We start from the raw sequence: 57083 nt of genomic DNA, 5'->3' as shown, positions 1-57083 counted from the left end.
ACGACTGGGGTCGACGTCCGATCTACGGGGCGGCGCGCCTGTTCCAGACCCACCCGGACTGGCGGGACCTGATCGCGTTCCCCGAGTACTTCCACGGCGACAACGGGGCCGGGCTGGGCGCCTGGCACCAGACGGGCTGGACGGCGCTGGTGGCCGACCTGATCCTCACCCTGCGCCGCTGACCCCGCCGCCGCCCGCGCGTCCGGCGGCGGCGTCGGCGTTGTCGGCGGCGGCGCCGGCATGATTGTGCTCGATCAATGTTGTAGTGGTGTCCCCGGCGTTCGGAGGCCACTCGATCCTGGTTCGAGCACCGATCATGCGGGCTGGCCGCGCCACTCAACATGCAACGAAAGGTTGCGCGTCGCGTCCTGGATGTTGTAGCCTTACGCAACCAAAGGTTGCGAAAGGTTGGGTGGCATGGAACACGGATCCATCGAGCGGGACATTCACGTCGACGCATCGCCCGAGGTGGTCTTCGAGGTGATCAGTCGGCCCGAGCACATGCGGGAGTGGTGGCCCGACGACGCGCGGTTCGAGCCGGTCGCGGGCGCGCCCGGTGAGCTCGTGTGGCGCGACGCGGCGACGGGCGAGACGAACACCGTCGCCCTCGCCGTCGTCGAGGTCGACCCTCCGAAGCGGTTCTCTTTCCGGTGGTGCTACTCCGACCCGGCCCGGAGCGGGCCCTCGCTGCTGGTCACCTTCGAGCTGGCCCCGACCGGTACGGGGACCCAGATCCGCATGACCGAGACCGGGTTCCGCGGGATGGGATGGGAGGTCGCTGTCATCGAGGAGCAGTACCGCGACCACGTGAGCGGGTGGGACCACTACATTCCCGCGCTGGGCACGTACGTTGCGCGGCTGGTCGCCACCTCATGAGCACCGCGGTCGACGACGACCTGTGGTCGGCCATCGGCGACCCCATCCGGCGCACGATGATCGACCTTCTTCTCGCCGGGGGGTCGGGCACCGCCACGTCACTGAGCGAGCGGCTGCCCGTCACCCGCCAGGCCGTCTCGAAGCATCTGGCCGTCCTGGACCGGGTCGGTCTGGTGCACGCCGCGCCGGCCGGTCGCGAGCGGCACTACCAGGTCGACGAGGCGCAGCTCGCCCGCGCCGCCGCCCAGATGTCAGCGGTCGGTGCCACCTGGGACGCCCGCCTCCGCCGGATCAGGCGGATCGCCGAGGCCATCGAGCACAACCGCAACGACAACCAGGGAGAGTGACATGGTGGACATCCTGCACCGGGTCGGAGTCGTCGCTTCACTCGACGACGTCTACCGAGCGGTGGCAACTCCAGAGGGCATCGCCGGCTGGTGGACGACCGACACGGTCGGCAAGAGCGAGGTCGGCGGCCGCCTGGCCTTCCGGTTCGGCGACGTCGGTGGCTTCGACATGGAGGTCGTGCAGCTCGACCCCTCCGGCCACGTGCGGTGGCGGGTCATTGACGGCCCCGAGGAGTGGATCGGCACCGAGATCGGTTGGCGCCTCGACCAGCGCGGTGAGTACACCATCGTCCAGTTCACCCACGGGGGCTGGCGCGAGCCGGTCGAGTTCATGCACCACTGCAGCACCAAGTGGGCGATGTTCCTCATGAGTCTCAAGGAGCTTGTGGAGACCGGGCGTGGCAGGCCGGCCCCGGACGACGTCCGGATCAGCGACTGGCACTGAGCCCCGCCAGGCTAGACCGGTGGTGCAGGTTGTTCCGCTGGTCGGCGGTGTGAGCGTCGCGCGTCCGCGTAGGTGACGCCCAGGAGCACCACGGCAGTGGCCGCGCCGGTCGCGATCGGCGGCAGGTGGAGCGTTGCCGGCGTCAGCAGCACGAGGGCCAGCAGGCCACCTGTCCGGGATCGGGACACCCGACCGAAGACCTGGTATTCGAGGGCCGATCGTCCGGCGAGGAAGACCGCCGGGCCGCCGAGGACGGCGATGAGCCAGGGCGCCGGAAGGTCACCGAGTGGCTCGGTGATGAACAGCTCGAAGCCCACGCCGGTCAGCACGACCCCGGCGATCATGACCAGGTGGGCGAGTGCCATGTCGGTGGCCAGGCGGGGGGCGTCCCGGGAACGGCTGATGGCCGCACCCAGCACGCCTCCCGCCAGGTGGAAGTAGATCCGCCAGAGCAGGACGGTGGTCGCCAACGCCAGCGTGAAGCCGGCCGTCTGCGCGGTGTGGAACTGGCTGCCGCTGAAGGCCAACCCGATGACGAAGATCGCCTCGCCGAGCGCGATGAGGAGGAACTGTTGGTACCGCTCGGCCAGGTGTTCGGCCGCTATCGTCTGTCCGCCGATCCGTTGCGCGCCGACCCGGGGTGTCGGCCACCCGAGGAACAACCCGACATAGTCGACCAGCGCGGCGATGGTCCAGAGCGACCCACGAACCGTGCCATCGTCGATCAGCCCACCGACGACCCAGAGCGGTGCGCTCAAGCCGAGCCAGACCAGCACCCGGATCGTTTGCCGCGAATCCGGCCGGCCGTGTCCGGCGATGTGGAAGTACAGCACCCGGCCGATCTGGAGAGTCACGTAGGTGACGGCGAAGAGGGAGGCCCGCGCGCCGAAGCCGTCGGGCACCGCGACGGCCATCACCATGGCGCCGGCCATCGTCATGACGATGACGGTCTGGACTACCGGCGCCTCCGGATTCAGCCAACTGGTCGACCAGACCGTCAACGACCAGACGGCCCACAGGGCCAGGAGCAGCAGCAGGGCCTGACCGAGACCCGCGAGCGCGCCGCGTTCGGTACCGGTGAAATCCGTGATCAACCGGGCCGAGATCCTGGTGAGCGCGAAGACGAAGACCAAGTCGAGGAAGAGTTCCAGAAAGGTGGCTCGCTGGAGACTGCTCTCGGTGCGGAGCAGCCGCGCGTCGCCCCTCTCACTCATCCGCCCGCCGGGTGCCGTCCCATGACCACGTGCCCTCCCGTCCCGGTGATCCCATCACCTAACGACCAAGCGCCGGGTGCGGCACTGACCGTCCGGCACGGACAGTCACCAATCTGTCACCGCGCGGCTGCCGTCGGTGTCTTCGACTTACGCTCGTGGTCGTGTCCGGATCTGCCGAGGGAGCCACCGAAGAGGACCGACGCGACCTCATCGTCACGGTCGCGCGGGAGTTGACCGAGGTCGAGGGCTGGACGGGGGTGAGCCCTCGGCGGCTGGCCGAGCGGGCCGAGGTCGACGTCGGCGACCTCTACCGGCACTTCGCCGATCAGGAGGCGCTGCTCGCCGCCGTGGCGGTGTGCGCCTTCGCCGACCTGGCCGCCGACCTGGCCGAGGCGCACGCGGAGGCGACCGGCGATCCGGAACGGGTCTGGCCAGCGGTGGCGAGCGCGTACCTCGACTTCGCGTACGCGAATCCGGAGGTCTACGACGCGATGCTCGCGCTGACCCCCGACCTGGCCCTCGGCGTGGACGGCGTGCCGGCCGCTCCCCGCGGCGTGTTCGCCGAGCTGCGGGCGGCCCTGACCCCGCTGGCCGAGGGGCGTGATCCGGGCACCCTGGCCGAGGTGGGCTGGAGTCTGTTGCACGGCATGGTCATGCTCACCCGGGGTGGCCGGTTGCGTCCGGAGGCGCAGGAGGAGCGGGAGACGATGATCGCGGAACGGTTGTTGCGGTGGCCCTGCCTGGCGGCCGAGTCGGATGGAAAATCCTTGGGTGCGCCTCGCGCCATGCCCTAAGGTCCCGAACCGTCAGGAGCGTTGATCACAAGGGGGGCGGCATGACGGTGGACCAGGCGGCGCGCCGGCAGGCGCAGGTGCTGATCTTCGACGCGGACGACACGTTGTGGGAGAACAACGTCGTGTTCGAGCGGGTGATCGACGATTTCCTGGCCTGGCTCGACCACCCGACACTGGACCGGGTGGAGCTGCGGGCCGTCCTCGACGACATCGAGCGGGCCAACACGGTGGCGCACGGCTACGGCAGCAAGGTCTTCCTGCGCAGCCTGGCGGAGTGCCTGGAGCGGCTGCGTGAGCGACCGGCCACCGACGCCGAGCGTCGGGAGATCGACCGGTTGGCGGTGGCCCTGGTCGAGCACCGGGTGGAGCTGATGCCCGGGGTGGCGGACGCGCTCGACGAGCTGGCCGGTCGGCACGAGCTGCTGCTGCTGACCAAGGGGGACCAGGTGGAGCAGCAGCGCAAGCTGGACGCGTGCGGGCTGCTGCACCACTTCGGAGCCACGCACATCGTCGCGGAGAAGAACGTCGACACCTACCGGTGGTTGGTGCGGGAGCACGGGTTCGAGCCGGCCGGCGCCTGGATGATCGGCAACTCTCCGAAGTCGGACATCCTGCCGGCCCGCGCGGCCGGGCTGAACGCGGTGTTCATTCCGAATGAGAACACCTGGGTGCTGGAGGACGACGAACTGGACCCGACCGACGCCCGCGTGCTGCGCTTGGCCGCGTTCCGCGACCTGCTGCAGCACTTCTGACCGCTCTGAGACCGAACAGCGTCGGCGATCATGGTCGCGTTACGCCGACATGACGGTTTTTCCCCGTGAGATAAGTCCTGCCACCGGCGGTCCTGCCTGGCTTGTCCGACCCGCCGTGGCCTGCCTAGCCTGTGCCGGCGTCCACGGCCTTTCGGGGTGTGCCGGGGGCGAACGGGCGTCCGGCGAGTGGGCACCGTGGAGCTGAGTGCAGGGCGGCCGGCCTCCCTGTCGAGCCGCGTGGGCGTTGAGCCACGCCCGCGCGCGGCAGGGGTGCTGGAGCTGTCCGCTCCCATGCCGGATGACCGGGGGTCAGGGCCGGGCAGTTGCGGACCCGGTCCTGACCCGGCCAACCAATCGACCACCCCTCCCGGCGGGCGGGACAGCCGCGTGCCGGGCCGACTGTCAGGATGGTGGAATGAAGCGCAGATCGCTCCTGCTCGGCGCCGCGGCGGGGTTTGCCGCGCCGACCCTGCTCAGCCCGGCGGCACCCGCGCTCGGCGCGAGCAGGCCCGCGCCGGCCCGGGGCGTCGCGACCGTCTCCGCATCCACCGGCTCGGTCTGGCCGCGCCGCAACCTGGCCGCGCGGCTGACAACCCTGCCGGCGCAGACGAAGCAGGTGCTCATCGTCGGCACCACCAGCTCCACGACCACCTACGCCACCCTTGAGGCGTACGTGCGGATCAGCGGTCGCTGGATGCCCGCCTCGGGGTTGGTCCCCGCCCGGATCGGCTCCAAGGGGTTCAGCGACAACCACGTGGAGGGTGTGCCGACCACCCCCACCGGGGTCTACTCGATCGGCCCGACCATGTACGGCATCGACGCGAACCCGGGCGTGCGGTACCCGTACCACCAGCTGGTCAGCGGTGACTGGTGGAACGAGAACCCGTCGTCGTCGCTGTACAACACCTTCCAGCACAGCTCGACCAACCCCGGCGGGGCCAGCGAGGCGCTGTGGACGGAGGTGCCCGCGTACACACACTTCGCGGTGATCACCTACAACATGCCGCCGAACGTGTCGAAGCCGGTGCCGAACGCGGGCAGCGGCATCTTCCTGCACCAGTTCAGCACCAGCGCCGGCAACGCCACCGCCGGCTGTGTCTCCCTCGCACACGATGACCTGGTCGACGTGCTGACCTGGCTGGACCCGGCGCTGTCGCCGCGCATCGTGCTCAGCCCGTACGCCCAGATGCGCCGCTACTGAGCTGAGCCCGGGGCGGGCCGGTGGATCAGGAGACCTCGCCGCCGCGGACGATCGCCACCGCCACCCGGCAGAACTCGTCCATGTCGGGGTTGAAGCCGGCCGCGATGTCAGGATGCAGCCCGGAGCGTGTCTCGTCCAACAGGCGCTGGCAGACCTGCTCGACCGGCTCGCCGGCGTAACCGGCGCGGACCCGGTCGGTGGCCGCCTGGAGCGCCGAGGTCAGCTGATCCTCCAACGGGCCGCGCAGCTTCTGCTGCACCGGGTCGAGCCCGCGCGGGTCGAGCGTGACATGTGGCTCCGACATGGTGCTCCCTTCGTCGGCGTCGGCGGTACCCCACCGCGTCCGTCGGTCAAACCTCAGCCGGTACGGCGGCGACCCGCACCTGGTACGAGAAGTCCTCCGCCGGCTCCTCGTGGTACGACAACCGGCGGATCTGCCGGTCGTCGTCGAAGAGAGCGACGTCCACCAGGACGCCGAGGTGGGCCAGGCCGATGCTGGTCACCCGCTTCTTGTCCTGCAACACCGCGCAGACGCCGCCGAGCAGGGTGCTGGCGTCGGCCGTACGGTGCCCGGGCGGGCAGCGCAGGACCAGGTCGACCTCGATCGGCCCGGGCAACGGCGTCCAGCCGGTGCGTTGGGCCGCCGCCAGGGCGGCCTGGAGCAGGGTGCGGACCCTCGTCGCCTGCCGGTGCCCGGCGGCGAAGATGGACAACGCTTCGGTCTTGACCGGTGGCAGGCCGCTCACCTCGAACGTCAGGGCGAGAGCGCGGGTGTCCTGCACGACGGCACCTCCTCGTTGGGACGATCCTGCCGAACCGGGGGAATGGCGGTGGGACTTCCCGCGATTACCAACCGAACGGGCAGGCTGGGGTCGGCCGGAGGCGTGTCGACGTCGGCGGCGAACGCGCTGGCTGTGGCGCTAGGAAGACGCTAGTCGACAGTGCCCGCGCTGGGTAGTCGGTCGCTCACCCGATGGGACGCGGCGCGAAGGCGCAGAACTCGTTGCCCTCCGGGTCGGCCAGGACCCACCAACGGCTCTCGTCCTGCGGCTCGCGTAGCAGCGTCGCGCCCGCCGCGATCAGCGCCGCGGGCTCCGGGTCGACCAGATCGACGTCCCAGTGCATCCGGTTCTTGACCGTCTTGGGCTCGGGCACCGCGTCGAACCCCAGCGCTCCCAGGGGAACCCGGCCGCGCCGACCAGCGACGCGGTACCGGAGCCGAACTCGGCGGTGCCACCGACCACACCGGCCCACCAGGCCGCCTGGGCCGCCGGGTCGGCAGAGTCCACGACCAGCTCGAACGGGCCCGGTTGGGTGCCCTTGCGGGCCGCGAACCCGCAGAACGGGTTGCCCTCCGGGTCGGCGAGCACCCACCAGGTCACGTCCTCGGACGGTGCGCGGAGCAGCCGGGCGCCGGCCGCGATCAGCGCCGACGGCTCCGCGCCGGCCAGCCGCAGATCCAGGTGTACGCGGGTCTTGCCGGTACGCGGCTCCGGCACCTGGTTCACCCAGATCGACTCGGCGCCCGAGCGGGCGGCACGAGGGTCGACGCGGGTGTCCTCGCCGCCGGCGTCGGCCACGTCGGCGTCGAGGATCCGGGCCCAGAAGGCACCTAGCAGGCGCGGGTTGGCGGCGTCCAGGCAGAGGTCCTTGAAGCGTGCGATCACCGGCACAGCATGCCGGGCCCCCGGCCCTCGAGTACGCGGCCCCCTCCGACCCGCCCGAAGTGACGTCGCGCACACCGGGCCGGTCGGCCAGGTCCCCACTGGCGTCAGGTTTCGCGACTTTCCAGGTCGGGCAGTGTGAAGGCCACGAAACGTCCGGGGTCGCGCGCCGCTGGTCCAGCGCCCCGATCGTCTCGCCGTGCGCCGGGGCGCGGTGCGTTTCCCCGGCGGCTGGCCGACAAGAGGGGAGGGGTGATGAGCGACCCTGACGAGGCCCGACGTCGACGGCGACCACGGGTACGCGCGGTGGCGGCAGCCGCCGCGCTGACGCTGGTGGCGCCCATGGCCGCCTGCGGTTCCGGTGACGCTGGTGGCCCACCGACGATCAACCTGTACTACCCGCCGGAGCAGAACCTGCAGAAGGTCGTCGACGACTGCAACGCGCAGGCCCAGGGGCGGTACGAGATCGCCTACCAGGTGCTGCCCCGGCAGGCCGACGAACAGCGGGTGCAGATGGTGCGTCGGCTGGCCGCCGAGGACACCGGGATGGACGTGCTCGGCCTGGACGTCACCTGGACCCAGGAGTTCGCCAGCGCCGACTGGATCCGCGAGTGGACCGGCCAGGACAAGACCGAGGTCGAGCAGGGCACCCTCTCCGGGCCGCTGGACACCGCCCGCTACGAGGGCAAGCTCTACGCCGCGCCGAAGAACACCAACGTCCAGTTGCTCTGGTACCGCAAGGACCTGGTGCCGCAGCCGCCGAAGACCTGGGACCAGATGATCACCGCTGCCCAGCAGCTCAAGGAGCAGGGCAAGCCGTACCAGGTGCTCACCATGGGCGCCCAGTACGAGGGCCTCGTCGTCCTCTACAACACCCTGGCCGAGAGCGCCGGCGGGAAGATCCTCAACGACGACGGCACGCAGGCCGTGATGGACGCCGGCACGGTCCGGGCGCTGGAGCAGTTGCAGCGTTTCGCCACGTCGGGCGTGACCTCGCCGTCGTTCACCAACGCCATCGAGGATCCGGTCCGGCTGGAGTTCCAGTCCGGTGCCGGAGCCTTCCAGGTGAACTGGCCGTTCGTCTATCCCGCCCTGCAGGAGGCGAACCCCGAACTGGCGAAGCAGGTCGGCTGGGCCCGGATCCCGGGCGTCGACGAGAACACCCCCAGCAAGGTCACCATCGGCGGGGTGAACCTGGCGGTCAGCTCCTACTCCAAGCACCCGGAGCTGTCCTTCGAGGCGGCCCGGTGCATCCGCGACGCCGAGCACCAGAAGTTCTCCGCCATCAACGACGGCGTCCCGCCCACCATCGAGGCCGTCTACGACGAGCCGGAGATGACCGAGGCGTACCCGATGAAGGACACCATCCTGGAGGAGCTGAAGGAGCCGGCGACCCGCCCGCTGACCCCGGCCTACCAGAGCATCTCCACCGTGATGTCGGCGATCCTGTCGCCGCCGTCGGCGATCCGTCCGCAGCAGACCGCGGACGAGCTGCGCTCCGCCATCGCCGATGCCCTCCAGTCCAAGGGGGTCCTCCCATGAGCCTGCCCGCGACCCCGACCGGGGCGGACGTGACCGCCGAGGAGACCACCCGCTCCACCGGCCGGCACGCCACCGTCCCCACCCAGCGCGCCGGCCGTCGCAAGCCGCCGCTGAGCGAGAACAAGAAGGCCGAACGCAAACTCGGCTGGTTGCTGTGCGCGCCGGCCGCGCTCGTCATGGTCGCGGTGACCGCGTACCCGATCCTCTACTCGGTCTGGTTGTCGCTCCAACGCTTCGACCTGCGCTTCCCCGACGAGCGCAAGTTCATCGGGCTGGAGAACTACGTCACCGTGCTCACCAACGAGTTCTGGTGGACCGCGTTCGGGGTGACCATGCTGATCACGGTGGTCACCGTGGCCGTCGAGCTGGTGCTCGGCATGGGGCTGGCGCTGATCATGCACCGCACGCTGGTCGGGCGGGGCATCGTGCGGACCGCGGCGCTGATCCCATACGGCATCGTCACCGTCGTCGCCGCCTTCTCCTGGCGGTACGCCTGGACGCCCGGCACCGGCTACCTGGCCAACCTGTTCAGCGACGGCGCGCCGCTCACCGAGCGCGCCAGCTCGCTGGCGATCATCATGCTCGCCGAGATCTGGAAGACCACCCCGTTCATGGCGCTGCTGCTGATGGCCGGGCTGGCGCTGGTCCCGGAGGACCTGCTCAAGGCCGCCTCCACCGACGGCGCGACGTCGTGGCAGCGGTTCACCAAGGTCATGCTGCCGGTGATGAAGCCGGCGATCCTGGTCGCGCTGCTGTTCCGCACCCTGGACGCGTTCCGGGTCTTCGACAACATCTTCGTGCTGACCGCCGGCGGCAACGAGACGTCGTCGGTGTCGATGCTGGCCTACAACAACCTGATCCGGGGCCTGAACCTCGGCATCGGGTCGACGATGTCGGTGCTGATCTTCATCACCGTGGCGATCATCGCCTTCGTCTTCGTGAAGCTGTTCGGCACCGCTGCCCCGGGCAGCGACGACTCCGAGAGGCGTTGACATGGCCACCGGTACCGAAACCACCACCCGGGCCCGGGTGCGCTGGGGTCTCCTGGACATCCTCGTGGTCGTCTTCGCGCTGGTCCCGGTGCTGTGGATCGCGTCGCTGTCGTTCAAGACGCCGGCCACCCTCACCGACGGGAACTTCATCCCCCGGGAGTGGACGCTGGACAACTACCGGACGATCTTCGACACCGACCAGTTCGTCCGGGCACTGATCAACTCGATCGGCATCGCGTTGGTCGCCACGCTGGTCGCGGTGGTGCTCGGCGCGATGGCCGCGTACGCGATCAGCCGGCTGGACTTCCCCGGCAAGGGGCTGCTGGTCGGCGTCTCCCTGCTGATCGCGATGTTCCCGCAGGTGTCGCTGGTGTCGCCGCTGTTCGAGATCGAGCGTCAGCTCGGCCTCTTCGACACCTGGCCCGGGTTGATCCTGCCGTACATCACCTTCGCTCTGCCGCTGGCGATCTACACGCTGTCGGCGTTCTTCAAGCAGATCCCGTGGGACCTGGAGAAGGCGGCGAAGATGGACGGCGCCACCCAGGGGCAGGCGTTCCGACGGGTCATCGCCCCACTGGCCGCGCCCGGGCTGTTCACCACGGCGATCCTGGTCTTCATCTTCTGCTGGAACGACTTCCTGTTCGCCATCACGCTGACCTCCACCGAGCGGGCTCGTACGGTGCCGGTCGCCCTGTCGTTCTTCACCGGCGAGTCGCAGTTCGAGGACCCCACCGGGGCGATCTGCGCGGCCGCCGTCGTGATCACCGTTCCGATCATCCTGTTCGTCCTCTTCTTCCAGCGCCGCATCGTGTCCGGCCTGACCTCCGGCGCAGTCAAGGGATAGGTGAGTAGTCGTGGCTGACATCGTGCTCGACAAGGTGAGCAAGAAGTTCCCGGACGGGACCGTCGCCGTGCAGGACGTCGACCTGGAGATCGCCGACGGCGAGTTCGTCATCCTGGTCGGACCCTCCGGCTGCGGCAAGTCCACCACCCTCAACATGATCGCGGGGCTGGAGGACATCAGTTCCGGCGAGCTGCGCATCGGCGGCCAGCGGGTCAACGACAAGGCCCCCCGGGACCGGGACATCGCCATGGTGTTCCAGTCGTACGCGCTGTACCCGAACATGACCGTGCGGGAGAACATGGCGTTCCCGCTGCGGCTGGCGAAGCTGGACAGGGAGACCATCAACCAGAAGGTCGACGAGGCGGCGAAGGTGCTGGAGCTGACCTCGCTGCTGGACCGTAGGCCGGCGAACCTCTCCGGCGGGCAGCGCCAGCGGGTGGCGATGGGTCGGGCGATCGTCCGTCAGCCGAAGGCGTTCCTCATGGACGAGCCCCTGTCCAATCTGGACGCGAAGCTGCGGGTGCAGATGCGTACCGTGGTGTCGCGGTTGCAGAAGCAGCTCGGCACCACCACCGTCTACGTCACCCACGACCAGACCGAGGCGATGACCCTCGGCGACCGGGTGGTCATCATGCGCGGCGGTGCGGTGCAGCAGGTCGGGCCCCCGCAGGAGCTGTACGACCACCCGCGCAACCTGTTCGTGGCCGGCTTCATCGGCTCGCCGTCGATGAACTTCCTGCACGCCGCCGTGCAGGACGGCGGGCTGCGTACCGCGTTGGGTGACGTGCCGCTCGGCGACCGGGTCCGCCGCGAGTTGGAGGCGGCCGACGCGCCGCGCGAGCTGATCCTCGGCATCCGCCCCGAGCACTTCGAGGACGCCGAGCTCGTCGACGAGGACACCCGCCGCCGGGGCCTGGAGTTCGAGGCGCCGGTGGAGATCGTCGAGTCGATGGGCTCGGACAAGTACGTCTACTTCACGGTCGAGGGGGAGCGGGCCAGCGCCGCCGAGCTGGAGGAGCTGGCCGCCGACGCGGGTGCCGCCGACTTCGCCAGTGGTGGCGGGAACCTGGTCACCCGGCTGTCGGCCGAGTCACCGGTGGCCGAGGGGCAGTCGCGTCGGGTCTGGTTCAACCTGGAGAAGATCCACCTGTTCGACCCGACCAACGGCCGCAACCTCACGCTGCACGAGGGCCGGGCGGCTGGCGCGCTCGCCAACTGAGTGGCGTCCATCATGGTGGGGCCGGCGGGGATCACCCGCCGGCCCCGTCGAGCTGCCCACCGCGGCCCGCCCGCGATCGACCCGCCCGGCCGAGGACTGACGCCGGGTGAGCCCCGGTCAGGCCGGCCAGTCGAACCGGGGTGGCAGGCCGAGGAAGTCCGCGTACCGACCCAGTGCCTGCTCCACCCGGGCACGTTCACCGGCGTCCAGCGGCGTCAGCGGCTGGATCGCCACGGTGACCGCGGCCCGGGCGATGCGCCGCTTCCACAGGCCCACCACGCGGCCGGCCCGCACCACGGTGGCCTGGAAGATGCCGTTGTTACCCGGCACGACGGCCGCCTGGTGCGCGGGATCGAGCATCAGCGCGCGATCCCGGTAGCCGAGCAGGTACTCGTCGAAGCCGGGCAGCACCAGCACGTCGTCGACCGGCGTGCGCGGCGCGTCGGCCAACGCCGCGTCGACGTACATCTCCTCGCCGTCAACCCGCACCACGGTCAGCGTGTCGCCGGCGGCGGCCAGCCCGCGCCGCGCGTCGGTCAGGGTGAGGCCGGTCCAGCCGGCGAACTCGCGGGCGCTGACCGGCCCGTGCCCGCGCACGTAGCGGTGGGCCAGCAGGGCGAGCGCCTCCTCCCGGTCCAGCCGGCGTGGCCCGGGCGCCCACTCGTCGAGCAGCGCGAAGGTCTGCTCGGTGCCGATGTTCGGCGCCAGGCAGGTCACCCCGCGCACGCTGGCGTACCACAGCAGGTGGTAGCCCCGCTGACCGTCGGTGCCCAGGCCGGCCGCGCGGAGGGTGGCCAGACACTGCGCCCGGGTGAGCCGGCCACCGCCGGCCAGCGCCGCACCGAGCACGTCCACCGCCCGGTCCGCGTCGACGTCGGTGAGCCCGAGCTGCCCCCGTCGGGTCGTCGCGCCGGCCAGCGACCGGATGCCGGTCACCTCCAGCATCCAGCGCGCGTCGGTGGGCGGGACGAGGTGCACGGTGCCTCGCATCGGCCACGTGCGCAGCGCCTCGCGCCGTTCCAGAGCCGCCTGCACGTCGGCCACGGTCCACCCGGGCAGCCGGGCGCCCAGCGACCACAGCCCGCTGGCCAGGTCCTGCGCCTGCATCGCACCGAACCACTCGACCACCTCGCCGACGGTTCCGGGTCGCGTGCCCGGGTGCGGGCGCAGCAGCAGGCTGGTCATCCGCAGCGCCAACGCGTCGGCCGCGCTGAGGTCGACGGGCATCGGGTGCTCCTTCCGGTTGTCGGGGCCGCCAGCCTAGGGCCACCCACCGACGTCCGGGTCGACACGACACCCCGCGCACCCGCCGCCGGATCGCAGTCGGGGGCATAACGGCCAGCGCAGTGGGGAAGCGGCCGACCGGAAGTGCGCGCGCCGCGCGTGCGGAAGGGAGTGTCATGACTGCCGCAAGCGAACCGGCCCGCGGATCCGGCGTGACTGCCGGGTCCCAGGGCCATCGGGCGGGCACCGGCGCCAAGACCAGCGCGGCCGCGACCTTCGCCCTGGTCTTCGGGGTGTCCGGTCTGATCAGCGTGTTGACCGCGATCCTGGCCTGGCTCGGTCTGGTGCTCGGGATCATCGGGATCATCCTGGGCATCGTCGGGCTGAAGATGGCCGCGCGACCAGGGGTGACCGGGCGGGGTGTGGCGATCGGCGGCCTCGTGTTGAGCATCCTGGCGGTGCTGATCGGCCTCGGCCTCGCCGCGGGCATCACCACCTTCATCAACAACGAGGGCGCGGTGGACCGCCTCCAGCAGCAGGTCGATGACCTGCGCGACAAGCTCGACTGACACCGGTGGCACGCTGGGCACGTCCGCCTCGGCGGGCGGGCAGGGCCCTGACGGGCACGGCGCGGCGGACGGACGCCCTCGCGGGCGCGACGTCCCTCGCGGGCGCGACGTCCCTCGCGGTGGGCGAGGAAGCACCTCGGCCCGTCACATCGGGTGACCCGCGGCGCGCTCCCGACCACTGTCCCATTCCCCTTTGCACTGCTTACGCGGGCGCAACAGTTACTCAGGGTTCGGCCCTGCCGAGCATCTTCGCGCGAAGCTGCGTTGTAATCCCTGCTCAGCGCGGTGTTGCGTCCGAGTAAGCAGAGCAAAGGACGCGATTCATGAGTGGCGGCCCGACCAGACTTCACGCGCGGTTACACGTCGTCTCCGGTCACAGGAACGGTCCGGTGACGCGGTCCGCGGCACACTTCCGGCGGGCGCGGCCGGAGATCACAGTAGGGTGGGCGACGTGCTCCGCCAGGTCACCGCGATCCGCTACGTCACCCCGCTGCGCGAGGGTGGCTCGCTGCCCGGCGTGGTGGAGGCCGACGACCTCGGCACGTACGTGGCGAAGTTCCGTGGTGCCGGGCAGGGGCCCAAGGCGCTGATCGCCGAGGTGATCTGCGGTGAGCTGGCCCGGCGGCTGGAGTTGCGGGTGCCGCCGCTGGTGGTGCTCGACATCGACCCGGTGATCGGGCGTGCCGAGCCCGACCAGGAGGTGCAGGAACTGCTGCGCAACAGCGGCGGCGCGAACCTGGGCATGGACTTCCTGCCGGGTGCGCTGGGCTTCGACCCGGTCGCGCACCCCGTCGACGCGATGCTGGCCTCCCGGGTGCTCTGGTTCGACGCCTACGTGGAGAACGTCGACCGGAGCTGGCGCAACCCGAACCTGCTGGTCTGGCACCGGGAGCTGTGGCTGATCGACCACGGCGCCTGCCTGTACTTCCACCACAACTGGCCGCGGGCCGCCGCCGCCGTGCACCGGGCGTACCGGGCCGAGGACCACGTGCTGGCGCCGTACGCCTCCCGACTGGCCGAGGCCGACGCGGAGCTGGCGCCACGGGTCAGCCCGGAGCTGCTCACCGAGGTGCTGGCGCTGGTGCCCGACGAGTGGCTCACCGCCGCCGCCGATTTCGATTCGGCCGACGCGGCGCGGGAGGCGTACCTGGCGCACCTGTCCGCCCGGGTCGCCCGCACCGCCGACTGGCTCCCGCAGGGGAGCGCGGCATGAGACAACCATTCGAGTACGCCGTCATCCGGCTGGTGCCCCGCATCGAGCGCGGCGAGCAGATCAACGTCGGGGTGCTGCTCTACTGCCAGCAGCGCGACTTCCTGGCCGCGCGGACGCACCTGGACGCCGACCGGGTCCGCGCGCTCGCACCCGACGTCGACCTGCCGGCGGTGGCCGCGGTGCTGGAATCCTGGGACCGGACCTGTGCCGGTGACGGTCCGGCGACCCGGATGCGGCTCGGCGAGCGGTTCCACTGGCTGGCCGCGCCGCGCAGCACGATGATCCAGACCGGGCCGGTGCACACCGGGCTCACCGCCGACCCGGCGGCGGAGTTGGAGCGACTGATGGCGGCCTTGGTCCGCTGAGCGGGGCGGGACCGGCCGGCAGACCCTTGACCGCGCTAGGCGGAGAAATTGAGGCCTCGGCCGGGCCGCTCGGTGCGGACAGCGGGGCCGGATCTCGTTTGACGGTGCGGGTGGGGGGTAGTCGCCGGAGCTGACTCAGACGAGAAGGGGAACATCTGATGGCTGCCCAGACCAAGGTAGCGGTGATCTACTACAGCGCCACCGGCATCACGTACCAGATGGCGCAGGCCGTCTGCGAGGCCGCCGGGGACGCCGGTGCCGACGTGCGCCTGCGCAAGGTACGCGAGCTGGCGCCGGACGAGGCGATCCGCTCCAACTCCGGGTGGCAGGCGCACCACCTGGAGACCCAGGACGTGCCCGAGGCGATGGTCGACGATCTGGCCTGGTCCGACGTGGCGATCCTCGGTGCGCCGACCCGGTACGGCTTGGTGGCGGCCCAGCTGAAGCAGTTCATCGACACCACCGGCCCGCTCTGGGCCCAGGGCGCGCTGGCCAACAAGGTCTACTCCGCCTTCACCTCGACGGCGACGGCGCACGGCGGGCAGGAGACGACCCTGACCTCGCTCTTCAACGTCTTCTACCACTGGGGCGGGATCGTGGTCACCCCCGGCTACACCGACACCAGCCAGTTCATCGCGGGAAACCCCTACGGCGCCTCGCACACCAGCAACAACGGGGAGATCGCCCCGGACAGCGTGGCGCTGGGCGCCGCCGCGCTCACCGCCCGGCGGGCGGTGCAGATCGGCACCGCGCTGAAGAAGGGCCTGGCCGGCTGACCGCAGCGGGGACGCGGTCCACAGCAGGGGACCGGCGGCGCGGGCGGGGCTCTCGGCCCGTCCGCGCCGCCGGTCGATTCCGCCGTACCCCCGGGCGGGGGTGACTATGCCCGCCCGCCGGCGGCGGACAGCTCGTCCGGGTGCGGCGCCGGCAGCAGGTCGCCCAGCAGCTCGGTCAGCACGGCGAGCCCGTCCGGGCTGAGCACCGACTCCGGATGGAACTGCACGCCGGCGAAGCCGCGCCCACGCAGGGCGTGCACCGCGCCGTCGCGCACGTCCCGGGCCAGCTCCACCGGCCCGTACGCGGTGTCCAGCCGGTCCGCGTCGGCGCGAGCGGTGAACGTGGAGTAGAAGCCCACCCGGCGGACGTACCCGAACAGCGGCACCTCGCGTTGCAACCCCTGGTAGGGCGCCTCCCGACGGTGCAGCGGCAGCCCCAGCAGCCCGGCCAGCACCTGGTGGCCGAGGCACACCGCGAGGGTCGGCCGGCCGCTCGCGAGCAGCCCGGTCAGCAGCGCCCGCAGCGCCACCATCTTCGGCTCGTCCGGGCTGCCCGGGTCGCCCGGTCCCGGCCCGGCCACCACGAGGTCGTAGGCGTCGAGGGGGCCACCGGCGTGCCACGGCCGCAGCGTGACCGCCAGACCCAACGCGCCCAACTGGTGGGCCAGCATCCCGGTGAAGGTGTCCTCGGCGTCCACGATCAGCGCCCGGCGGCCGACCAGCCCGGGCAGGCCCGGCGCGTCCGGCGCCCGCTGGTCGAGCCAGAACCGCGCCAGCGGGGCGTTACGTGCGGCCAGCGCGTCGCGTACCGCCGGGTCGTCGGCCAGCCGCGCGAGCGGCCCGCGTCCGCCGACGGGCGCCGCCGGGCCGAGACCGAGCGCGGCCAGCACCCCGGCCGCCTTGGTGTGCGTCTCGGCCACCTCGCCGGCTGCCGTCGAGTGCCGGACCAGGGTGGCGCCCACCGGCACCCGCAGCCGGCCGGTGGGGGAGATCTCGGCGGTACGGATCAGGATCGGCGCGTCCAGCGTCTGCCGGCCCGCGTCGTCGTGGCCGAGCAGGGCCAGCACGCCCGCGTAGTAACCCCGGCCGACCCGCTCGTGTCGGGCGATCACCCGGCAGGCGTTCTCCATCGGGCTGCCGGTCACGGTGGGGGCGAACATCGTCTCCCGCAGCACCTCCCGCACGTCGCGGGTGCCCCGCCCGGCGAGCAGGTACTCGGTGTGCGCCAGGTGTGACATCTCCTTGAGGTACGGGCCGATCACCTGGCCGCCGTGCTCGGCAACGGTCGCCATCATCTTCAGCTCCTCGTCGAGCACCATGTACAGCTCCTCGACCTCCTTGGGGTCGGCGAGGAAGCGCAGCAGCGCCGCCCGGTCCGGCGTGCCGTCGGCGGGCCGGAAGGTGCCGCTGATCGGGTTCATCATCACCAGCCCGTCGTCGACGCTGACGTGCCGCTCCGGGCTGGCGCCGACCAGGGTCCGTTCGCCGGTGTGCACCACGAACGTCCAGTAGGCGCCGCGCTCGGCGACCAGCAGTCGGCGCAGCGCGGCCAGCGCGGCCACCAGCGGCGGGCCCTGCACGGTGGCGTGCAGGGTGCGGTGGATGACGAAGTTGGCGCCCTCGCCACGGCCGATCTCCTCGGCCAGCACCCGCCGCACCGTCCCCGCGTACTCCTCGTCGGTGACGTCGAACGCGGCGTCGACGGCGCGCACCGGCTCGTCGGGCAGCGCGGCCAGCACGTCGGCCAGGGCGATCCGGTGGTGCTCGCGGATCTGGAGGCACTCCAGCGGGGCGCCGTCGTCGACGCAGGCGAAGCCCCGCTCGGTGATCTGCCGGTAGGGCACGACGGCCAGCGTCCGCGCCCCGGGCCCCGGCGGCAGCGGGATGTCCGCCAGCCGGTCCGCGGTGTCGACCGGGCCGGTGAACAGCTCCAATTCATCGGCGCCGTCGCGACGCAGCAGCGCGAAAGGGCCGGGGTCGACGCCGCGGGTGACGGCGGCGAGCAGGTCGGTCAGGTGGGTCATCGGATTCTCCGTCGGGCCGGGCGCCGCCGGTGGGGCGGCCATCGGGGCCGGGAGATCCGGCGGCCGCCTCGATGGCGGCCGCGTGGATGGAGCTACGCGCGGTAGGTGGCCGCCGGGTCGGCGGGCCACCAGCAGGTCAGGTGCGCGAGCATGCGATCCACCCTACGCGCCCACGGGGCGGCCGGGTAGCCGTTCGCGTGTACCGGTGCGCCCGGCCCGACCAGCGTTCCGACACGCCCGGCACCGGGTAACTTGACCGGCGATGAACATTCTCGCGCTCGACCTGGGCACCTCCTCGGTACGTGGGCTGGTGCTGGACGGGGACACCCAACCGCTGCCCGGCGCCCTGGCCCGGCGGAAGGTCAGCCTCGCCCTCGGCGACGACGGCACCGGCACCCTTTCCGGTCCCGGCTACCTCGCCTGCCTGATCGAGTGCCTGGACGAGCTGGCCGAGGGCGGCCACCTGCGCGACGTCGAGCTGGTGGCCGTCTCGGCGCAGTGGCACTCGGTGCTCCCGCTGGACCGCGACGGCACCCCGCTGGGCCCGGTGATCACCTGGCTGGACACCCGTCCGGCGCCGCTCGACGGGGCGCCCGGCCCGGCCGACCCGGACGACTTCCACCAGCGCACCGGCTGCTGGTGGCACCGCTCCTACTGGTCGGTGCGGCTGCCCTGGCTGCGCGAGAAGTCCGGCACACCGATCACCCGGTTCGTCGGCCTGCCCGAGTACGTGCTGGGCGAGCTGCTCGAAGCGGCGCCCATGTCGGTCTCCCAGGCCTCCGGCACCGGCCTGCTGGACCTGGGCAACCTGCGCTGGGACGAGGAGGCGCTGGCGCTGGCCGGCACGCGACCGCGGGAGGTGCCGGCCCTGGGCGAGCTGGCGTGGCACGGCCGGCTGCGGCCCGACCGCGCCCGCCGGTGGCCGCAGCTGGCCGAGGCTCGGTGGTCGCCCCCGGTGGGCGACGGCGCCGCCTCGAACGTTGGCTCGGGCTGCGTCGACCCGAGCCGCGCCGCGGTCACCGTCGGCACCTCCGCCGCCGTACGACTGATGCAGCGCGTCCCGGCCGGCGGGCCGCTGCCCCGGCTGCCCGAACGGCTGTGGCGCTACCGGGTCGACCACGACCACGTGGTGACCGGCGCGGCGTACTCCAGCGGCGGCAGCCTGTTCGCCTGGGCCGACCGGGAGCTGCGGCTGCCCCGGGGCGCCGAGCTGGACGCGGCGCTGGCGCTGGTACCGGCGGGCGGTGGGCGGCCGGCGGACCCGCGCTTCGGCGGCGACCGGGCGCCGGGGTTGGCGCCGGCGGGCACCGGCGAGGTGCGCGGGCTCAGCTTCGGCACCACGGCGGTGGACATCCTGGCCGGGCTGATGCAGGGGTTGTGCGAGCTGGTCGCCGAGGATCTGACCGTGCTGGAGTCCACGATCGACAAACCGGTCGAGGTGGTGCTGGGCGGGGGCGCGGTGGCCGCCTCGGTGTGGTGGCGGCAGGCGTTCGCCTCCGCGCTCGCGCCGCGACCGGTGTCGCACCAACGCAACCCGGAGATCGGCGCCACCGGCGCCGCGTTGGTGGCGCTGGGCCGTTTCGGTGACGCGGTCGAGCTCGCCGACATCGGCCGGACGGACGAGCTGGTCTTGCCGACCACGACAGGACGCTCCCACCCGCAGTATCGTTCCTGAACTTCCTCCCCGTCCGGGCCGTTGACAGCGCTCCCGAGCCTGGTTGGATGGACTGCGCTCCCCGGACCGCGGTGGACGCGGCAGGACGGAGGAGGCAGTGTGGCGGTAGGTCCCGACCCGGTGAACGGTGCGGTGTCGAACCATCGCCGGCGTCGCTTCGACGTCCGGGTTGTTCCGCACCGGCGCCGTTCGCCGTTCCGGCTGCGGGACTGGCGGATGAGCACCAAGCTGGCCACCGTGCTGGTGGTGCCGTCGGTGGCGTTCCTGGTGCTCGCCGGTGTGCAGACCAGCGCGCTGGTGGGGCGGACGACGGCGTTGAACGACTTCGCCCGGCAGGTCGGCATCGGCCGGCAGATCACCGCCGTCGTGCACCAGCTCCAGCAGGAGCGGGACCGCTCGGCGGGGGAGTTGGGCGAGCTGCGCAGGGGTGGTGACCGGGAGGCCGCGTCCACCGCCCTGAAGCCGTTGCAGGCGGCGACCGATCGGGCCATCGTGGACCTGCGCCGGGCGGCTGAGCCACTGGCCGACGCGGACGCGTCCTGGCGGGTCGCGTTCTCGGAGGTGCTGGAGGCGTACGACCAGGTGGTCGACATCCGGCCGGCGATCCCGCCCGCGGTGCTCAGCACCGACACCATCCTGAGCAACTACCACCGCGCCGTCGACACGCTGCTCGACCTGCTCGCCGAGCCGACGCCAGGGCAGGAGCGGCCGGCGTTGAGCGACGCGGTGCTGCGCTACGTCCAGATCGCCCGGGTCAAGGAGCTCTCCTCGCGGGTCCGGGCCCAGCTCTACGCCGCCGCCCGCGCCGGTCGGTACGGCACCGAGGACCGGGTGCTCCTGACCGACCTGCGCGCCCAGCAGCTGACCGCGCTCGGCGCGTTCCGGGTGGCCGCCACCACCGACCAGATCCGCCGGTACGACGAGACCTCGGTGGACCCGTTGTTCCTGGTCGCCACCCAACTGGAGGAGCGCAGCCTGCCGGCCGGTGACGCGACGCCCGAGGTGCTGCCCTCGGAGCAGTGGTGGGGGGCCAGTCAGCAGCGCCAGGAGCTGCTGCGCCAGGTCGAGGCGGGGGTGCTCGACGACGCTGTCCGGCAGGCCGACGGCGCCAGCAGCGGCCAGCTGAGGACCACCCTGCTGGTGGCCGGTGGGATCGTCGCCGTGCTGCTGGCCGCCCTGCTGATCTCGCTGCTCGTCGGGCGCTCGGTAGCCCGGTCGATGCGGTTGCTGCGCAGCCAGGCGCTGCGGATCGCGCAGGTCGAGCTGCCGGACGCCCTGGACCGGCTGCGGACCGTCACCGGCGGGGTGCCGGGCATCGAGGTCGCGCCGGCTGTGGTCCGCTCGCTCGACGAGATCGGCGAGCTGGCGGAGGCGTTCGTGGCGGTGCACCGCAGCGCGGTCACCGTCGCTGTCGAGCAGGCGACGATGCGGCGCAACGTCAACGCGATGTTCGTCAACCTGGCCCGGCGCAGCCAGGTGCTCGTGGAGCGCCAGCTGGAGCTGCTGGACGACCTGGAGCGCGAGGAGAGCGACCCGGATCAGTTGGAGAACCTGTTCAAGCTCGATCACCTGGCCGCCCGGATGCGCCGTAACGACGAGAGCCTGCTGGTGCTCGCCGGCACCGAGTCCACCCGCCGGTGGAACCGGCCGGTCGGCCTCGGCCCGGTGCTGCTGGCGGCCGCGGCTGAGATCGAGCAGTACCAGCGGGTCCGCCTGGAGTCGGTGGGCGACGTGTACCTGGTCGGGCATGCCGTCGGTGAGCTGGTGCACATGCTGGCCGAGTTGCTGGAGAACGCGACCGCGTTCTCCCGCCCGGACACCGTCGTGGCGGTGACCGCCCGGGTCGAGGCCGCGGGCGCGCTGATCGAGATCACGGACCAAGGCCTGGGCATGAGCCCGGCCGCCCTGGCCGAGGCGAACGAGGTGCTGGCTAGCCCGCCGGCCGCGGACGTCGCGACGGTCGAGCGGATGGGCCTGTTCGTGGTCAGCCACCTGGCCGCTCGGCTCAGTGTGCGGGTGCGGTTGAACGGCGGCCACAACGGCCTGGTCGCCCGGCTCGCGCTGCCCGCCGCGTTGCTGGCCCCGGCGGGCGCGGTGGAGCTGGATCCGCCCGCCCCGGCCCGGATGCTGGCGGCCGGCGCCGCTCGGGGCGTTGGCGCGCAGCGGATGTCCGGGAGTGCCCGGGCCGCGTCCGGGCCGGCGGTCGCGCCCCTGGATCTGCCGATCGCGGGCCGCCGGCCCGGGGCCGCCGTGCCGCGTCAGACCCGCCCGGTGCCGGTCCGCGCCGAGGACGTGCTCACCCCGGCCTCGGCGGGTAACGGCGGCGGCTGGTGGTCCCGGGAGGGCCCGTCCGGGCCGGCGGTGCCGGGGCCGGTCGTGCCGCCGGCAACCCCGGTGACCGCCGGCACGAACGAACAGGGCCTGCCGATGCGGGTGCCGATGGCGCAGCTCTCCTCGGTCACGCGCCCGGCCCGCCCGGAGGCGGCGCCGACGCGTGACGACCTGGACCCGAAAGCGGTCGGTGGCATGCTTTCCCGGCTCTACAGCGGGGTACGGCGTGCCGAGGCCGAGGACACCACCGAGATACCCGTGCCGCCGTCCGGGGGGCACGATGAAGGGGGACGACGACAGTGACGACGTTGAGCCAGGAGGCACGGGACCTGAGCTGGCTGGTGAGCGCGTTCGCGGAGCGGGTGCCGGGCGTGGCGCACGCGGTGGTGGTCTCCTCCGACGGGCTGCTGGTGGCGATCTCCGACAACCTGCCCCGCGACCACGCGGACAAGCTCGCCGCGGTGACCTCCGGGCTGATGAGCATCACCGCGGGCGCGGCCCAGATGTTCGACGGTGACGTCGTCAAGCAGACGGTGGTCGAGATGGGCCGGGGCTACTTCCTGGTGATGCAGGTCCGGGACGGGTCGATCCTGGCGACCCTCGCCGCCGGGGACGCGGACATCGGCGTGGTGGGCTACGAGATGGCCCGGCTGGCGAAGCAGGCGGGGGAGATGCTCACCCCGGCGTTGCGGGCGGAGTTGCAGCAGGCGCTGCCCCGCTGACCGGCCCCGGCCGTGCCCCGGACGGTCACCGGCTCATCGGAGCCGGCCGCCGGGGCCCGGGCGGAGGCCCGCTCAGAAGCCGCCGTCGGCGATGACCGAGCGGTACCAGTGGGCGCTGCTCTTGAGCACCCGCCGCTGGGTCGGGTAGTCCACGTAGACCAGTCCCCACCGCTGGTCGTATCCCTCATCCCATTCGAAGTTGTCCAACAGCGACCAGACGTGGAAGCTCTCCAGCGGCACCCCGGCGGCGATGGCCCGGTGCGCGGCGGCCAGGTGGTCGCGCAGGAAGCTGATCCGGCCGGCGTCGTCGACGGCGTCGTCCGTGGCCAGGGCGTCCGGGGTGGGCAGCCCGTTCTCGGTGACGGTGAGCGGGATCGGGCCGTAGTCGCGGGTGACCCGGGTCAGGATGTCGTACATCCCGTCGGGGTAGATCTGCTGCCAGGCGGCCTCGGAGGTCGGCCAGCGCTGCTCGGTGCCGCCGTTTGCGGTGACGTAGATCGGCGTGTAGTACTGCACGGCGAGCAGGTCGACCGGCGAGGAGATCACGGCCAGGTCGCTGTCGCGGATGCCGCGGACCATCCGGCTCTGTGGGCCCAGGTCGGCCAGCACGTCCTGCGGATAGCTGCCCTTGAGCACGGAGTCGAGGTAGAGGCGGTTCTCGTAGCCGTCGTAGAGCCGGGCCGCCGCGGCGGCCTCCGGCGAGTCGTCGGCGGGGTAGCAGGGGTGCAGGTTGAGCGCGGGGCCGATCCGGCCGGTGCCACCGGCGGCGCGCAGCGCGCGGACCGCGAGCCCGTGGGCGAGTTGCAGGTGGTGGGCGACGAGGTAGGCCGCGTCCGGGTCCTGCCGGCCGGGGGCGTGGTGGCCGCCGAGGTAGCCGTTCTGCACCACGGTCTTGGGTTCGTTGACGGTCAGCCAGACCGGGACGCGGTCGCCGAGGGCACGGAAGACCGCGTCGGCGTAGTCGGCGAAGCGGTTGGCGGTGTCGCGGGATTCCCAGCCGTCGGCGTCCTGCAGGGCCTGCGGCAGGTCCCAGTGGAACAGGGTGGCCATCGGAGCGATATCGCGCTCGTGCAGGCCGTCCAGGAGGCGGCGGTAGAAGTCGAGCCCGCGCTGGTTGGGCGCGCCGCTGCCGTCGGGTTGGATCCGGGGCCAGGAGATGGAGAAGCGGTAGCTGCGCAGCCCGAGGTCGCGCATCAGGTCGAGGTCCTCGACGTACCGGTGGTAATGGTCGGCGGCCACGTCGCCGGTGTCGCCGTTGCGGGTGCGCCCGGGGGTGCGGGCGAAGGTGTCCCAGACCGATTCGCCGCGGCCGTCCTCCTTGGCGGCGCCCTCGATCTGGTACGCGGAGGTGGCCGCGCCCCAACCGAAGTCGCGGGGAAAGCGCAGCGGGCCGGCGGGCCCGGTAGGTATCGACATGGATTCTCCTCGTGGATACAGGGCAACCGCCGAAATTCGGGAGCGCTCCCATGATAGGCCAGGGGTGGCCGGCCCGATCAGTCGGTCGTCCTGTGGGCCCATCCCCGACGCACCCATCAAGGAGCCGGACGGGTTCCTCGGCGTCGACCTCGGCATCGCCAACCTCGCCACCGACTCCGACGGCCGCCACCACAGCGGCAAAGCCACAAACCGGGTCCGGCACCGCAACCAGCGCCTGCGCGCGAAACTCCAGGCCATCGGCACCAAGTCCGCCAAGCGGCTGCTGAAGAAACGCCGCCGCAAGGAATCCCGGTTCGCCGCCGACACCAACCACCGCATCGCCAAGAGCATCGTGACCGAGGCCGAACGCACCGGCCGCGGAATCGCCCTGGAAGACCTGGGCGGCATCCGCGACCGGGTACGGCTCAGACGGCCCCAGCGGGTCACGCTGCACTCGTGGGCGTTCCACCAACTCGGCCAGTACATCGCCTACAAGGCGAAGCGGTCCGCAGTGGCGGTCGTGCACGTCGACCCGGCATACACCTCGCAGGGATGCTCCGCCTGCGGACACGTCGCCAAGGCCAACCGGCCCAACCAATCCACCTTCCACTGCCGGTCGTGCGGCTTCGCTGAGCACGCCGACCGGAACGCAGCCCCGCAACATCGCCGCACGCGGCGTGGCGGGCTGGGCAGCCGTCAGCCTGCCGAACGCGGCGTGACCTCGTGCTCATCACCACGAGCCGTCACGATCCGCAAGCTCGGCCCTTCAAGGTCGAGAAGCTGACCTACCACCGGTTCTGCGCGCAGCGATGTCGCCATGGCGCACGCCGACTACGGCAACCCGTTCCCGAACGGCTGACAGCACCCCTGGTGTGGGCGGCGTGCCCCGCCCACCCCGGGGTCCGGCCGGGTCCGGGGGAACGACGGGACCCGGCCGGCGCACGGCCTGACACCCCCGGTCAGGCCCGGCCATCCGGCCAACGCAGCGGATCGGCCGGCCCGCCCCCACCGCCCGGACTGGAGGCTGTCGCGAAAAAGCCCAGAAATTCGGGCCGTCACGGGATCACACCGAGGACGGTGACGGAGTAACGTACGTCACCGGAGAGGCCGCTCCCCCCGTGGCGGCCTCTCCACTTTTTTGCCCGCCAACGCACTGCCCGCGCGGGTCATCCGGGCGGCGCGGCAGGGTCCCCGGTTACCGGGTGACGCAAGCCCGGGTGCCCGGGCGGCAGCGACCGGCGCAGCAACACCCAGCTCACCGCCAGCGCCGCCGCGACCAGCGGCCAGGTCAGCGCGACCCGGGCCACGACCAGTGCGAGCACCTGCCCGCTCAGGTACAGCGGCACGAACACCGCAACCCGGAGCACATAGGTCGCCGTCCACACCCAGCTCGCCCGGGCGTACCCGCGCAGCAGCGCCGGGTCGCGCCGCCACCGGGAGCGCTGGCCCAGCGCCGCGCCGACCAGCACCCCGAGCAGCGGCCAGCGCACCACGATGCTGACCGCCCAGGCCAGCGCGCTGGCGGCGTTGGAGAGCAGCTGGATCAGGAAGAAGTTCTCGGCCCGGCCGGTGCGTACCGCGATCAGCGCGGCGACGCAGACGGCGAGCAGTCCGATGAGCACTGAGCGGGGCCGGTCACCGCGACGCAGCCGGACGCCGGCCACCACCGCGCCGACGGCCAGCGCCGCGCCGACCCCGGCCCAGATCGACTCTCCGCCGAGCAGCCAGCCGGCGGCGAACGCCAGCGGTGGCAGGGTGGCGTCGATGGCGCCGCCCCGCCCGCCGAGCAGGTCCGTCAGCGATTCGGCCCGGGCCGGCCGATCGGGGCCCGTGTCGATCCCGCCGTGCCGGTCGGGGTCGGGCGCGGCCTGGCCGGCGTCGCGCTCCGGTGTGCCGCCCACCGTCAACTCCTCGCCTCCGCTCCAACCTAACCGCCGGCCCCCGGTGGGCCACCGGCCGCCCGGCGGACGCCGGCCGCTACGGTGTGCGGATGCGCGCGACGGCAAGGGGTTGGACCGCGGTCTGGTTGGTCGTCATGGCCGTCGTCCAGGCGGCTGCCTTCCTCGTCGTCTGGCGGGTGGCTGTGCACTCCGAGATCGGTCAGTGGATCGACACGGTCGCGTTGACCGGCAACCGGATCGGTCAGGATCGCATCGACGGACCGGTCGACAAGCTCCTCAACGCGATGTCGGTGGTCTCCCTGCTGGCCGCTACCGCGACGATCGGGTTCATCGCGCTGATGCGGGGGCGGATCGCCCTCGCGATCACCGCGACCCTGCTGATCGCCGGCGCGAATGTCTCCACCCAGCTGCTGAAGTACGGGCTGAACCGGCCGGACTACGGCCTCGACCCGGAACGCGCGGGGGTGGGCAACAGCCTCCCCAGTGGGCACACCGCGGTGGCCGCGTCGGTGGCGGTCGCGCTGATGCTCGTGCTGCCGCCCAAGGTGCGGGCGGTCGGCGCCTTCCTCGGCGCCGGCTACGCGGCCGTCGCCGGGGTGGCCACCCTCTCCGCCGGCTGGCACCGGCCCAGCGACGCCGTCGCCGCGTACCTGGTGGTGGGCGTCTGGGCGGCGCTGGCCGGGCTGGTTCTGCTGGTCACCCAGCGGGAGCGGGCGAAGGTCGCCCCCGGCGACGCGCACCGGCTCGCCGCCCTGCTGCTCGGCGCCGTCGGCGTGCTCGCCCTGATCGGCTGCGTGCTGGCCCTGTCCTGGCTGGTCGAGCTGCGCGACACCGGGCCGGACGAGCTGACCCGGCGGCCGCTCTTCGTCGGGTACGCGGGCAGCGCCGCCGGCATCGCCGGCACGATGGCGGTGGTGATGGCGCTGGTGCTCATCGTCGTGCACCGGCTGGTGCCACGGGTCAAGGGCTAGAGCTGCCGGTGGATCCCGTCCGCGTGGCGTTCCGCGCCGAGTGCGCCCGACTCACCGAGATCCTGGCCGAGCTGGACGATGCGGACCTCGACCGGCCGACCGACTGCCCCCCGTGGAACGTCCGGGAGTTGATCGCGCACGTACGCACCGGAGTTGGGCGGCTGACCGACATGCTCGCCGCGCCGGCCCCGCCGCGCGCCGAGGTGGACGCCGCCGAGTACTTCGGCGCGGCGAAGTTCACCCCGGAGGTGGACGCCGACCGGATCGCCGGCGGCCGGCGGGACGCGCTACAGGTGGACCGGGCGGCGCTGGCGACCGAGTTGGACCGGGCTTGGCGGGCCACCGACGCCGCGGTCGCCGCGGCCCCGCCCGAGCGGCTGGTCCGGACCCGGCACGGCGACGCGATGCGCCTCACCGAGTTCCTGCGGACCCGGGTCCTCGAGGTGGGCGTGCACGGGCTGGACCTGGCCGCCGCGCTGGACCGACCCCCATGGCTCACCGCCCAGGCGGCAGCGGTGATCGTCGACCTGCTCACCGACGGACGGCCGGCGCCGGCCGAGTTGCGCTGGGACCGGCTGACGCTGATCCGCAAGACCACCGGGCGGGTGGCACTGACCGGCCCGGAGCGGGCCACGGTCGCCGCCGCCGGGTTCCGCTGGCTCGCCTTCGGGAGCTGACCAGGGTCAGCTCGCGGAGCGGGGCGCGGGCACGTGCGGGGCGACGCCGCGCAGGTGCGTCAGCACCACCGGGTCGATCCGCCCCGGCACCAGCCGCTCTTCGAGGTTCTCCAGCCCGGCCCAGGAGATCAACGCGCCCTCCGGCCCGTCGTCGGCCACCGGGTGACCCAGAGCCCTGAGCAACGCCGCCACCTCGTCGGCCACCGCGCCGCTGAGCTCCAGCAGCGTGGCCGGGTCGGGCCGGCTGAACAGCAGGGTGTGCACGGCGAGCAGCCGACCCAGCTCGGCCACCGGATCGGGGTGGTCGTCGACCCGCAGGTCGATCAGCACGTCGCTCCTGCCGCCGTACCCGCCGTCGCGCTCGACCACCAGCAGACCGGCGCTCTGCCGGCCCCGCCGGTCGCCGCCGGCGTCGTCGCCGGCGCGCAAAGCGGCCACCAGCCGCTCGGCGAACGGCAGCGCCGAACCGGCCAGCCAGGCCTCGCCCAGCGCGTCGACAACCTCCGGGCCGGTGAGCACGTTGCCCTGTGCGGCCCAGCCGTCGCCGGTGCGCCCACCGGCCCACGGGTGGCAGGCCGGCCCTGTCCAGCTGGCACCCGGACCGCTGACCCCGACCACGCCGAGCTGGCGGTGCTCCCGCTCGGCGTCGGCGGCGATCAGGCCGGCCACCACATCGGCGGCCGGCACCCCGGTGCGCAGCAGGGTCAGCCCCTGCGGGCGGTAGGCGAGGTTGACGTGCGCCTGGGTGGCCAGCGCGCCGACCTGGGCCTCCGCGGCCGGCACGAGCGCCCCGGCGGCGAGGAACTTGCTGGCCACGACGACGCCGTGCAACCGGCTGTCGGCAGAGCGGGCCACGAGGGAGAAGGTCACCCGCCGAGATTAACCTGCCGCGCCGCCATCATATCGGCGTACCCCGATGGCTCAGAACGGCGTCTTCGGCGCCTCCGGTGGGGCGCCGCGCGCCCGCCGGGCGTCGGCGACCGCGACTGCGGCCAGCACCAGCACCACGACGGCGGTCGTCGTCACACCGGGCAGGAGCAGCAGCGGCGCCGCCACCACCGCGAGCGCCAGGAGGGCGATCCACCGGGACGGGGAGACCCGCCCGAACACCTCGTACTCGAAGCGGGCCCGGCCGGCCAGGAACAGCGCCGGCCCGCCGAGCACCATGGCCAGCCACGGCCCGGGCATCCGGTCCAGCGGTTGCTCGATGATCAGCTCGTAGCCGACCGCGGTGGCGGCCAGCCCGATCACCATCAACCGGTGGGTGTCCGCCGCCGAGCGGCCGATGTTGGCCGGGTGCCGGGCCTGCGCCACGGCCTCGCCCAGGATCTGCCCGGCGCGCTGGAAGTAGATCCGCCACAGCGTGATCGTGGTGGCCAGCGCCAACGCGAACGCCAGCGCGTGCCCGGCCCGGTACGGCCCCTTGCTGTACGCCAGACCGGCCACCAGGATCGTCTCGCCCAGCGCGATCAGGAAGAACTGCTGGTAGCGCTCGGCCAGGTGCTCACCGGCGATGTCCCACTTCGAGGTCGTCGATCGGCCCAGCCCCGGCACCGGCCAGCCAGCCCGGTTGGCCGCGTACTCGATGGCCAGCGCCAGCGTCCAGGCCACCACCTGCTGGTTGGTGGTCAGCATCGCCCCACCGATCCAGAACACGCCGCTGGTGGCGTACACGATCGCCATCCGCACCTTCTGCCGGCGGTACGGATGCGGCCCCAGCGCGATCGACAGGATCAGCGGCCGGGACACCTGCGCGACGACGTACGCCACCGCGAACATCAGCGCCGTCTCGGTGAACGCCCGCGGGATCGCCACCCCCATGACCATGCTGCAGACCAGCGCGGTCATCACGACGGCCTGGAGCGGAAGCCGGTACGGGTCGTAGCGGCTGGTCGTCCACGCGGTGCCCTGCCAGAGCGCCCAGAGCGCCAGCAGCAACAGCAGCGTCTTGCCGCCTCCGGTGACCGCCGCCCAGCTGTGCTCCCGACCCGGATCTTGGGCCAGGTCCTCGAAGACACGGGTGGAGATCCGGGTGAGCGCGAAGACGTAGACCAGGTCGTAGAAGAGCTCCAGGAAGGTGGCCCGGTTCGGAGCGGCCCCCGCCGATACCGGCTCCAGGCGACCCGCTGCCCTGGAACCCACGGTCAGCCGCCCGCGCGGTCGGTCCGGTCCACCTGGCAGTCGTAACACCGCCGGACCGGTCGGGCGGACCGATGCCGGCAAATCCGCCCGGTTCGGGGATCTTGCTCGCGGACCCGGTCAACGGGCACGATCGATCGGTGACGAATCGATGGGGCATGACGGTTCCGCTGGGCGGGATCCCGCTGGCCGACCACGCCGCGGTCTACGCGACGCTCGACCGGGCCGGGTTCACCGACGTCTGGTCGTCCGAGGTCGCCGGGACCGACGCGTTCACCCCGCTGGCGCTCGCCGCCGCCTGGCAGCCCCGGCTACGGCTGGGCACCGCGATCACCCCGGTCTTCACCCGGGGACCCGGGCTGCTGGCGATGAGCGCGGCGGCGCTGGCCGAGGCCGCGCCGGGCCGGTTCGCGCTCGGCATCGGCGCGTCCTCGCCGGTGCTGGTCCGCGACTGGAACGCCGTGCGGTTCGACGAACCGTTCCGGCGCACCCGGGACGTCCTGCGCTTCCTGCGCGCCGCGCTGCGCGGCGAGACCGTGGACGAGGTCTACGACACCTTCACCGTGCGCCGGTTCACCCTGGAACGGCCGCCGGCCGTACCGCCGCCGATCCTGCTCGCCGCGCTGCGCCCCGGCATGCTCCGGCTGGCCGGCGCGGAGGCCGACGGGGTCATTCTCAACTGGCTCGGCGCCGACGACGTGCCACGCGCCCTCGCCGAGCTCGGCGAGCGCCGCGCCGGCTTCGAGGTCGCCGCCCGGATCTTCGTCTGCCCCACCGAGGACGCCGGGTACGCCCGCAAGCTCGGTCGCCGGCTGATCACCAGCTACCTCACCGTCCCGGCGTACGCCGAGTTCCACCGCTGGCTCGGCCGTGGCGAGGCGCTGGCGCCGATGTGGGAGGCGTGGGCCGCCGGTGACCGGCGCGGCGCCAGCGCGGCGGTGCCGGACGAGGTGGTCGACGCGCTCGTGCTGCACGGCTCGCCGGAGCACTGCCGCGCCGAGGTGCGCCGCTACGCCGACGCCGGCGTGGACGTGCCCGTCCTCGCGCTGCTGCCCACCCCCGAGGTGACCGCCGGCGGTGCGGCCGCACTGACCACCCTCATCGCCCAGCTGGGCACCGACCCCGTAGGAGCGTCGACGTGAACCTCACCGACCGGATCGTGGTGGTCACCGGCGGCGCCGGCGGCATCGGGGCGGCACTGTCCCGCAGGTTCGCCGCCGAGGGCGCGGCCGCCGTGGTGATCGCCGACCTGGACGGCGACGCGGCCCGCGCCGTGGCCGAGGGCATCGGCCCGCTCGCGCACGCCACCGCACTCGACGTCACCGACGAGGATCAGGTCCGCGCGCTGGTCGACGACACCGAGCGGCGGTACGGCCGGATCGACCTGTTCTGCGCCAACGCGGGCGTGGCCACCGGCGGGGGAGTGGAGGTCGACGACGCCGGCTGGGACCGCGCGTGGCGGGTCAACGTCCTCGCCCACGTCTACTCCGCCCGCGCGGTGCTGCCCGGGATGCTCGCCCGGGGCGGCGGCCACCTGCTGCACACCTGCTCGGCGGCGGGCGTGCTGACCGCGGTGGGCGACGCCGCGTACACCGCGACGAAGCACGCGTCGGTGGGCTTCGCGGAGTGGCTGGCCATCACCTACCGGGACCGGGGCATCCGGGTCAGCGCGCTCTGCCCGCAGGGCGTCGACACCCCGATGCTCGCCGACGGGATCGTCGAGGGCCACCTGGGCGCCCGGGTGATCGCCGCCTCCGGTGCGGTGCTCACCCCGGACCAGGTCGCCGACGCGACCATCGCCGGGCTGGCCGAGGAGCGCTTCCTGATCCTGCCGCACCCGGAGGTCGCCGACTACGCGCGCCGCCGCGCCGAGGACCCGGACGGCTGGCAGGCCGGCCTCCGCAAGCTGGTCCGCCGCCTGACCGCCTGACCCCTCAACCCCTGAACCAAGCGCAAGGGCCATCCCCCAGCTGCGGGACTGCATTCACTTCTGCTGGGGAGGAGGAGTGCGTCCATCGCCGCAGATCATTGGTTCATGAGTGTCGCTGTGTGGTCGCCAGGTTCCGGTGTGCCGACACGGCGCTGCGCGTAGGGGGCGACATGTCAGACCGTTCCGCTCGTACTCACCGATCCGCAGCGAACGACGCGGCCAGACCGTGGGCGATGGCATGCGTCGTCTTCGTCGTCGGTGAGGTGGCTCTGCGTCTGTACTGGATCGCGGGTGGCCGGTGGGGGTACACCGCCTGCGACCGCACTGATCTGGTCGATCCGGCGGGTGGATGCGGCGCGGACCGCGTGGAGACGCTGCCGTTCTGGGCGGGATGGGGAGCGGTGGGAGTCGGTGTCGCTCTCGCAATGATTGTTGTGTGCGCCATCCGGTTCCCGGGCCGCGCCGCGGCCGCCGGGAGTTGGGCGGCGGGCGCGCTGCTCCTGGTCGTCGCGTTCCCGCTGCATCTGCTCTTCGAGGTCCCGGCGGCGTTGGCGGGGCGTCCCTCGGACTGGCGTGACCTCGGCGCCCGACTCGCGTTGGTAGCGGGTGGTGTCCTGTTCGCCGGGCTTGCGAACGCATCCGGTCCCCAGCGCGGACCGGTGAGTTCCGGCTACCAGCCGGTGCCGCGGTGGACGCGCCTCTGGGCGTACGCGGCTGTCGCGCTGCCGGTGGTCGGCTGGGCCGTGCCGCACGCGCTCTGGGTGCTCGGCGTTCCGTTCGGCATATCCGAGCGGGAACTGAATGACATCCACCTGAATCTCTCGACGCCGACGGGCGTGGCGATCACTCTCGTCCCGCCGCTCGCCGGCCTGCTCGTTCTCGGGCTGGTACAGCCGTGGGGGCAGCAGTTCCCGCACTGGGTGCCGGGGCTGCACGGTCGACGGGTTCCCCGGCTGCTGGCGGTGATCCCGGCCGGGGTGGTGGCGCTCGCGCTGGTCACCTACGGCGTGCTGAGCGTCGCGGTGTTCGTCGGCCAGCTACTCGCGGGTGACCTGCGTTGGTCGGACGTGTGGGAGGGGTGGGCGGTAGCCACCACGCTGCTGGTGTTCCTCGGCTGGGGAGTGTCGCTGGGCGTCACGACCACCGGCTATGCCCTCGCCACCCGGCCTCGTCAGCGGCAGATGGCAGACGCCAGCACCCCGTCGTAGGTCACCGGGTTCGCCCGCGGCCAGAGCCTCAACGACTTCGGCCTTCGAAGATCGGAGTACTCATGAGTCCCCCTGACCCTGGCCGTACCTGGGCCGCCGCCCCGCCACCCTGGGCGGTCTGGGCCGCCTACGCCGTCCCGCTCTGCGTCCTGCCGTCCGCGGTCTGGCGACTGTCCCTCGTGTTCACCGACGATGCCGTCACCCCGTGGTACATGATCTTCTTGTCCGCCCTGTCGATGGGGCTGGCGCTGCTGACACTCGGCCTGGTGCAACGCTGGGGCCAACGACTTCCGCACTGGGTACCGCTGCTCGGGGGCCGTCCGATTCCGGCGCGCCCAGTCGTGCTCGTCGCGCTGATCGGCGGTTCGGTGCTCGCCGCCATCTGCGTGTATCTCTTTTTGAACAGCAGGTTCCATTTTGTGCAGCGCGGCTGGGTGGGGATAGGCCGCGACGAACCGGCACATCAGGCTCCGGGCTGGGAGGTACTGCGGTTCTACGCCCCGATGGTCGCATGGGGGCCCCTCGTCATAGCCGTGGCCGCCGACTATGGTCGGCGCGTCGCCCTGGTTCGATCACCGGCACGATAACGCCCTCCAACGCGCAACCCCGGTTCCCGGGCCTGCCCCGGACTCGCCTCGGGTGATCAAGAGGTTTGCGTCAGGAATGGGTCCGCAGGCGACGCAAAGCCCTTGATCACCGCGGGGACCGGCGGGCGCGGCGGGCGCGGTGCAGGGGGGATGGGTGGACGGACCAGAGCAGGCGGCGCCACCAGGGGCGGGCGGAGCGCAGGGTGCTTGTGTAGACGGTGGCCACCTCGGCGGCGCGAGATGCTTGGTCGGCCGTTGCGGCGCGGGGGGCGAAGCCCACCTGATTGAGCAGGGCCGCCAGCTCGTCGACGGCCGGAAGGTCGCCGGTTGTGCCGTTGCCGGTCGCGCCCGGTCGGGCGTCGGCGAGGGCCTGGCGGGCCTGCCCGGCCACCTCGGTGGCCGCCAGGTCGGCGCCGACCGGGCGCCCGGCCAGCCGTAGCGCGTCGGTGACCTCCCGCCAGGCGCCGGCGATGCGCTGGCCGGGGTCGCCCCGGCTCAGCCGGGCGCGGGTGAGTGAGCGGCGCATCGCCAGCAGAGTGAGCAGCAGGGCGCCCACCACCAGCAGCAGGCCACCACCGCCGCCCGCGACCAGCACCGGGGTGGACACGCCACCCTGGCCGGCCGGCCCGTCGGCGACGGACACCGGCTCCGGGGAGGCGGTGGGCTCCACGGTGGGCTCCGGCGCCTCCGACGGCGGCGGATCCTCCGGCGTCGGGCGGAAGTCCTCCTCCACCGGCCTCGGCTCGTTGTCCGGGCGGGGCAGCGGGTCGAACGACACCCAGCCCAACCCGTCGAAGAGCACCTCCGGCCAGGCGTACGCGTCGCCGGCCCGCACCGGCCCCTGCCCGGTGGACCCGAAGCCCACCACCACCCGGGTGGGCAGCCCGGAGAGCCGGCCGAGCACCGCGAACGCCGCGGCGAACTGCTCCGAGGTGCCCCGCTGCCCGCCGCCGTTGCGCGGGCCGAAGAGGAAGAAGCCCAGGTTCGGGTACGCGTGCCCGCTCGGCGCGTCCGCCACCACCCGGTAGTGCTCGGCCAGGAACTGCTCGATCGCCGCGGCTCGCGCGTACGGGGCGCCGTTCTCCTCGGCGAGCTGCGCGGCCAGCCGGCGCATCGGGTCGGGCACCCCGTCGGCGACCCGCAGCACCCGAGCCACCTCCGCACCGGCGGGCACGTTCGCGGTGGCCAGGAGGTTGCTGTCCGGGCGTTCGCGGGCCGAGGTCACCGTGTACCGCAGCCCCGGGGTCAGCCCCTCCGGCCGGATCAGCGTCCCCGTCGCCGGGTCGTACGCCACCCGCGCGCCGCTGACCTCGCTCGGGGTCGCCACGGCGGGCAGCAGCCGGCCGCTGAGGTCGGCCACGGTGATCTGCTGCCGGACCGTCTCCACCGTGCTGTCCCGGGCCGGCGTCGCGGCCGGCAGGATCCGACCGGCGTTGCGGTAGTTGGCGCCGACCCGCCAGGTCACCCCGTCGTAGTCGCTGAGCACCGCGAGGCGGATCCGCACACTGTCACCGGCGTCGTCCGCCGGCTCGTCGTCGGTGCCGCCATCCGGCCCACCGCTCGCGGTGCCGCCGTCCGGGGGCGTCACGCCGCCGGGACGGACCGTGCTCACCTCGAGCAGCTTCTGCTCGGGGTGCAGGGCCCACCCGGAGATCCGGATCAGCGGGTTCTCGTCCAGCGTCTGCACCTGCGGCGGCTCCACGTACCGCCGAGGGTCCACCGGCCGGCCGTCGACCTGACCGGCGACGACCGGGCCGAGCAGCGCCACCAGCCCGACCACCAGGGCCACCCCGAGCGCCGCGGTGGCGGCGAGCCGGACCCGCACCGCCGCGCGGACCCGGGGGGCGAGGCCGGCGGCCGGTTCACCGCCGGTCGACGGTGACCCGGCGGGCGCCGCCAGACCCACCGCGGCGATCGCGACGAACGCGAGCGTCGCCCCGATCGCCGGTTCGGCGTTCGGCCCGACGACGTAGAGGGCGGCGGCGTAGAGCCCCGCCGCCGGCAGGTAACCCAACAGCACCCGGCCGGTGCGCAGCGCCACCTCGGCGCCGGCCAGCCCGGCCAGCCACGCGGCGACCACCGGCATCAGCACCGTGTCCGGCGTGGGCTCGACCGGAATCATCGCGGTGAGCAGCCGGGGGATGCCGTTGCGCGCGGCGTCCGCGGTCACCTCCAGCAGGCTGCCCGGCAGCTCGGCGCGGGCGGCGGCCAGCCGCAGCGACCAGAGTGTCCAACCGGCCATCGCGGCCACCGACACCGGCGCCACGAGCCACGAGGGCAGCCGCCGGGCGGCCACGCTGACCAGCACCGAACCGGCTGCGGCGCCGATGACCAACCGGGTCAGCAGGTCGCCGGCGTACACCCGGCCGAGGACCACCCCGGCGAGCGCGGTCAACCCGATCAACGCGAGCGGGACGACGGCGGCCCGCAGTGCCCGCCACACCCGCCCGGGCCAGTCCCGCTGTGCCGAGCCGTCGATCGGCGGCGTGCCCGGACTCGTCCCGGATCCCGCCGCGCCGGCGGTGGTCGCAGGGCCTGGTCGCTGCTGGTCGACGCCCGTCACCACCGGCGCACCCCGTCCCACTCGGCGGCGAACTGCGCGCCGTCCGCCGCGTCGACCACCACCAGGCCCGCCGTACCGGCCGGCGTGGGCTCGGCCGGGCCGAACACCCCGACGACCACCGACGGGTACGCGCCGCGCAGCGCACCCACGTGCCCCAGGTCGGCGCGGCCACCCGGCCCGGTCAGGAAGATCAGCGTGTCGCCGAGCCGGTCTTGCCGCAGTCGGGTGGTGGCGGCGCGCAGCGCGTCGTCGTCGCCGGAGAGTTCGGCGGCGGCGAGCCGGTCCAGCGGCCCGAGCGGGTGGCCTTCGCCGTCCACCGCACCGTCGGCCCGGTCGCCGCGCCCCCGCTCGACCGACGTGGCGGGCTCCGCGGCGACCAGTACCAACAGCACCGGCAGGTCCGCGCGGTGCGCGGCGGTGACGATCGACGCCGCGGCCTCGCAGCCCGACTCGAACGACTCCGCCACCCCTCGCACCCGTGCGGGGTGCGCGGCGGCGCGGTTGTCCAGCAGCACCACCAGGCGGGGGAGGCTGGTGTCCACGTTCTCCCGCACCATCAGCTCGCCGACCCGGGCGCTGGTGCGCCAGTGCACCCGGCGCAGCTCGTCGCCCACCACGTACTCCCGCAGCGAGTCGAAGGTGATCGACCCGTGCGGCACCCCGTCCACCCGGCCGTCGAGGCTGCGCCCCGCGCCGGTGGGCACCGCCGTCAGCGGGTGGATCCGGGGGTGCACCCACACCGGTGTGTTCGCACCGTACGGGCGGGTCAGCGCCACCAGGCCCAGCGGGTCCCGCCGGGTCACCCGCAGCGGCCCGACCGGCACCACCCCACGCCGATGGGTCGGCACGTCGTAGCGGACCTCGGTGTCCCGGCCGGGCCGCAGGCGCAGCAGCGGCACCGGCGCCGTGCGGTCCCCACACCGGTCCTCGGCCAGCAGGTTCGCCGAGCGCAGCCGGCCGGTGTTGCGGACGGTCAACGTCATGCTCGCCGGCTCGCCGCGGGCCACCCGGTCCGGGTCGGCGCGGCGGGCCACCACCAGCCGGGGCCGCCAGGCCGCGGTCAGCGCGGCGTATCCGACGGCCGCGCCGGCCGCCGCCCCCAGCAGCGTCAACTCGGGGTACGCGAACCGGAAGCCCACCCCGAGCAGAACGACGGCGGCGACGAGCAGCCCGACCCCGCGGGCGGTGATCCCCATGCGCTGCTGCCGGTCAGCCCTGCACCGGCGCCGGCTGCCCCGACGGCAGCGGCACCGGCACCGAGGCGATGGCGTGGCGCAGCACCTCCGCCGCGGTCATCCCGCGCACCTGGGCGTCCGGGGTGAGCAGCAGCCGGTGGGCGAACACCGGTTCGGCGAGCGCCTTCAGGTCCTCCGGCATGATCCAACCCCGCCCGTCGATCAGCGCGTACGCGCACGCGGCGCGGGTCAGCGCGATGACACCCCGGGGGCTGACTCCGACGCGTACGTGCTGGTGGGTGCGGGTGGCGGCGGCCAACCGAACCGCGTACGCGTAGAGCGGCTCGGCGATGTGCACCCGGCGGGCCATCCGGACCATCTCGCCCACGGTGGCGGTGTCGGTGACCGGGGTGAGCGCCTCGGGGGAGCGGACGGTGGCGCCACGCAGCACCTCCACCTCGACCGCCTCGTCCGGGTAGCCGACGGAGAGCTTGACCAGGAAGCGGTCCAGTTGCGCCTCGGGGAGCCGGTAGGTGCCGTCCATCTCCACCGGGTTCTGCGTGGCGACCACCAGGAACGGCGCGGGCACGGGATGTCGGACCCCGTCCACGGTGACGGTGCGTTCCTCCATCACCTCCAGCAGCGCCGACTGGGTCTTCGGCGACGCCCGGTTGATCTCGTCGGCGATGACGATGTTGGCGAAGACCGGCCCGGGATGGAACTCGAAGTCCCGGGTCGCCTGGTTGAAGATCGTCACACCGGACACGTCGGAGGGGAGCAGGTCTGGGGTGAACTGGATACGCCGCCACTCACCCTTCACGGTGGCGGCGATGGCGCGGGCCAGGGTCGTCTTGCCGACCCCGGGCACGTCCTCCAGGAGCACGTGACCCTGCGCGAAGAGCGCGGTCAGCGCCAGCCGGACCACCTGCGGTTTGCCGAGCACGACCGCGTTGACGTTCTCGGCCAGCCGGGCGGCCAGTGCGGCGAAGCCCTGCACCTCCGGCTGGGTGAGCGGCTCGTGGGTGTTCACGGTCCGTGGTGCTCCTTGCCTGGGTGCTTCAGCAGGTGGGCAGGACGTTGATGTTGTCGCCGCCCTCCAGGTTGAGCCAGGCCCAGGGGATGTAGTTCTTCCCGCTGTACTCGACCTGCACCCACCAGGTGCTCTGCTTGTTGTTGTTGTAGATCCACGAGTCGACGTTCCCGCCGGACTTCTTGCAGTACGCCTTCAGCCGGGTGCCGGGCTTCGCCCAGCCCACCTGCTGGTCGTTGTCCTGCCGGGCGACGGAAAAGATCTCGTTGCCGTTGCGGCCGTCGACCTCTTTGTTGCAGTAGGTCCGCTGGTCGCCGTCCGGCCCGTTGTTGCACGTCGCGATGCCGTAGAGCACCTCGGTGGTCTGGGCCCGCGTCGCGGTGCCCTTGCCGGCGGCGTTGGTGGCGGTCACCGTGAACGTGTACTTCGTGCCCGGCGTCAGACCCGGCACCGTGATGCTGGAGCACGGCCCGGCCTTCGCCGGCTCGCCCGGCGTGTTCACCGAGCAGGTGGCCTTGCCGCCGCCGGCGTCCACGGTGAACGTGACGGTCGCCGAGGTGGCGGTCGCCGACGAGCCGGTGACCGTGACCCGTGGCTCGGCGACGGTGCGGGCGGTGGTGGTGGCCTCCGGGCCGGGCCCGGCCTCGTTGACCGCCTTCACCTTCACGGTGACGTTCTCGCCGTTGCCCAACCCGGTGACGGTCGTGCGGGTGTCGGTCACCTCGCTGCTGCGCCCGCCGACGTCCACCAGGTACTTCGTCACCGGCCGGCCGTTCGCCTCGGCCGGCGCCCACTGCACGGTGATCGCGCCGGGCTGGTCGGCGACCGTGCCGGCCCGCAGGTCGACCGGTCGGCCGGGCGCCGCGAACGGCACCACCGTGTTGCTGACCGGCGAGGCCGCCGCGCCGGCGCCCTTGTCGTTGACCGCGACCACGGTGAACGCGTACTGGGTGCCGAACTCCAGCTCCCCGGCGGGCACCACCAGCTCCGTCTTCGTCGACTCGCCGGCCGGCGCGTTCGTCCCCGCCGAGCTGGCCGTCACCGCGTACTTCGCGATCTTGTTGCCCTGCCCGTTCGCCGCCGGCCATTTCACCAGCACCGTGCCGTCCGGCCGCTCCTGAGCGGTGACGCTCGCGGGCGGATCGGGCACGGCGGCGGTCGGGGTGACCGGGTTGCTGCTGCGCGACGGGCCGTCGCCCTTGGCGTTCACGGCGTGCACCGCGAACCGGTACGTCTCGCCGTTGGTCAGCCCCTTGACCTCCACCGCACGCTGGTTGGCACCGACCTCCAGGCGCTGGCCGGCGCCCTGCACCACGTACTTCATGATCTCGGCGCCGTTCGCGGCGGCCGGCCGCCAGCTCACCCGGGCCTGGGCGTTGCCGGCGGCGGCGGTGACGCTGCGCGGCGCGCTCGGCTTGCCCACCCGGGGCTTCTTCGGCGGGGGTGGCGGCGGGGGAGTCGGCGGCGGGTCGCCGCCGAGCACGTCGTTGGCGTACTTGTTGACCTCGCGCACCTGGTGCTTGTCGTCCACCACCCGGGCGGTCGCCGAGTCGGGGGAGTTGATGAAGAGGTGGTTTTCCCGCACCTCCAGCTCCAGCGGCCCGTTCGCCCGGCCGCGGATGGTGTCGACCAACTGGCCGCCGGTGTCGAAGGAGTAGATGGCGCCGGTGGCCTCGTCGGCGCAGTAGAACCTGTCCGCCCAGGCCACCGCCGGGCTGAGCCGGTCGCCGTTGCCCGGCACGGTGAACGCCCGCTCCTCGCCGGCGTCACCCACCACCAGCACCCGCCGCTCGGCCGACACGGTCACCGGGACGCGCGGACCGCTGGTGCGGGCCGGCAGCGCCGCCGGGCCGGTCAGCTTCAGGGGCGTCGGGTGCACCTCGCCGCGCTGCACCCGCACCAGCTTCCCGGCGGTGCGGTCGAGCACCGCGACCCCGTCGTCCAGCGTGGAGACCACCAGCTCGTGGCTGGCCTCGGCGACGTCGTACGTCTCGACCCGCTCGGGGCTGAGCCCGCCACCGGCGGGCGCGGCCGAGGCCGGCGCGGACGGCAGCTTCGCGGCGGTGACCGCCGACACTGTGCCCTCGCTGGGCACCGCGACCCAGAGCCGGCCCTCGCCGTCGAAGGTGCCGCCGGTGATGCCCGGCGGGTAGCGGACCGGCTCGCCGACCGGGGTCAGCGACCGCGGGTCGAGCTGGCGCACGATGCCCTGCACGGCGTCGACGACGAACGCCGCGTCCTCGTGCAGGGCGACGCTCACGCCGAGCCCGGGGGTGGTCCGCGTGGTCGCGGTGAGCTGCAGGGTGGCCAGGTCCAGTGAGCTGACCTGCCCGGTCTGCAGGTCGCGCAGGATCAGCAGCCGGTCGGTCTGGGTGACCTGCATCAGGTGGCGGCGGGCGTTGGGAACCTCGGTGCGGGTGTCGACGCGGGCGGTGACCCCGTTGACCCGGGCTAGCTCGCTGCGCGCGGCGCTCCACAGCCAGGAACTCGCGTCGTAGTTGGCCACCGCGTTGTCCGCCGCGCCCAACCCGAGGACGGTCAGCCCCATGGCCGCCAGCAGCGCGGTCACCGTGCCGACGGTCACCAGCCCGCCGCGCAGCCGGGACCGCGAACGGGGGGCTTCGGTGCGTGCGGCGTCCTCGATGCTGGCCACAGCCGGCTGCCTCCCCTGAGTCGTGGCAGGTGGCGCGCCTCGCGGCGACCCCTCCCCTGAGCCGGGTGCCATCATATGGCTCGGCAGGTGGCGGGGGAACCCGCACGGTCACCCCTGTGGATACCGAGCGTGTGCGGTGTGGACGAGCAGCTCAGCTCGGTGGGGTGCTGCGCTCCCGCTCGGTGCAGACCTGCCCCGAGGTGGCGAAGCTGTCCGTCGAGTAGACCGCCAGCACGGTGAAGCAGTAGTCCACTCGGGAGTTCAGGCCGTTGACCGTGTAGCTGGTCCGGCCAGGGTCCATGGTGGCCATCACTCCCAGCGCCTGCCCGGCCCGGCCACCGGCGACCATGAACGGCACCGCACCCTCGGACGGGTCGGTCCAGGTCAGCGTGATCGTGACCGAGTCGTCCCGCAGCTTCAGATCACCCGGCGGGGGGCCGGCCGCCGTCGGCGCCGCCGCGGTCGGCGCGGTCCCGGTCGCCGGTGGCGCGTCGTCGCGGTTCAGCAGCACCGCGCCCAGGCCGCCCACCGCCACCACGGCCACCCCGGCGGCCACCACCGCGCCGATCAGCGTCGCCCGGCCGCGGCCCGTCGACCTCTCATCGGTGTACGCCGGCCGATACCCGTCCTGGCCCGGGTGGTACTGCTGGCCCGGGTACACCTGCTGACCCGGTTGGTACTGCTGGGCCGGGTACCGCTCCTGGACCGGATACTGCTCGGGAGCGCCCGGCGGGTAGGTCGGGGCTGCGGTGGCAGGTGACGCGAAGGGACCCGGAGCAGCCGCTTCCGGCAGGGTCGACTCGGGGTACCCGCTGGAGATTTGCGTGGTCGGAGCCGGGTCAACACCCGGTGACCAGGCGGACGGTGCTGTCTCAAGCGGCGCCGCGACGGGGCTCGACGGTCGGGCAGTCAGGTCCGGCTGGGTGAGGCCCGAGTCAGGCCTTGCCGGAGCTCCGCTTGCCGGCCCGACGGGCGGGAACACCTCCGTCGAAGCGGGCGGCGTCACACCTGTCGAATGCGCTGGCGCGTCCGGCGGCATCGCCGTGGCACCGAGCTCACCCAACTCGACCTCGGCGTGTGCTTCACCCCCGCGCCCGTCCACCTGAGACCCACCCGCCGGGTCGTTGCCCGCCGTCGGTGACGGCGGCGGCGAGGTGCGGCTCCACGGCGGCGCGGTCAACCCCCACGGAGGTACGGGCGGCGCGCTCACCGGCGGCGCGGAGGTGGGTGGGCCGGACACCGGGTAGTCGTGGCCCGGTGGTGCGGAGACGGGCTGGTGGTAACCCGGCGGCCCGGACACCGGGTACGGCTGGCCCGGTGGTGCCGAGACAGGTTGGCCGTAGCCGGGTGGCCCCGACACCGGGTAGGGCTGGCTCGGTGGTCCGGACACGGGGTAGGGCTGGCTCGGTGGGCCGGATACCGGGTACGGGTGGCCGGGCACTCCGGACACCGGCTGGGGGTAGCCGGGCGGTCCGGAGACGGGATAGGGGTGGCCGGGTGACCCCGACACGGGGTAGGGGAGCCCCGGTTCTCCTGACATGGGGCGGTTGTGGCCGGGCGGTCCGGACACGGGGAGGTTGCGGCCGGGGGGTGCGCTCACCGGGTGCGCCTGTTCGGGAGGTGCGGTGGCGGCGGAGGGCCCGCCCGCCGCGCCGCCGGCCACGTTGGGTGAACCGCTCGCCTCGGCCGGCGTGGCCGCAGCCCGGGCCGTCTCCTCGGCCAGGAGCGGCTCGATCTGCTGAACCTGGATCGTCGGGTTGTCCCATTGGGGCGCCGGAGACGGCGGGACCGCCGGGGCTGTCGGCGCGGCGGCTGGCACCGGGGTGGATGGCGTCGGCGGGGGCGGCGCGTCGACCGCTGGGTGCTGCGGTTGGTCGCCCACGCGCTGGCGTGGCGGTACGGGTGATTCGGACAGGGGCCGGGGTGGCTGCTGCGGTCCGACCAGCAGCTGCGGCTGCGCCGGCTGGCTCGCCGGCCGTGGGCGAGGCGACAGGTCGACCGGCGGTCGGGCTGGTCCCGGCTGCTGCTCGGTGCGCTGGCGCGGCGGCACGGGTGGTGAGGCGGGAGGTGCTGGCGGCGGCGCGAGAGTTGCTGACGGCGGCGCGGGAGGTGCTGGTGGCGGCGGTCCGGGCTGCGGTGACCCCGGCGTGACGGAGGTCGGTGTCGATCGAGCTGCCGGCGGGGCCGGCGTCACCCGGGGGGCGGGAGCCGGTCCCGGCGGTGGACCGGTATCGGTGGGCGGGGGTGGTGCGGCGGGTGCGCGTACCGCCGAAGGGGTCGGCTGAGGAGGGGCCGGCGGTGGCGGCGGAGCCCAGGGCGACGCGGCGGCCGGCGGTTCGGCCGCCGACGGTCGCATCGCGGCCAGGGTCGCCAGGGACAGCGTCGGACCGGACAGCGCCGAGCGCGTCCCTGCATCGTCTGCCGGGGCGGGATCGGCGGACCGGTTGTCAGGGGCCTGCCGGGGTGCCGGCGTCGACACGTGCCGCTCGGCCGGCGCGGCCGGGCCGGGAGCGGCATCGCCGAGGTAGTGGCGGGCGGCGCGTACCACCGGGTGGTGCACCCCGAGCACGGCGGGCCCGGCGGTGGCGACGCGGGTGTAGTTGCGGCGGGCCTCGTGCCGGTTGCCCAGTTCCTCGGCGACCTCCGCGAGTTCGAAGGCGAGCGCGAGCATCACCGGGTCCGAGTGCTCCCAGCGCCGCTCGCCCGCGGCGAACGCCTCCTCCAGCACCCGGCGGGCGGCGAGCGGGTTGTCCGCCTCCCGGTGCAGCCGGGCCAGGAGGTGCGCGGTGTGCAGCACCTCGGGGTGGTCTTCCCCGTACGGCGGGCGGGCGGATCCGACGGCCTCCGCGAGCAGTTGCTGGGCGGCGCTGAGGTCGCCCGCGGCGCGCAGGGCGAGGGCCCGGTGCTGGGCGGCAGCCAGAGGAGAGGGATGGGGCACGTGGCAATGCTGCCGTCAGAGGGCCGCCGGACGCTACCCGGACACGTCTTCGGCCGTGCGTCGGTGAGCCCTCGTGAGGCGGTCTGAGCAGCGGTGGAAACGCCTCGACGGGGGGCTCGGATGGCGATGTGCATGATCCACGAGTGGCGTGTACAGTAACTCCCCGTGCGGCCCGCCGGGCCGACCTTCGGGTGTCAAGATCATCCAGGTCGGCGAGGTAGGCTGAACGAGCAGGTCCGGGTGGCGGAATGGCAGACGCGCTAGCTTGAGGTGCTAGTGCCCGTATAGGGCGTGGGGGTTCAAGTCCCCCCTCGGACACAATTTAGTACATGATCCACTTGGGTTTGCCTGAGCGGATACCGTGCGGGCGGTTGGCCGATAGGTCAGGTTCAGCCCCAATTCGCGGTAGATCAGGGCCTTGTCGGCGGGGTCGGCGTCGCGGAGGACGGCCGTGATGTTTCCCAGGGTTTCCACGATGCGGCGGATCTCGTCGGGGCTCATTGTCTGGCGTCCGTTGAGGCGGCGCAGCTTGGCCTCGGCAGTGACCTGTTCTGCTTGGACGTCGGCGATCCATCGGCTGACGACGGCGGGGTCGGCGCCGCTGTCGAGGGCGGCGCGGTAGCGGTCCAGCCGGGTGGTGCAGGTGGCGAGGGTTTCCCGTGCCGCCTTGATCGCCTGTTGGTCGGCGTCGTCGTGTTGCGCTTCGGCCATGGCGTGGACGGTTGCGGTGAGTTGGCTGGGTGAGAAGGCTCGGGCGAGCCATGGGTCGAGTTGTTCGAGGATGTGGTCCTCGCGGACGTAGACGCTGCGGGGGTGGGCGATGCGGTTGGCGTCGGCGTACTCGGCGGCGTAGGTGCAGCGGTAGTTGTTGCGGTCGTTGTTGAAGCTGCCGATCATGCGCCGGTGGCAGATGCCGCAGTGCAGGAGGCCGGACAGCACGTAGTTGCGTTTGCTGGCCCGGGGCTTCGTGACTCCATCGGGACGCCGTCCTGCACTGGCGATCAGCGTCTGGGTATTGGTGTACGTCTCGTCGTCCACGAGTGGTTCGTGTGCCAGGGCGCCGGAGTAGATCCACTCGTTGGCGGGGTTCCAGCGCAGCTTGGTTTCGTGTCCGAGGGCAACGTCGTCGACGTCGATCAGGATTTCGGCCTTGCGTTGTTTGTTCCACACCTGGCGGCCGGTGTACCGGGGGTTGGTCAGGATGACGCGGATGGCGCTCTTGCTCCATGCCGTGGTGGTGCGGTGTGGGTTGCGTCGCCGGTCGTAGGCCGAGGGGGAGAGGATGCTGTCGCGGGTGAGTCCTTCGGCGATGGCGAAGATGCCCTGTCCGGCGAGGTACTCGGTGTAGATGCGTCGTACGACGGGTGCGGTGAGCGGGTCAGCTTCCAGGTGGTGCAGCCGTCGACCGTCGGCGGCCTTGCCCGGATTGGGGTGGGGGCCGGCGTCAACGAGTCGGTAGCCGTAGGGTGGCCGTCCACCGAGGAATCGTCCCTCGGTTGCGGCCTGGGCGGCCATGGCACTGCGGACTCGCACCTTGATGCGGTTGCGCTCGCCTTTGCTCATGCCTCCGTAGAGGGCCATGTCGAGGTCGTGAGCGTCGCTGCCCGGGTCGACAGCCGCACCGACCTCAGGCACCCACAGTTCGACACCGTAGTGCTCGAACAGGGGGAAGGTGAGCCCGAACTGATTGCCGTAGAAGGCGCGCTGGGGTTCACCGATCACGACGGCAGCGAAGCCTCGGTGCGGGTCGCGGAGCGCGGCGAGCAGGCGGGTCGCCTCGCCGCGACGTCTCCACGGCAGGGATCGGGACAGCCCGATGTCGAAGAACTCTTCGACCACCTGTCCGCCTACCGGCTCGATCAGGGCTCGCGATCGAGATAGCTGCCAGGCCCGGGATGCTTCCGGGTCCTGCTGGTCCTCGGTCGACACTCGCCCGTAGAAGGCGAATCGCAGAGGTTGAGCAGCGAAGGCCCCTTGATCCGACCCGTGCCGGTTGAATCCTCGGTCAGTGTTCATTCTTCCTCACTTTCGGCGCGCGGTAGCTGTCCGTGGGCGGCGAGAAGTATCCGTAGAAGCCGGCGAGCGGCGGTCAAATTGAGGTCGGGCGGATCTAATGGAACGATCACCGTGGGTGATGTACGTTGGTGGTCCTGTGTCGACTGATCGACGACACAATTATATGCATTGTCATTGGAATTGGGAAAATCTGGCAATGGTTGTGCCATAGACGCTCCGTGAAGCAGAGGCATCCGAGTATTGGATGCCGAGCGGAATCTTCATCGGTGCCTCCTTTCTGGAGCTGACGACCTTGGTCGGTTGGCAGCAGACGCGGCGAGTGATGTGTAGTACCGCGAAGCGCTGGACCTGCTGTGGCGCGTGAGTCCGACCGCCTCGCTTCGGTGCAAGCGGCAACTCTTCCGGGCGAACGAGGGCGGCCTGAGGTGTCCTGGGATTTGCCCTCTACGCGGCCGTGCCTGCTTCGGGGCCGCTTTCTCCCTGCTCAGCCCCACGAGGGAAAAGGCGCATGTATCGGAGTGGCGCGCCGTTTCCTTTCGAAGCGCATGCAATAAGCAGCAGCACTTCGCTCTATTGTCGAGCGCGGGGTCCTCCACGCGGCACCGGAACAGTTCGCTGACCCTGGCGCGTACCTTCGCGGCTCTGAAGCAACGAGCTAGAAGGGGGATCCGAGCCGGAACGGTTGTACGAGGCTGCGCAAGCGGTAAGAACGCTTTCGTCGGTCTTCAGTCGCTTGGGCGGTCGGTGAGGCGGCGCAGCGTTGTTCCTGGCTGGGGGAAGGCGAGCCGCAGGGTGTGTGTTCGCGCTCCCTACGGCTCACCCGTTGGCCGCCCGAGAGGTGATTCCCTTCCCGGACCTGTGGGACGAACCTTTCGTCGCGGCCCCCGCTGAGACCGGGCGGTGGCGGGACGTCTGGCTGGCGGCTGACGAACGCGATGGCCACCGAGTCCGCATCGGCGCCGTCGCCGTGCAGCCCGACGACTGTCTCAGTGCGATCGCCAACGGCTACGGCATCGCTTTGGCCCCGAATCCGCCGCCCGCTTCTACGCCCGCCCTGGCATCGTCTACCGGCCCGTCAGCGGCGTCAGCCCTAGCCAGATCGGCGTGGCCTGGGCAGCCGGCGACCACGCCAATCCCGTCATCCAAGACTTCGTCCGCTGCTGCTTGAGCAGTCGACCACCGCTGCCGTGCCGGGCTCCGTATCCGCCCAGTCCAGAGGAGTGCGAGGCCCGACGTCGATGAGGAGCAGAACCCTTGTATCGCTCCGGTCATCAGACTGTGGTCGTTGAATTCTCGCCCACCTGATGCATTTCCCGAGGGTTGCCGTAGCGGACGGCTGTCCCCGGTTGTTCGTGTACCGCGACCTACCGGTGGAGCCGTCCGGTCACACGAACCGGAAAAGTGCAGGTCAACAGCGAGATCACGTCATGGAGTGGACCGAATGTGCCAGAACCCGAACCGCCTCCCAGCAGCTCAGGGGCCAGTTGTGGCGGTTGCGCCGGTACGTCGGCGGACACCGTGACGTGGGCCGCCCGACATGATCACGTCGTAGCGCGCTACGCATTCATGCCTTACTAGGACTGACCAGTCCTGTTTGGTAAGCGATGACAACCAGTTGTGCGCGGTCGCGCGCACCCAGTTTCGCCATCGCGTGGCTGACATGGGTGCGCGCGGTGGCTGGGCTGAGAAACAACTCGATGCCGATCTCGTTGTTGCTCATGCCCAATCCCACCAGGGCTAGCACTTCACGCTCGCGCTGGGTTAGCACCGCGAGCCGGTCCTCCGCGGCCTGGGTGGCTGTTCGTTGCGCGGTGAACTGGCTGATGAGGCGTCGGGTGATCCGCGGCGCGAGCAGCGCGTCTCCGGCGGCGACCACCCGGATGGCATGCAGGAGCTCGGCCGGTCCGGCGTCTTTGAGCAGGAAGCCGCTGGCGCCGGCTTGCAGTGCCTCGAAGACGTACTCGTCGGTGTCGTAGGTGGTCAGGATGAGGACTCGGACCTGCTCCAACCCGTGCGTCTCGGCGATCTGGGTGGTGGCTCGAATCCCGTCCAGCTTTGGCATGCGGATGTCCATGAGGACGACGTCGGGGCGGGTGGCGCGGGCCCGCTCGACGGCTTCGGCGCCGTTAGTGGCTTCTCCCACCACCGTGATGTCGTCTTCGAGTTCGAGTAGGACCTTGAACCCGGATCGCACGAGACCCTCATCGTCGGCGAGCAGCACCTTGATCGGAGCGTTGGTTAACGGTGACGCGGCCGCTGCGTTCACAGGCGCGACCCGGTCGGCGCGAGGGGCAGCCGGGCCGTGACTTCGAACCCTCCGCCCGGAGTCGGCTTGGCGTCGAGTTCTCCGCCCAGCAGTTGACAGCGCTCGCGCATTCCGAGGATCCCGTGGCCGGGCGTGGCCGAACTGCCGGTGCTGGTCGGATACTGGGCCGGTAGGTGCGGGTAGGCGGGGTCATCACCTGTGGCGGCACGGCGGCCCTCATCGGTCACGCGGATCTCCAAGACGTCGACCCCCGGGTTCAGCGCCACCGTCACCCGAGTCGGGCCGACGTGGCGGATCACGTTGGTGATCGATTCCTGCAGGATTCGGTAGGCAGCACTCCCCACCGCGCTCGGCAACGGCGTCGCGGGCGAGGTCTCTTCGAGGTTGATGTCGAGTCCGGCATCGCGTGCCTTGGCGGTGAGTTCCTCGATCTGCCCAAGCCCGGGGTACGGCACGCGCCCGTTGTTGTCGTCACGGAGTACCCCGAGGATGGCGCGCATCTCCCGCAGCGCCCGAGAACTGGTCTGCTCGATGACTTGCAGCGCCTCGCGTGCCACTTCCGGCCTCTTGTCGAGCACGTGCGCGCTGACACCGGATTGGACGTTGATGATCGCGATGGCGTGCGCAACCGTGTCGTGGACCTCGCGCGCGATCCGGAGCCGTTCGGCGTCGACCCGCGCCCGCGCCTCCTCCTCGCGAGTCCGTTCAGCCAGCTCGGCACGCTCCTGAGCTTCGGCTGCGATGACCCGTCGAGACCGAACGGACTCGCCGAGCGCCGCGCTCATCACCGACGCACCGATCCGGAAGAACACCCAGCCGATGGCGGCGCGTGGCTCGATGTCGGCCGCGGCGACCAGCCATCCGACGGCGAGCACCGTGGTACCGAAGCCAGCCAACACCAGCGACCGGCGCCCGTCGCCGTACGCGGTGAGGGTGTACAGGGCGACGAAGAGCCCGAGCCAGCCGGGCCCGTCCGGGAAGTCGAGGCTGAAATACACCAAGCTGACGAGTGCGGTGGTGACAAACACCGGAACCGGCCACCGGCGGCGGACGGCCACGACCAGGCCACTCAACGCCAGCAGCGCGTATCCGAGGTTGCCGAGGTCGGCGAGCGGACGCGATGCCCCGTCGACGGCAACGCGGGCGACCGTGCCCTGCACCTGCATCACGGTGACGAAGAGCGCGAGCGCCACGTCCTGCGCCACCACCCGCAGGGAGAACGACACGGCACGCTGTTCCATGCAGCGATCCTACGGTTCTCGTCCACAGGCGAATCTGGGCCCAGACGCGCGACCTGCTACGCCGGCGGGCGTAGTGAGATACGAGGTCGTCTACGGCCAATTGCGTAGACGCTGCCACCCGCTGTCCGAGGCCACGGCAGCCTCCCCGGCGCGATGATCGCCGCCATGAGCGATCACCCCCACCCACTTCGAGGAGCGCACCATGCGTAGATTCTTCGCCGGCCTGGCGGCCCTACAGATGTTGGCCGTCGTCACGCAGTTCTTCCTGGCCGCCAGCGGTGCGTTCGACACGGCACCCAACGATGAGTCCAACCGCACCGCGCGCTGGGCGGCGGAATTGTCCTGCTCGCGGTCCTGGTGGCCATCGTCGCCGCGACAGCCCGGATGCCCGGGCGGCTCATCGGGATGAGCGGCCTGGTCGCGGGGCTCGCGGTTGTCGAGTTCGTGATCAAGGGGATCGCCACAGCGCTCAACGGCACCGGCGGCAGCTCGACCGCCGGCGGGCTCGTCTTCGGTCTGCACGCGGTCAACGGTCTCGCCATCCTGGCGATGGCCGGGATGATCGTCCGCCAGGCCAGGCAGCTGTCCGGGCCGGCCGCACCCACGCGACAGGCGCCATGAGCACGAGGCTGTTGATCGTCCTGGACCACGTCGTCGCGCTGCTGGGCGTCGCGGCGTGGTTCGCGACCGGCGTCATGCTGGCGCTCCGGCGAACCCGGCTGGCGCTCGCCGTTCTCGTCGCGGCGGTGCTCGTGACGCTGGCCCGGGTGGTCAGCGTGGCGATACTGGCCGGCCGGGGCTGGTGGTTCGTACAGGAGAAGGTGCTACTGGGGCTGCCGATGCTGGGGGTCGCCGGGGCCGTCGCCGTGCTGCTCGTAGGCCCACAACTGCTCGCGGCGAGACGGGGGCGAGGCGACGGAGCGTCGGTAGACGGCGTGGTTTCGGTGTTCACTGCGGCTTACGCGGCACTGGCCGGTCTTGTGGTGACCTTCCTGGTCGGGTACCCGCTCACCGTGAGCACGGCCTTGATCACGATCTCACTCGTGTGCGCCGGCGCGTTGCTGACCGCGCGGGTGATCGCGCCGCCCACCGGGAACGCCGCTGGTGCGGGCGTCGCTCAGGCACCGGAGGGTCGACGCGCGATCTCGCGCCGCCGGTTCCTCGGCTGGACCGGTGGCGCGGTCGTGGTGACCGCGGCCGGTGCCGGCACTGGGCTGTCGTTCCTCCCCGCCGAATCGGTGAGCAGGGGAGGCGGCCCGGGACGCTCGTCCCGAGCGGCCGTGTCGGTGGCCGACCTACGGGGCTCCGGCTCACCGGCACCGGGTGGCACCGTGCGGCGGCACGTGCTCACCGCGAAGAAGGCCACCGTACGGCTCCCGTCCGGACGAGAGATCGACGCGTGGACCTACAACGGCGAGGTCCCGGGTCCGGCGATCACCGCGACCCAGGGTGACCTGATCGAAGTGCGGCTGCGCAACGCCGACATCGAGGGCGGCGTGACCCTGCACTGGCACGGCTACGACGTACCGTGCGGCGAGGACGGCGCGCCGGGTGTGACCCAGATGGCCGCGGGACCCGGTGAGGACTTCGTCTACCGGTTCCGCGCCGACCAGGTGGGCACCTACTGGTACCACACCCATTACGCGTCCCACGTCGGCGTACACAAGGGGCTGTACGGAACCCTCGTCGTGAAACCGCGCGACGGACGGCGAGCCGACGAGCACTCTGCGGCGGAGCAGGTGGACCTGACCCTGCCCGTGCACACCTTCGACGGCACCGTCGTGATCGCAGGCAGAGACGGCCAGACCGAACACCCCGCACCACCCGGTACACCCGTGCGGCTGCGATTGATCAACACCGACTCGGATCCGCACCGGATCGTCCTCGCCGGAACCCCGTTCCGGATCGCGGCCGTCGACGGCCGAGACCTCAACCAGCCGGGGGAGGTCAGCGGCGTCGGACTGCACCTGCCCGCAGGCGGGCGATACGACCTGGTGTTCCTCATGCCGGACACGTCCGTGGCACTCGTTGTCGACGACGATCGTGACGGCGGACTGCGCATGCGGCCGCATGGCGATGCCCCCGGTGAAGCGCGCGTCGAGGACACGTCCGACTTGCCGGAGCTGGACCTGCTGCGGTACGGAGCTCCGACCGCCGTGCCCTTCGACACCCGCAATGCCGACCGGCACTTCACCATGGTCCTCGACCGCGGAGTGGCCATGGTCGACGGCCGACCGGCGTACGCGCAGACCGTCAATGGCCGAGGCCACCCCTCCGTCCCCGATCAGCTCGTCGCCAAAGGCGACATCGTCCGGTTCACCGTCGTCAACCGAAGCCTGGAAACGCACCCCTGGCACCTGCACGGCCATCCCGTGCTGATCCTGTCCAGGAACGGAACGCCGTCGACGGGCAGTCCGCTGTGGGTGGACACCTTCGACGTCCGGCCAGGCGAGAAATGGGAGGTCTCGTTCCGCGCTACGAATCCCGGAATCTGGATGAACCATTGCCACAACCTGCCCCACGCGCATCAGGGCATGATGCTGCGACTGCACTACGACGGCGTCACGACGCCATTTGGCGGCCCGCACGGCGGAATCTCGGGCCATGGCCACTGATCCAGCCCGCGCCGCTCCTCAGCCCGGTGGGTGCGCGGACGATCTCAAGTCGAATCTCCTTGTCCTGGTCCACCGGCACACCCGGACAATCATCGACGCCGAACTGCATCGGCTGGCCCGTCGAGCCCCATCCCTCTCCCCTGCCGACTTGGACGTCATCAACACGGTGCTGGAAGAGCTCGCCGAGTCGGTGACTCTCGCCCCGCTGCGAAACGCACCACGGGAAACAGCGGTTCTGCTAACACGCATTTTCGGCGCCGGAATGAACACCGATCGAGTGCAACACTCAACGACTTGAGGAGAGATTGATGACAACCGAGACTTCCCGTACGGATGGGGCTCTGGCGGGACTAGCCCGGTTCTGTTACCGGCGCCGTCGCCTGGTCCTCCTGACCTGGATCGTCGGCGTCATCGCCGTGGCGATCGTCGGCTTCGGCTTCGGCGCCGCCTCCGACAACGACTTCTCCGGTGGAGACTCCGATTCCGCCAGGGCGCAGGTTCTGATCGAGAAGCACTTCCCCGAGCAGCAAGGGGACACGCTGACTCTTGCGATCAAGGCAGAGAAGGGGATCGACGACCCCGCCGCCCGGCAGAAGATCGAGAAGGTCATCGCCGATCTGGACGCCTCACCCATTACAGGACCGGTGACCTCGCCGTATCAGGACGAGGATCTGGTGACGAAGGATCGTCGTATCGCCCGTACGACCATCCCGCTGACCGACAAGGAGGTGAAGAAGACCGCCGTTGAGCCCCTGGTGACCACGGTCAAGGAAGCCTCCGGTGACGGCGTGACGCTGGGGCTGGGCGGGGACCAGGCAGCGAAGGCCGAGACACCTCCGCAGGGTCCGGCCGAGAGCGTGGGCGTCCTGGCGGCAGCGGTGATCTTGTTCATCGCCTTCGGGTCACTGGTGGCGATGGGCCTGCCGATCGTGACCGCACTGCTGGCGATCATCGCCGGCATCGCCCTGATGAAGCTGGTGGGGCACGTGGTCCCCTCGCCGGATTTCACTGTGATCCTCGCCGCGATGATCGGGCTCGGTGTCGGCATCGACTACGCACTGTTCATCCTGACCCGGTACAAGGACAGCCTGCAGGACGGCGATGAGCCCGAGAGCGCCACTGTCAAGGCCATCACCACCGCAGGACGCGCGGTGCTGTTCGCCGGCACGACCGTTGTGATCGCGTTGCTGGGCCTGATCGTCATGGGACAGAGGCTGATGACCGGAGTGGCCGTCGCCACGTCGGTGATCGTGCTGGTGACGATGATCGCCGCAGTGACCCTGCTGCCGGCGTTCCTGGGCTTCACCGGCCACAAGATCAACTCGCTGCGCCTGCCCCGTCGCACGTCCCGCAAGCAGAGGGCCGACGGTGTCCCGTCTCGGGAGCGCCGCACTCCCGCCGAGCGCTGGGCGGGCGTGGTGCAGCGCAAGCCGCTGGTCGCCGCGGTTCTGGCCGGCGCGGTCCTGCTGGTGCTGGCCGCCCCCATGCTGTCGATGCGGCTGAGCCTGCCCGACGCCAGTGTCCAGCCCCACGACAGGAGCAGCTACACCTCACACAAGATCGTCTCCGAGGGCTTCGGTCCCGGCTACGGCGCACCCCTGATCTTCGCCACCGAGGTCGACTCCAAGAACGCCGATCTGCGTCCCGTCGTCGAAGCGGTCAGCAAGACCGAGGGCATCGCCTACGCCACGCAGCCTCGGATCAGCGAGGACGGGCAGGCCGCCACCTTCATAGCCTTCCCTAAGACCGGATACCAGGACGAGGCGACCGCGGACCTGGTGCACCAACTCCGCGACGACGTGCTGCCCAAGGCGCCCGGCGGCGAAGGGGTCTACGTCGGCGGCCCGAACGCCGCCACGATCGACAACGCAGACGAGGTCGGCTCGCGCCTGCCCCTAATGATCGCGGTCGTCATCGCGATGTCCGTGGTGCTGCTGATCGCGCTGGTCCGGTCGGTCACGATCGCGCTGCAGGCCGCCGTGATGAACCTGCTGTCGATCGGCGCCGCCTACGGCGTGCTCGTCGCGGTCGTGCAGTGGGGATGGCTCGGCTCGGCCCTCGGTTTCCCCACCGAAATGCCGATCACGACCTGGGTGCCGATGATGATGTTCCCGGTCCTGTTCGGCCTGTCGATGGACTACGAGGTCTTCCTGATCTCGCGGATCCGTGAGGAGTACGAGCGCACCGGCGACACCCGGATGGCCGTCACTCGCGGGCTGGCACGGACCGCCAAGGTCATCACGGCCGCGGCCGCCATCATGATCGCCGTCTTCACGACCTCCCTGCTCGGCCACGACGTCGCGGTCAAGCAGGGAGGTCTGGGCATGGCCGTCGCCGTACTCATCGACGCCACCATCGTCCGGATGGTCCTCGTCCCCGCGGTGATGGAACTGTGCGGCAAGGCCAACTGGTGGATGCCCGGACGCCGGGCACCGAAGGCGACCTCGGCTTCACAGGCCAGGGTCGCGGAAGAGGTCAGAGGCTGACCCTTCCTGGAGTCGGAGTGCGGGGAACCCTCGGCGGATTCCCCGCGCTCCTCTTGCGAAGATCCGGAGAGCGCAGTCTCGGGGGCGTCCCTCGTGTAGGACGGACCCGCTGTCCGAGGCGGCCGCAGCGATCCGGCACCTCGAGGTGGAGCAGGCCCGGGGCTGTTCCGGGTGGCCGGGCGGTGCTGGCGCCCGCCCGGCCAGCCGGTCGAACAGCAGGCCATCGATGCAGGCAACGAGATGATTGCCGATCTGCTCCGGGTGCCGGGCTACCCCCGACCCCGGCACAGCACGCTGACCATAGGGACCAGACAGGTTAATGGTCGTTCAGCATGAACAAGAGCGTCTGGTGCTCGACATCCAGGAACGCGACCCGCCACCGCGTCGACGGATTCCCCTCGTTGTACAACCTGCTGTGTAACCACCGCGGCTCCGCCGGCAGGAACGGCACGAGAGCGAGCCACGCGTCCGAAGGGGTGCTGGAGTGCGGAAGCTCATCAAGCTTGACAGATACGTACGGCACGAACTCGTATCGCTCCGCCAATCGCCGCGCGTCCTCCGGACGCAGCTTGACCACACCCTGGTACGCCCAGTCCGTCGGACCCGGCACTCTGGTACATGGGTTGCCCAACGCGCGTACTTGCCAGTGAACCTCAGGGTAATCGCCGAGATCCGGCATCTCCTCCGGCGGATCCCAGCGGTCGGTACGGACCTTCACCTCCCCAGCGTGCACCGACTCCTGGCACGCGCTCACCTCGGCCGGATCGTCGCTGCCGGACAGGATTGCGGCCGCGACGAACCCGACGACCACCAGCAGCATCGCGGCAGACGCGCCGAGTACGGCCACCAGTGCAGGAGTGCGGGTTTTCATGGCCATGAGAGTACGAATCCTCGGTGAAAGCGCCATACGGCGGTAGCCAGTTCGGCGGTAGACCACAAAGGGTGGGTGGATGTGGTGTTGTAAACGGCGAGTTCAAAAGCTGATCTCCTCGTCGGCATCTCTGAGGAGGGCCGGGGTTCGGGGCGGAGCCCCGAGGTCTTCTGCGTCCTGGTCGTCCGTCAGGGTGGCCGGCCGGCCCGGCCGATGCCGGCCGGAGGTCGCCAGCAGGCCGGGGCCGGGCCGGCGCCGGCCTGGCACCGCACGAGCTGCGGCACACGGCGGCCAGTCTCGCGGTGGCCGAGGGCGCCAACGTGAAGGCGGTCCAGCGGATGCTCGAGCACGCCTCGGCGGCGATGACGCTGGACGTGTACGCGGACCTGTTCGAGGACGATCTGGACCAGGTGGCGGACCGCCTGGACCGGGCGGCGGGTCGTGCCGCTGCGGACTCAGTGCGGACTGACGGCGCCGGCCCGGACCTCGACGCGGTTCGCCCGGGTCGCCGACAGCATGGTTGAGCAGGGCGTTTGCATGGTGGACCGGATGTGGCAGAAAACGAACCGCATTCCCGCAGCTCAGGGACCTGCTGTATCAGTTTCGGCCGTTCGTCAGCGGGGCATCGTAGGCAGCTGAGGGCGCGTGGATCCAGATTGACTACCGGTGACGATCGAGCAGTCGATGGTGCACTCACCCGGCGATCATCAACGTACGACAGACAGGACCGCCCGCCGTCGGGCGGACCGCCCTTGCCACCAGGATGGCTACTTTTGACTACGCCTTGTCACCTCACCAGAAGGACGAGTACCAGCGGATCAAACGCCGGCCCCACCTTGTAGAGGGGCGACGCCATCGTAGGCACCGGTGACGGTCCGGAGGAGCTCGACATTGCTCGGGTAGGTCGCCGAGAGGAGTTCGCGTATTACGGGTTCACGGTCATAGTCGTCGGCCAGACGTAAGCCGAGGATGACGTTGGCCATCATGCCGGCGGCGAGGGTCTGACTGGCTTGTTCGGGTGTGAGATGGCCGTGGTTGACGAGCACTTGGTAGACGCGGAGGAAGCCGTCTCTGGCGAGTGGCCCGATCTCCGGATCGGTGCCGGCGGTGAAGGCGTGCGCGAGGCAGAGTTGCAATCCCTGCTCCTTGAACAGTTGAAGGTAGGCGACACCGATACGCGGTGCGAGGTCGCCAGGTGCGTCGTCGTCGATCGTCTGCTCGAACACCTCGACCACCCTGTCGAGCGCGTGCTCGATCGCGGCTCGGACGAGCGCGTCTTTGCTGCCGAACAGGGACACCACGTATGGCTGGCTCACGGCGGCCTCGCGGGCGATGTCTGCCGTGGTGGTTGCGGCGAAGCCCTTGCTGCCGAAGATCCGGATCGCCGCAGCGAGCACGGAAGCGCGCCGCTGGGACGAGGAGACTCGTTTCTGGCCCATGGTTGACATGTTATCAATCAATCAATAACCTTCGCGAGACGTGGGCTGCCGATCAGCCACTTCGGCGGGAGCACTAGCCTCGGTCTTTCACGGCGGTCGTGATCTTGAGGGCTGAGACTGTTGGGTAGAGACAGCGAAGTGCCTACCACGTAAGGAAAACTGACCGGTGTCG

51 protein-coding genes and 1 tRNA gene (1 of these 52 running past the window's edge) are annotated in these 57083 nt (G+C 71.8%); 31 read left to right on the top strand and 21 right to left on the bottom strand.

Annotated features, from left to right (window positions below; genetic code table 11):
- From ACWD5O_RS17525 to ACWD5O_RS17510, 4 genes are all read left to right on the top strand, one after another.
- A protein-coding gene (locus ACWD5O_RS17525; protein ID WP_450085930.1) for an MGH1-like glycoside hydrolase domain-containing protein crosses the window boundary here: on the top strand, positions 1–182 show its 3' end. Its footprint begins 2524 nt before the window's first position; 182 of the gene's 2706 nt are visible here — the last part of the coding sequence; the start codon falls outside the window, past its left edge; its stop codon occupies positions 180–182.
- A gap of 235 nt (positions 183–417) precedes the next feature.
- A complete protein-coding gene (locus ACWD5O_RS17520) occupies positions 418–876 on the top strand; it encodes an SRPBCC domain-containing protein (RefSeq protein ID WP_450085929.1) in 459 nt (152 codons plus the stop codon).
- A complete protein-coding gene (locus tag ACWD5O_RS17515; protein ID WP_450085928.1) occupies positions 873–1223 on the top strand; it encodes an ArsR/SmtB family transcription factor in 351 nt (116 codons plus the stop codon). The genes ACWD5O_RS17520 and ACWD5O_RS17515 overlap by 4 nt, the downstream gene beginning before the upstream one ends.
- 1 nt (position 1224) lies before the next feature.
- The gene (locus ACWD5O_RS17510; protein ID WP_354967555.1) at positions 1225–1668 is read left to right on the top strand and encodes an SRPBCC family protein; all 444 of its coding nucleotides are present in this window, start codon (positions 1225–1227) and stop codon (positions 1666–1668) included.
- Between the two features lie 11 nt (positions 1669–1679).
- Here ACWD5O_RS17510 and ACWD5O_RS17505 read toward each other — a convergent pair whose 3' ends face one another.
- The gene (locus tag ACWD5O_RS17505) at positions 1680–2882 is read right to left on the bottom strand and encodes a low temperature requirement protein A (protein WP_450085927.1); all 1203 of its coding nucleotides are present in this window, start codon (positions 2880–2882) and stop codon (positions 1680–1682) included.
- A gap of 161 nt (positions 2883–3043) precedes the next feature.
- On the opposite strand from ACWD5O_RS17505, the gene ACWD5O_RS17500 reads away from it, so the two are divergent.
- From ACWD5O_RS17500 to ACWD5O_RS17490, 3 genes are all read left to right on the top strand, one after another.
- Positions 3044–3676, top strand: a complete 633-nt coding sequence (locus ACWD5O_RS17500) for a TetR/AcrR family transcriptional regulator (RefSeq protein ID WP_450085926.1) — start codon at positions 3044–3046, stop codon at positions 3674–3676.
- Between the two features lie 41 nt (positions 3677–3717).
- Complete coding sequence (locus tag ACWD5O_RS17495; RefSeq protein ID WP_450085925.1) at positions 3718–4428, top strand: HAD family hydrolase; 711 nt, start codon at positions 3718–3720, stop codon at positions 4426–4428.
- Between the two features lie 415 nt (positions 4429–4843).
- Positions 4844–5629 (top strand): L,D-transpeptidase family protein, encoded by a 786-nt coding sequence (locus tag ACWD5O_RS17490; protein ID WP_450085924.1) that lies wholly within the window; start codon positions 4844–4846, stop codon positions 5627–5629.
- 25 nt (positions 5630–5654) lie between these two features.
- Here ACWD5O_RS17490 and ACWD5O_RS17485 read toward each other — a convergent pair whose 3' ends face one another.
- The 4 genes from ACWD5O_RS17485 to ACWD5O_RS17470 form a co-directional block, all read right to left on the bottom strand.
- Positions 5655–5933 carry a hypothetical protein gene (locus ACWD5O_RS17485; protein WP_121655610.1) on the bottom strand — a complete coding sequence of 93 codons (279 nt, stop codon included), beginning with the start codon at positions 5931–5933 and terminating at the stop codon, positions 5655–5657.
- A 46-nt stretch (positions 5934–5979) separates the two neighbouring features.
- Positions 5980–6411 carry a hypothetical protein gene (locus tag ACWD5O_RS17480; RefSeq protein WP_089019976.1) on the bottom strand — a complete coding sequence of 144 codons (432 nt, stop codon included), beginning with the start codon at positions 6409–6411 and terminating at the stop codon, positions 5980–5982.
- Positions 6412–6595: 184 nt separating this feature from the next.
- Positions 6596–6784 (bottom strand): VOC family protein, encoded by a 189-nt coding sequence (locus ACWD5O_RS17475; RefSeq protein WP_450085923.1) that lies wholly within the window; start codon positions 6782–6784, stop codon positions 6596–6598.
- Positions 6709–7296 (bottom strand): VOC family protein, encoded by a 588-nt coding sequence (locus ACWD5O_RS17470; protein ID WP_450085922.1) that lies wholly within the window; start codon positions 7294–7296, stop codon positions 6709–6711. Before ACWD5O_RS17470 ends, ACWD5O_RS17475 begins: the two co-directional genes overlap by 76 nt.
- 252 nt (positions 7297–7548) lie before the next feature.
- Here ACWD5O_RS17470 and ACWD5O_RS17465 point away from each other — a divergent pair, with 252 nt between their 5' ends.
- Genes ACWD5O_RS17465 through ACWD5O_RS17450 form a run of 4 tightly spaced genes read left to right on the top strand, consistent with a single transcriptional unit; the run spans position 7549 to position 11890 of the window.
- On the top strand, positions 7549–8835 hold the full coding sequence (locus tag ACWD5O_RS17465) for an ABC transporter substrate-binding protein (RefSeq protein ID WP_450085921.1): 1287 nt from the start codon (positions 7549–7551) through the stop codon (positions 8833–8835).
- On the top strand, positions 8832–9827 hold the full coding sequence (locus ACWD5O_RS17460; RefSeq protein WP_450085920.1) for a carbohydrate ABC transporter permease: 996 nt from the start codon (positions 8832–8834) through the stop codon (positions 9825–9827). The genes ACWD5O_RS17465 and ACWD5O_RS17460 overlap by 4 nt, the downstream gene beginning before the upstream one ends.
- Before the next feature lies 1 nt (position 9828).
- Complete coding sequence (locus ACWD5O_RS17455) at positions 9829–10671, top strand: carbohydrate ABC transporter permease (RefSeq protein ID WP_450085919.1); 843 nt, start codon at positions 9829–9831, stop codon at positions 10669–10671.
- 10 nt (positions 10672–10681) lie between these two features.
- Positions 10682–11890 carry an ABC transporter ATP-binding protein gene (locus tag ACWD5O_RS17450; RefSeq protein WP_450085918.1) on the top strand — a complete coding sequence of 403 codons (1209 nt, stop codon included), beginning with the start codon at positions 10682–10684 and terminating at the stop codon, positions 11888–11890.
- A gap of 117 nt (positions 11891–12007) precedes the next feature.
- On the opposite strand, the gene ACWD5O_RS17445 is transcribed toward ACWD5O_RS17450, so the two are convergent.
- A complete protein-coding gene (locus tag ACWD5O_RS17445; RefSeq protein WP_450085917.1) occupies positions 12008–13117 on the bottom strand; it encodes a winged helix DNA-binding domain-containing protein in 1110 nt (369 codons plus the stop codon).
- 209 nt (positions 13118–13326) lie between these two features.
- Here ACWD5O_RS17445 and ACWD5O_RS17440 point away from each other — a divergent pair, with 209 nt between their 5' ends.
- The 4 genes from ACWD5O_RS17440 (at position 13327) to wrbA (ending at position 16037) form a co-directional block, all read left to right on the top strand.
- A complete protein-coding gene (locus ACWD5O_RS17440; RefSeq protein ID WP_450085916.1) occupies positions 13327–13683 on the top strand; it encodes a hypothetical protein in 357 nt (118 codons plus the stop codon).
- A gap of 451 nt (positions 13684–14134) precedes the next feature.
- The gene (locus ACWD5O_RS17435) at positions 14135–14896 is read left to right on the top strand and encodes a HipA family kinase (RefSeq protein ID WP_450085915.1); all 762 of its coding nucleotides are present in this window, start codon (positions 14135–14137) and stop codon (positions 14894–14896) included.
- Positions 14893–15261, top strand: a complete 369-nt coding sequence (locus ACWD5O_RS17430; protein ID WP_354967568.1) for a DUF3037 domain-containing protein — start codon at positions 14893–14895, stop codon at positions 15259–15261. The genes ACWD5O_RS17435 and ACWD5O_RS17430 overlap by 4 nt, the downstream gene beginning before the upstream one ends.
- A gap of 158 nt (positions 15262–15419) precedes the next feature.
- Positions 15420–16037: an NAD(P)H:quinone oxidoreductase gene (gene wrbA / locus ACWD5O_RS17425; RefSeq protein ID WP_354967569.1), complete on the top strand. Its 618-nt coding sequence runs from the start codon at positions 15420–15422 to the stop codon at positions 16035–16037.
- A 104-nt stretch (positions 16038–16141) separates the two neighbouring features.
- Here the strand turns inward: wrbA and ACWD5O_RS17420 are convergent, their stop codons facing one another.
- Positions 16142–18061 carry a chorismate-binding protein gene (locus ACWD5O_RS17420; protein WP_450085914.1) on the bottom strand — a complete coding sequence of 640 codons (1920 nt, stop codon included), beginning with the start codon at positions 18059–18061 and terminating at the stop codon, positions 16142–16144.
- 262 nt (positions 18062–18323) lie between these two features.
- Between ACWD5O_RS17420 and ACWD5O_RS17415 the strand changes: the two genes are divergently transcribed.
- The 3 genes from ACWD5O_RS17415 (at position 18324) to ACWD5O_RS17405 (ending at position 22789) form a co-directional block, all read left to right on the top strand.
- Positions 18324–19736, top strand: coding sequence for an FGGY family carbohydrate kinase (locus tag ACWD5O_RS17415; RefSeq protein ID WP_450085913.1), 1413 nt, complete (start codon positions 18324–18326; stop codon positions 19734–19736).
- Between the two features lie 99 nt (positions 19737–19835).
- Complete coding sequence (locus ACWD5O_RS17410) at positions 19836–22370, top strand: sensor histidine kinase (RefSeq protein ID WP_450085912.1); 2535 nt, start codon at positions 19836–19838, stop codon at positions 22368–22370.
- The gene (locus tag ACWD5O_RS17405) at positions 22367–22789 is read left to right on the top strand and encodes a roadblock/LC7 domain-containing protein (RefSeq protein ID WP_074307750.1); all 423 of its coding nucleotides are present in this window, start codon (positions 22367–22369) and stop codon (positions 22787–22789) included. Before ACWD5O_RS17410 ends, ACWD5O_RS17405 begins: the two co-directional genes overlap by 4 nt.
- A 72-nt stretch (positions 22790–22861) precedes the next feature.
- Here ACWD5O_RS17405 and ACWD5O_RS17400 read toward each other — a convergent pair whose 3' ends face one another.
- Complete coding sequence (locus ACWD5O_RS17400) at positions 22862–24205, bottom strand: GH1 family beta-glucosidase (RefSeq protein ID WP_450085911.1); 1344 nt, start codon at positions 24203–24205, stop codon at positions 22862–22864.
- Between ACWD5O_RS17400 and ACWD5O_RS17395 the strand changes: the two genes are divergently transcribed.
- Positions 24204–24989: an RNA-guided endonuclease InsQ/TnpB family protein gene (locus tag ACWD5O_RS17395; protein ID WP_450085910.1), complete on the top strand. Its 786-nt coding sequence runs from the start codon at positions 24204–24206 to the stop codon at positions 24987–24989. The genes ACWD5O_RS17400 and ACWD5O_RS17395 overlap by 2 nt on opposite strands.
- Positions 24990–25371: 382 nt before the next feature.
- On the opposite strand, the gene ACWD5O_RS17390 is transcribed toward ACWD5O_RS17395, so the two are convergent.
- Positions 25372–26043, bottom strand: a complete 672-nt coding sequence (locus ACWD5O_RS17390) for a DUF3159 domain-containing protein (RefSeq protein WP_354966362.1) — start codon at positions 26041–26043, stop codon at positions 25372–25374.
- Between the two features lie 146 nt (positions 26044–26189).
- Between ACWD5O_RS17390 and ACWD5O_RS17385 the strand changes: the two genes are divergently transcribed.
- Together ACWD5O_RS17385 and ACWD5O_RS17380 are read left to right on the top strand one after the other, a co-directional pair.
- A complete protein-coding gene (locus ACWD5O_RS17385) occupies positions 26190–27077 on the top strand; it encodes a phosphatase PAP2 family protein (protein ID WP_354966356.1) in 888 nt (295 codons plus the stop codon).
- 8 nt (positions 27078–27085) lie between these two features.
- Entirely contained in the window at positions 27086–27754 is a 669-nt protein-coding gene (locus tag ACWD5O_RS17380; RefSeq protein WP_450085909.1) for a maleylpyruvate isomerase N-terminal domain-containing protein, read from the top strand.
- A 6-nt stretch (positions 27755–27760) separates the two neighbouring features.
- On the opposite strand, the gene ACWD5O_RS17375 is transcribed toward ACWD5O_RS17380, so the two are convergent.
- Positions 27761–28624, bottom strand: a complete 864-nt coding sequence (locus ACWD5O_RS17375; RefSeq protein ID WP_450085908.1) for a DUF1028 domain-containing protein — start codon at positions 28622–28624, stop codon at positions 27761–27763.
- 51 nt (positions 28625–28675) lie between these two features.
- A complete protein-coding gene (locus ACWD5O_RS17370; protein WP_450085907.1) occupies positions 28676–29896 on the bottom strand; it encodes a low temperature requirement protein A in 1221 nt (406 codons plus the stop codon).
- A gap of 155 nt (positions 29897–30051) precedes the next feature.
- Here ACWD5O_RS17370 and ACWD5O_RS17365 point away from each other — a divergent pair, with 155 nt between their 5' ends.
- From ACWD5O_RS17365 to ACWD5O_RS17350, 4 genes are all read left to right on the top strand, one after another.
- Positions 30052–31035 (top strand): LLM class F420-dependent oxidoreductase, encoded by a 984-nt coding sequence (locus tag ACWD5O_RS17365; RefSeq protein WP_354966361.1) that lies wholly within the window; start codon positions 30052–30054, stop codon positions 31033–31035.
- A complete protein-coding gene (locus ACWD5O_RS17360) occupies positions 31032–31823 on the top strand; it encodes an SDR family oxidoreductase (protein ID WP_450085906.1) in 792 nt (263 codons plus the stop codon). Before ACWD5O_RS17365 ends, ACWD5O_RS17360 begins: the two co-directional genes overlap by 4 nt.
- A 233-nt stretch (positions 31824–32056) precedes the next feature.
- Entirely contained in the window at positions 32057–33031 is a 975-nt protein-coding gene (locus ACWD5O_RS17355; protein ID WP_450085905.1) for a hypothetical protein, read from the top strand.
- A 179-nt stretch (positions 33032–33210) separates the two neighbouring features.
- Positions 33211–33618 (top strand): hypothetical protein, encoded by a 408-nt coding sequence (locus ACWD5O_RS17350; RefSeq protein WP_450085904.1) that lies wholly within the window; start codon positions 33211–33213, stop codon positions 33616–33618.
- Between the two features lie 106 nt (positions 33619–33724).
- On the opposite strand, the gene ACWD5O_RS17345 is transcribed toward ACWD5O_RS17350, so the two are convergent.
- The 5 genes from ACWD5O_RS17345 to ACWD5O_RS17325 all read right to left on the bottom strand — a co-directional run bounded on the left by ACWD5O_RS17345 (position 33725) and on the right by ACWD5O_RS17325 (position 43977).
- Positions 33725–36202, bottom strand: coding sequence for a transglutaminaseTgpA domain-containing protein (locus tag ACWD5O_RS17345; protein WP_450085903.1), 2478 nt, complete (start codon positions 36200–36202; stop codon positions 33725–33727).
- The gene (locus ACWD5O_RS17340; protein WP_450085902.1) at positions 36178–37377 is read right to left on the bottom strand and encodes a DUF58 domain-containing protein; all 1200 of its coding nucleotides are present in this window, start codon (positions 37375–37377) and stop codon (positions 36178–36180) included. The genes ACWD5O_RS17345 and ACWD5O_RS17340 overlap by 25 nt, the downstream gene beginning before the upstream one ends.
- A 13-nt stretch (positions 37378–37390) precedes the next feature.
- Positions 37391–38386 (bottom strand): AAA family ATPase, encoded by a 996-nt coding sequence (locus ACWD5O_RS17335; protein ID WP_450085901.1) that lies wholly within the window; start codon positions 38384–38386, stop codon positions 37391–37393.
- 28 nt (positions 38387–38414) lie between these two features.
- Positions 38415–41039 carry a fibronectin type III domain-containing protein gene (locus ACWD5O_RS17330; RefSeq protein WP_450085900.1) on the bottom strand — a complete coding sequence of 875 codons (2625 nt, stop codon included), beginning with the start codon at positions 41037–41039 and terminating at the stop codon, positions 38415–38417.
- A gap of 151 nt (positions 41040–41190) precedes the next feature.
- Positions 41191–43977, bottom strand: a complete 2787-nt coding sequence (locus ACWD5O_RS17325) for a tetratricopeptide repeat protein (RefSeq protein ID WP_450085899.1) — start codon at positions 43975–43977, stop codon at positions 41191–41193.
- 234 nt (positions 43978–44211) lie between these two features.
- Here ACWD5O_RS17325 and ACWD5O_RS17320 point away from each other — a divergent pair.
- Positions 44212–44295: transfer RNA gene (locus ACWD5O_RS17320), tRNA-Leu, on the top strand.
- Here the strand turns inward: ACWD5O_RS17320 and ACWD5O_RS17315 are convergent.
- Complete coding sequence (locus ACWD5O_RS17315; RefSeq protein ID WP_450085982.1) at positions 44251–45993, bottom strand: recombinase family protein; 1743 nt, start codon at positions 45991–45993, stop codon at positions 44251–44253. The genes ACWD5O_RS17320 and ACWD5O_RS17315 overlap by 45 nt on opposite strands.
- A 796-nt stretch (positions 45994–46789) precedes the next feature.
- On the opposite strand from ACWD5O_RS17315, the gene ACWD5O_RS17310 reads away from it, so the two are divergent.
- On the top strand, positions 46790–47161 hold the full coding sequence (locus ACWD5O_RS17310; protein WP_450085898.1) for a LysR substrate-binding domain-containing protein: 372 nt from the start codon (positions 46790–46792) through the stop codon (positions 47159–47161).
- Positions 47162–47557: 396 nt separating this feature from the next.
- On the opposite strand, the gene ACWD5O_RS17305 is transcribed toward ACWD5O_RS17310, so the two are convergent.
- A complete protein-coding gene (locus ACWD5O_RS17305; protein WP_387329795.1) occupies positions 47558–48259 on the bottom strand; it encodes a response regulator transcription factor in 702 nt (233 codons plus the stop codon).
- Positions 48256–49500, bottom strand: a complete 1245-nt coding sequence (locus ACWD5O_RS17300) for a sensor histidine kinase (RefSeq protein WP_387329797.1) — start codon at positions 49498–49500, stop codon at positions 48256–48258. The genes ACWD5O_RS17305 and ACWD5O_RS17300 overlap by 4 nt, the downstream gene beginning before the upstream one ends.
- 357 nt (positions 49501–49857) lie before the next feature.
- Here ACWD5O_RS17300 and ACWD5O_RS17295 point away from each other — a divergent pair, with 357 nt between their 5' ends.
- The 3 genes from ACWD5O_RS17295 to ACWD5O_RS17285 all read left to right on the top strand — a co-directional run bounded on the left by ACWD5O_RS17295 (position 49858) and on the right by ACWD5O_RS17285 (position 54601).
- Complete coding sequence (locus tag ACWD5O_RS17295; protein WP_450085897.1) at positions 49858–50121, top strand: hypothetical protein; 264 nt, start codon at positions 49858–49860, stop codon at positions 50119–50121.
- Positions 50118–52115, top strand: coding sequence for a multicopper oxidase family protein (locus tag ACWD5O_RS17290; protein WP_450085896.1), 1998 nt, complete (start codon positions 50118–50120; stop codon positions 52113–52115). The genes ACWD5O_RS17295 and ACWD5O_RS17290 overlap by 4 nt, the downstream gene beginning before the upstream one ends.
- A gap of 308 nt (positions 52116–52423) precedes the next feature.
- Complete coding sequence (locus ACWD5O_RS17285) at positions 52424–54601, top strand: MMPL family transporter (RefSeq protein WP_449940090.1); 2178 nt, start codon at positions 52424–52426, stop codon at positions 54599–54601.
- A gap of 316 nt (positions 54602–54917) precedes the next feature.
- Here ACWD5O_RS17285 and ACWD5O_RS17280 read toward each other — a convergent pair whose 3' ends face one another.
- Entirely contained in the window at positions 54918–55472 is a 555-nt protein-coding gene (locus ACWD5O_RS17280) for a hypothetical protein (RefSeq protein WP_387329809.1), read from the bottom strand.
- A 170-nt stretch (positions 55473–55642) separates the two neighbouring features.
- Between ACWD5O_RS17280 and ACWD5O_RS17275 the strand changes: the two genes are divergently transcribed.
- Positions 55643–55996: a tyrosine-type recombinase/integrase gene (locus ACWD5O_RS17275; RefSeq protein WP_450085981.1), complete on the top strand. Its 354-nt coding sequence runs from the start codon at positions 55643–55645 to the stop codon at positions 55994–55996.
- 294 nt (positions 55997–56290) lie between these two features.
- Here ACWD5O_RS17275 and ACWD5O_RS17270 read toward each other — a convergent pair whose 3' ends face one another.
- Positions 56291–56911 (bottom strand): TetR/AcrR family transcriptional regulator, encoded by a 621-nt coding sequence (locus ACWD5O_RS17270; RefSeq protein ID WP_387329812.1) that lies wholly within the window; start codon positions 56909–56911, stop codon positions 56291–56293.
- Positions 56912–57083 lie beyond the last annotated feature (172 nt).

It is taken from the genome of Micromonospora sp. NPDC005161, assembly GCF_053599855.1.
Note: the sequence above shows the minus strand (reverse complement) of the source record. Positions and strands in the feature narration are given on the sequence as shown.

Bases quoted from the DNA above. Each gene is read 5' to 3' on its own strand.
- ACWD5O_RS17340 (WP_450085902.1), bottom strand. From the start codon at position 37,377: ATGGGGATCACCGCCCGCGGGGTCGGGCTGCTCGTCGCCGCCGTCGTT.
- ACWD5O_RS17460 (WP_450085920.1), top strand. From the start codon at position 8,832: ATGAGCCTGCCCGCGACCCCGACCGGGGCGGACGTGACCGCCGAGGAG.
- ACWD5O_RS17355 (WP_450085905.1), top strand. From the start codon at position 32,057: ATGGCATGCGTCGTCTTCGTCGTCGGTGAGGTGGCTCTGCGTCTGTAC.
- ACWD5O_RS17485 (WP_121655610.1), bottom strand. From the start codon at position 5,933: ATGTCGGAGCCACATGTCACGCTCGACCCGCGCGGGCTCGACCCGGTG.
- ACWD5O_RS17315 (WP_450085982.1), bottom strand. From the start codon at position 45,993: ATGAACACTGACCGAGGATTCAACCGGCACGGGTCGGATCAAGGGGCC.
- ACWD5O_RS17365 (WP_354966361.1), top strand. From the start codon at position 30,052: ATGACGGTTCCGCTGGGCGGGATCCCGCTGGCCGACCACGCCGCGGTC.
- ACWD5O_RS17465 (WP_450085921.1), top strand. From the start codon at position 7,549: ATGAGCGACCCTGACGAGGCCCGACGTCGACGGCGACCACGGGTACGC.
- ACWD5O_RS17400 (WP_450085911.1), bottom strand. From the start codon at position 24,205: ATGTCGATACCTACCGGGCCCGCCGGCCCGCTGCGCTTTCCCCGCGAC.
- ACWD5O_RS17285 (WP_449940090.1), top strand. From the start codon at position 52,424: ATGACAACCGAGACTTCCCGTACGGATGGGGCTCTGGCGGGACTAGCC.
- ACWD5O_RS17430 (WP_354967568.1), top strand. From the start codon at position 14,893: ATGAGACAACCATTCGAGTACGCCGTCATCCGGCTGGTGCCCCGCATC.
- ACWD5O_RS17510 (WP_354967555.1), top strand. From the start codon at position 1,225: ATGGTGGACATCCTGCACCGGGTCGGAGTCGTCGCTTCACTCGACGAC.
- ACWD5O_RS17490 (WP_450085924.1), top strand. From the start codon at position 4,844: ATGAAGCGCAGATCGCTCCTGCTCGGCGCCGCGGCGGGGTTTGCCGCG.
- ACWD5O_RS17395 (WP_450085910.1), top strand. From the start codon at position 24,204: ATGGATTCTCCTCGTGGATACAGGGCAACCGCCGAAATTCGGGAGCGC.
- ACWD5O_RS17495 (WP_450085925.1), top strand. From the start codon at position 3,718: ATGACGGTGGACCAGGCGGCGCGCCGGCAGGCGCAGGTGCTGATCTTC.
- ACWD5O_RS17455 (WP_450085919.1), top strand. From the start codon at position 9,829: ATGGCCACCGGTACCGAAACCACCACCCGGGCCCGGGTGCGCTGGGGT.
- ACWD5O_RS17415 (WP_450085913.1), top strand. From the start codon at position 18,324: ATGAACATTCTCGCGCTCGACCTGGGCACCTCCTCGGTACGTGGGCTG.
- wrbA (WP_354967569.1), top strand. From the start codon at position 15,420: ATGGCTGCCCAGACCAAGGTAGCGGTGATCTACTACAGCGCCACCGGC.
- ACWD5O_RS17270 (WP_387329812.1), bottom strand. From the start codon at position 56,911: ATGGGCCAGAAACGAGTCTCCTCGTCCCAGCGGCGCGCTTCCGTGCTC.
- ACWD5O_RS17505 (WP_450085927.1), bottom strand. From the start codon at position 2,882: ATGAGTGAGAGGGGCGACGCGCGGCTGCTCCGCACCGAGAGCAGTCTC.
- ACWD5O_RS17420 (WP_450085914.1), bottom strand. From the start codon at position 18,061: ATGACCCACCTGACCGACCTGCTCGCCGCCGTCACCCGCGGCGTCGAC.
- ACWD5O_RS17300 (WP_387329797.1), bottom strand. From the start codon at position 49,500: ATGGAACAGCGTGCCGTGTCGTTCTCCCTGCGGGTGGTGGCGCAGGAC.
- ACWD5O_RS17445 (WP_450085917.1), bottom strand. From the start codon at position 13,117: ATGCCCGTCGACCTCAGCGCGGCCGACGCGTTGGCGCTGCGGATGACC.
- ACWD5O_RS17280 (WP_387329809.1), bottom strand. From the start codon at position 55,472: ATGAAAACCCGCACTCCTGCACTGGTGGCCGTACTCGGCGCGTCTGCC.
- ACWD5O_RS17515 (WP_450085928.1), top strand. From the start codon at position 873: ATGAGCACCGCGGTCGACGACGACCTGTGGTCGGCCATCGGCGACCCC.
- ACWD5O_RS17290 (WP_450085896.1), top strand. From the start codon at position 50,118: ATGAGCACGAGGCTGTTGATCGTCCTGGACCACGTCGTCGCGCTGCTG.
- ACWD5O_RS17520 (WP_450085929.1), top strand. From the start codon at position 418: ATGGAACACGGATCCATCGAGCGGGACATTCACGTCGACGCATCGCCC.